This window comes from Stieleria maiorica (genome assembly GCF_008035925.1).
Classification (GTDB): domain Bacteria; phylum Planctomycetota; class Planctomycetia; order Pirellulales; family Pirellulaceae; genus Stieleria; species Stieleria maiorica.
This window is the reverse complement of the sequence record NZ_CP036264.1, coordinates 7,489,424-7,547,094: the sequence shown is the minus strand read 5'-3', so window position 1 is coordinate 7,547,094 and position 57,671 is coordinate 7,489,424. Positions and strand designations below refer to the sequence as shown.

Annotated in this window: 35 protein-coding genes (1 of these 35 cut by a window edge); 12 read left to right on the top strand and 23 right to left on the bottom strand. The window is 59.7% G+C overall.

Annotated features, from left to right (window positions below; all coding sequences use genetic code 11):
* Positions 1-85: 85 nt before the first annotated feature.
* On the top strand, positions 86-1,945 hold the full coding sequence (locus Mal15_RS25605) for a hypothetical protein (RefSeq protein ID WP_147870349.1): 1,860 nt from the start codon (positions 86-88) through the stop codon (positions 1,943-1,945).
* Between the two features lie 141 nt (positions 1,946-2,086).
* Here the strand turns inward: Mal15_RS25605 and Mal15_RS25600 are convergent, their stop codons facing one another.
* Positions 2,087-2,662 carry a hypothetical protein gene (locus Mal15_RS25600; RefSeq protein WP_147870348.1) on the bottom strand — a complete coding sequence of 192 codons (576 nt, stop codon included), beginning with the start codon at positions 2,660-2,662 and terminating at the stop codon, positions 2,087-2,089.
* Between the two features lie 298 nt (positions 2,663-2,960).
* Between Mal15_RS25600 and Mal15_RS25595 the strand changes: the two genes are divergently transcribed.
* Positions 2,961-3,854, top strand: coding sequence for a universal stress protein (locus Mal15_RS25595; protein WP_147870347.1), 894 nt, complete (start codon positions 2,961-2,963; stop codon positions 3,852-3,854).
* Between the two features lie 25 nt (positions 3,855-3,879).
* Positions 3,880-4,833, top strand: coding sequence for a universal stress protein (locus Mal15_RS25590; RefSeq protein WP_147870346.1), 954 nt, complete (start codon positions 3,880-3,882; stop codon positions 4,831-4,833).
* On the opposite strand, the gene Mal15_RS25585 is transcribed toward Mal15_RS25590, so the two are convergent.
* The 10 genes from Mal15_RS25585 to Mal15_RS25540 all read right to left on the bottom strand — a co-directional run bounded on the left by Mal15_RS25585 (position 4,825) and on the right by Mal15_RS25540 (position 16,777).
* Positions 4,825-5,343, bottom strand: a complete 519-nt coding sequence (locus Mal15_RS25585; protein ID WP_147870345.1) for a helix-turn-helix transcriptional regulator — start codon at positions 5,341-5,343, stop codon at positions 4,825-4,827. The two genes, Mal15_RS25590 and Mal15_RS25585, sit on opposite strands and share 9 nt — an antisense overlap.
* Positions 5,344-5,853: 510 nt before the next feature.
* A complete protein-coding gene (locus Mal15_RS25580; protein WP_147870344.1) occupies positions 5,854-6,747 on the bottom strand; it encodes a cell envelope integrity protein TolA in 894 nt (297 codons plus the stop codon).
* Positions 6,744-7,619, bottom strand: coding sequence for a hypothetical protein (locus tag Mal15_RS25575; RefSeq protein ID WP_147870343.1), 876 nt, complete (start codon positions 7,617-7,619; stop codon positions 6,744-6,746). Before Mal15_RS25575 ends, Mal15_RS25580 begins: the two co-directional genes overlap by 4 nt.
* A gap of 6 nt (positions 7,620-7,625) precedes the next feature.
* A complete protein-coding gene (locus tag Mal15_RS25570) occupies positions 7,626-8,621 on the bottom strand; it encodes a MotA/TolQ/ExbB proton channel family protein (RefSeq protein ID WP_233903027.1) in 996 nt (331 codons plus the stop codon).
* Complete coding sequence (locus Mal15_RS25565) at positions 8,614-10,695, bottom strand: hypothetical protein (RefSeq protein WP_147870342.1); 2,082 nt, start codon at positions 10,693-10,695, stop codon at positions 8,614-8,616. Before Mal15_RS25565 ends, Mal15_RS25570 begins: the two co-directional genes overlap by 8 nt.
* 59 nt (positions 10,696-10,754) lie before the next feature.
* The gene (locus Mal15_RS25560; RefSeq protein WP_147870341.1) at positions 10,755-11,312 is read right to left on the bottom strand and encodes a hypothetical protein; all 558 of its coding nucleotides are present in this window, start codon (positions 11,310-11,312) and stop codon (positions 10,755-10,757) included.
* A gap of 9 nt (positions 11,313-11,321) precedes the next feature.
* Positions 11,322-12,497: a redoxin domain-containing protein gene (locus Mal15_RS25555; protein WP_147870340.1), complete on the bottom strand. Its 1,176-nt coding sequence runs from the start codon at positions 12,495-12,497 to the stop codon at positions 11,322-11,324.
* A gap of 253 nt (positions 12,498-12,750) precedes the next feature.
* Positions 12,751-14,100, bottom strand: coding sequence for an N-succinylarginine dihydrolase (gene astB / locus Mal15_RS25550; RefSeq protein ID WP_147870339.1), 1,350 nt, complete (start codon positions 14,098-14,100; stop codon positions 12,751-12,753).
* 176 nt (positions 14,101-14,276) lie between these two features.
* The gene (gene astD / locus Mal15_RS25545; protein ID WP_147870338.1) at positions 14,277-15,731 is read right to left on the bottom strand and encodes a succinylglutamate-semialdehyde dehydrogenase; all 1,455 of its coding nucleotides are present in this window, start codon (positions 15,729-15,731) and stop codon (positions 14,277-14,279) included.
* Entirely contained in the window at positions 15,728-16,777 is a 1,050-nt protein-coding gene (locus Mal15_RS25540; RefSeq protein WP_147870337.1) for an arginine N-succinyltransferase, read from the bottom strand. Before Mal15_RS25540 ends, astD begins: the two co-directional genes overlap by 4 nt.
* Positions 16,778-17,238: 461 nt before the next feature.
* Here Mal15_RS25540 and Mal15_RS25535 point away from each other — a divergent pair, with 461 nt between their 5' ends.
* Positions 17,239-17,925 (top strand): hypothetical protein, encoded by a 687-nt coding sequence (locus Mal15_RS25535; RefSeq protein ID WP_147870336.1) that lies wholly within the window; start codon positions 17,239-17,241, stop codon positions 17,923-17,925.
* A gap of 1 nt (position 17,926) precedes the next feature.
* Here the strand turns inward: Mal15_RS25535 and Mal15_RS25530 are convergent, their stop codons facing one another.
* Positions 17,927-19,387, bottom strand: a complete 1,461-nt coding sequence (locus Mal15_RS25530; protein WP_147870335.1) for a DUF1501 domain-containing protein — start codon at positions 19,385-19,387, stop codon at positions 17,927-17,929.
* A 195-nt stretch (positions 19,388-19,582) separates the two neighbouring features.
* The gene (locus Mal15_RS25525) at positions 19,583-23,020 is read right to left on the bottom strand and encodes a DUF1553 domain-containing protein (RefSeq protein ID WP_147870334.1); all 3,438 of its coding nucleotides are present in this window, start codon (positions 23,018-23,020) and stop codon (positions 19,583-19,585) included.
* Positions 23,021-23,267: 247 nt separating this feature from the next.
* On the opposite strand from Mal15_RS25525, the gene Mal15_RS25520 reads away from it, so the two are divergent.
* On the top strand, positions 23,268-23,645 hold the full coding sequence (locus Mal15_RS25520) for a SpoIIAA family protein (RefSeq protein ID WP_147870333.1): 378 nt from the start codon (positions 23,268-23,270) through the stop codon (positions 23,643-23,645).
* Positions 23,646-23,791: 146 nt separating this feature from the next.
* On the opposite strand, the gene Mal15_RS25515 is transcribed toward Mal15_RS25520, so the two are convergent.
* The 4 genes from Mal15_RS25515 to Mal15_RS25500 all read right to left on the bottom strand — a co-directional run bounded on the left by Mal15_RS25515 (position 23,792) and on the right by Mal15_RS25500 (position 32,154).
* On the bottom strand, positions 23,792-25,822 hold the full coding sequence (locus Mal15_RS25515) for a SulP family inorganic anion transporter (RefSeq protein WP_147870332.1): 2,031 nt from the start codon (positions 25,820-25,822) through the stop codon (positions 23,792-23,794).
* Positions 25,823-26,044: 222 nt separating this feature from the next.
* Positions 26,045-27,511, bottom strand: coding sequence for a proton-conducting transporter transmembrane domain-containing protein (locus Mal15_RS25510; RefSeq protein ID WP_147870331.1), 1,467 nt, complete (start codon positions 27,509-27,511; stop codon positions 26,045-26,047).
* A gap of 144 nt (positions 27,512-27,655) precedes the next feature.
* Positions 27,656-29,050, bottom strand: a complete 1,395-nt coding sequence (locus tag Mal15_RS25505) for a proton-conducting transporter transmembrane domain-containing protein (protein ID WP_147870330.1) — start codon at positions 29,048-29,050, stop codon at positions 27,656-27,658.
* 26 nt (positions 29,051-29,076) lie between these two features.
* Positions 29,077-32,154, bottom strand: a complete 3,078-nt coding sequence (locus Mal15_RS25500) for a DUF2309 domain-containing protein (protein ID WP_233903026.1) — start codon at positions 32,152-32,154, stop codon at positions 29,077-29,079.
* Positions 32,155-32,663: 509 nt separating this feature from the next.
* Here Mal15_RS25500 and Mal15_RS25495 point away from each other — a divergent pair.
* From Mal15_RS25495 to Mal15_RS25480, 4 genes are all read left to right on the top strand, one after another.
* A complete protein-coding gene (locus tag Mal15_RS25495) occupies positions 32,664-33,305 on the top strand; it encodes a carbonic anhydrase (protein WP_147870328.1) in 642 nt (213 codons plus the stop codon).
* A 78-nt stretch (positions 33,306-33,383) separates the two neighbouring features.
* Positions 33,384-34,733, top strand: coding sequence for a two-component system sensor histidine kinase NtrB (locus tag Mal15_RS25490; protein WP_147870327.1), 1,350 nt, complete (start codon positions 33,384-33,386; stop codon positions 34,731-34,733).
* Positions 34,734-35,323: 590 nt separating this feature from the next.
* The gene (locus Mal15_RS25485) at positions 35,324-38,254 is read left to right on the top strand and encodes a PVC-type heme-binding CxxCH protein (protein ID WP_147870326.1); all 2,931 of its coding nucleotides are present in this window, start codon (positions 35,324-35,326) and stop codon (positions 38,252-38,254) included.
* Between the two features lie 71 nt (positions 38,255-38,325).
* Positions 38,326-41,253, top strand: a complete 2,928-nt coding sequence (locus Mal15_RS25480; protein WP_233903025.1) for a PVC-type heme-binding CxxCH protein — start codon at positions 38,326-38,328, stop codon at positions 41,251-41,253.
* A 9-nt stretch (positions 41,254-41,262) separates the two neighbouring features.
* Here the strand turns inward: Mal15_RS25480 and Mal15_RS25475 are convergent, their stop codons facing one another.
* The gene (locus tag Mal15_RS25475; RefSeq protein WP_147870324.1) at positions 41,263-41,901 is read right to left on the bottom strand and encodes a DNA-3-methyladenine glycosylase; all 639 of its coding nucleotides are present in this window, start codon (positions 41,899-41,901) and stop codon (positions 41,263-41,265) included.
* 2 nt (positions 41,902-41,903) lie between these two features.
* Here Mal15_RS25475 and Mal15_RS25470 point away from each other — a divergent pair, with 2 nt between their 5' ends.
* Complete coding sequence (locus Mal15_RS25470; protein ID WP_233903024.1) at positions 41,904-43,166, top strand: amidohydrolase family protein; 1,263 nt, start codon at positions 41,904-41,906, stop codon at positions 43,164-43,166.
* A gap of 45 nt (positions 43,167-43,211) precedes the next feature.
* Entirely contained in the window at positions 43,212-44,492 is a 1,281-nt protein-coding gene (locus Mal15_RS25465) for a radical SAM protein (RefSeq protein WP_199773734.1), read from the top strand.
* Positions 44,493-44,647: 155 nt separating this feature from the next.
* Here Mal15_RS25465 and Mal15_RS25460 read toward each other — a convergent pair whose 3' ends face one another.
* From Mal15_RS25460 to glgA, 3 genes are all read right to left on the bottom strand, one after another.
* On the bottom strand, positions 44,648-46,813 hold the full coding sequence (locus Mal15_RS25460; protein ID WP_147870323.1) for an alpha-amylase/4-alpha-glucanotransferase domain-containing protein: 2,166 nt from the start codon (positions 46,811-46,813) through the stop codon (positions 44,648-44,650).
* A 772-nt stretch (positions 46,814-47,585) separates the two neighbouring features.
* Positions 47,586-48,971 carry a galactose-1-phosphate uridylyltransferase gene (locus Mal15_RS25455; protein WP_147870322.1) on the bottom strand — a complete coding sequence of 462 codons (1,386 nt, stop codon included), beginning with the start codon at positions 48,969-48,971 and terminating at the stop codon, positions 47,586-47,588.
* A gap of 211 nt (positions 48,972-49,182) precedes the next feature.
* Positions 49,183-50,685, bottom strand: a complete 1,503-nt coding sequence (gene glgA / locus Mal15_RS25450) for a glycogen synthase GlgA (RefSeq protein WP_147870321.1) — start codon at positions 50,683-50,685, stop codon at positions 49,183-49,185.
* A gap of 242 nt (positions 50,686-50,927) precedes the next feature.
* On the opposite strand from glgA, the gene Mal15_RS25445 reads away from it, so the two are divergent.
* Complete coding sequence (locus tag Mal15_RS25445) at positions 50,928-54,122, top strand: serine/threonine-protein kinase (protein ID WP_147870320.1); 3,195 nt, start codon at positions 50,928-50,930, stop codon at positions 54,120-54,122.
* 352 nt (positions 54,123-54,474) lie between these two features.
* On the opposite strand, the gene Mal15_RS25440 is transcribed toward Mal15_RS25445, so the two are convergent.
* Together Mal15_RS25440 and Mal15_RS25435 are read right to left on the bottom strand one after the other, a co-directional pair.
* Entirely contained in the window at positions 54,475-56,115 is a 1,641-nt protein-coding gene (locus Mal15_RS25440; RefSeq protein WP_147870319.1) for a hypothetical protein, read from the bottom strand.
* 321 nt (positions 56,116-56,436) lie between these two features.
* Positions 56,437-57,671, bottom strand: partial view of an ABC transporter ATP-binding protein gene (locus Mal15_RS25435; RefSeq protein ID WP_147870318.1) — the 3' portion only. It continues 586 nt past the right edge of the window; only the last 1,235 of its 1,821 coding nucleotides appear in the window; its start codon lies off the right edge, out of view — the gene reads right to left on this strand; the stop codon is at positions 56,437-56,439.

The window sequence follows — 57,671 nt, the reverse complement described above, 5'->3', positions numbered from 1 at the left end:
GCCGCCGCAGGCAGGAATCACATCATCCCTGCCGGTCACCTACTGCACCTGCTCAAGCGTCCAAAAATATCAGTCGAGATTCCCGATGACTTGGCAGACAGGCCTGGTCAGTCTCACACCTTTAGCGTTGATGATCGTCCCGATCATCAGTAATTCGACAGATCTATCCGTCGAGGCCTCCGTTCGGATCAATCAAGGCGATTCCTGTGAAATCTCGCTGGCCAGGGTTAGCGAATCCAAGTTCTCGGGAAGTTTCGTCCCGATCGCAAATTACCGCCCCGCGGACAGGTTAGTCGAAGCAAGGATCATTTATTCCCGAGGTGAGATCAACGCGCCGCTCATCAATCAAGAATTCTCGATCGCCTCTCAACACAAGACACTTGCAGACACTCAACGTCTTGTCGCGCAGGACGACGGTACACATCGGGCGATCTTTGTTGATGGCAGTGAAACAACCGGTCAACTGCAAGGACTTGATCGCGTCAATGTCAACTTCGGGAGTGTCAGATCCGTACTAAACCTGTCACAGGCCGAGAGCGTGTCCCTTCATTTAGTTGACGTTCGTGTCGAGGCGGAGTTCACCGTTGTTGTTCGTCAATCCGAGGAAGTGGTCGATCAAGTTGTGCGTCGGACAAGTTCTATATCGCGTGAGTTAAAACCAAAAGTCAAGCTCTACGACGGAGAAAAAAGGGTGCTGCCAATGCCCGCCGCGATCACCGACATCGTCATAGCCGGTGGAGGACGTCGAATCTTGGTTGTGATGAGACATGTCAAATCGATAGCCGTCCTAGACGCGGTCGAGGGCTCTATCATTAAGCGTTTACCGCTAGCAAGTGACAACATCTTGGTCGCCGGCACATTGAACCACATTATCATTTTCGATCGTGCAAACGATCGAATTGAACGCTGGTCACTAAACACACTGCAAAAGGAAGCTTCTGCCAAGACACCGTTTTCTGGCGTAGTCAAGGCGGTCGCGGCAGGATACGCATCCGACGGTCCCGTGCTTGTCCATGGAGATGATTTGGCGGCTTCCGGAAGTTTCTCGACGCTCGATGTCATTACCTTAAAAGAACAGGCGGTCCGGATACCCGGCGAACGGTTGTTATCGACTAGGGGTGACGTCAACCATCTGCGTGCCTCGGCAAACGGAACCATCTTTGGAATGTGGGCAACAAACCAGTTCCCGCAAGGGCTTAACTGCTTGCGTCTGAATGGTGATCGCCTCGAAGCATACTATGAGCATAAATCGGTCGGGCATGTCTGTCCGGGACCAGGTGGGATGTATTTGTTTACGCGCACAGGCGGGGTGTACTCCAACGCCTTGAAGGCGCTGTCATCTGATGAGAAAGCCGCATCGGTTCCGACGACGCACGAGAAGATGTATGTGGTCGTTCCCGAGAAGAGGGAAGGACAACACCCAGTCGAAGACAACGATATTCCTGTTGTTCGACCATACATCCGCATCATCGGCTCAAACACCCCACTGATCGATTTGCCCGACTTGGAACTGGGGACGGAGTCGCCGGAACAGCGTAACGAAGCGGCTGAGTTCAGTTTAGACAAACGAGTGTTCTACTTGGTCCAAGCCGAATCGTTGATCACCATTCCGTTTTCCAACGACAAGGTTGTCGTTCAACACTACGCGATTGAAAAAGAACTCAAGAGAACGAAAACGAACTATTTTTACGTTGCGTCAACGCCACCGCGAGCGTTTGCTCCAGGTGAAAGCTACCGCTATCAGATAGATGTCGTGTCAAATCACCCGGTGACTACCTATCAGCTCTCGTCCGGGCCAGAAGGCATGGAGGTCTCCAGTTCGGGTGAGTTGACTTGGCCTGTCCCCAGCAATTTTGAGCAGAAGTCAGTGGACGTTATCGTCACCCTCACCAATTCTGCACGGCAGACCAGATACGATGCATTCACCTTGTATCCGGCCCCGTAGCGAGCCTTTGACCGAGTTCGCGCTGCACGCGGGACGAGTGTGTGGCGAAGCAAAGGGGAAGGGAGTAGCTGCCCCCTGGGAATCGGATGCGAGGAGGTGGCAGGATTGGATCGGCCCCAGGCGATTACCCCATCGCCGGACCTACGGTCGTTCGGCTTGCTCGTGCATGATCGTCAACAAGCGGTCGATCATCAGGCTTTCTTTGTGAGACACCTTGCCCAGTTCTGACGCGTCACCGGAGGCTTTGGCCACGGCGATCATTTGTCTTTCGGTCAGGTGGATCAGGCGATTGGCGGCATTGAGTGTCAACTTCTTCATGGTCCCGCGGATGTAGCGTTTCCAGGCGTCCACCCCCAGACCCGGCGGTCGTTTTTGCAACCATGTTTCCAGCACCAGCCAGGCCGTGGAATCTTCGCCGATCCCCAGCTTTTTTGCCTCGGCGTGAATCGCCTCCCGCTCCTCGGCGTCCGCGCTGTTTTCGGCCCAGGCCACCAACACCAACGGAATGAACCGCAAGCAAATCAATTCATCGGCCGTGATTCCCATTTTGCAAAGCTCTTCAATCAGCCGGGGGTCTTCGACGCCGGTGCTGCGGACCAATGCGGCACGTGACTCCTCCGAGCCGGCTTCGGCGTGCAGACGCTGAACGATCCGGGCCTCCAATTCAGCGAAGTAGCGAGCGGTTTCATGCCTCGGCTTGGATGGTTCGTCAGTCATGGTCACTCCGAGATCGATTCGCTGTCAAGAAACGGACACACTGACCGGGTCCCGTCCAAGCCTGCAATTGGAGGGCCAAAGTCGAGCGTGAAATCGGTTTCGCCCCGGTCGCTCCACTTCGCACGTCACTGTGTCACACAGTTGCACACTCAGATTTGAGACAATCAGCACACCGTGGGCGACTACGCACGCTGTCATTCCGTGATACGAAAGAGACGTGCGATCTGGTTTATGCCACGGCATCTGGCACTTGATTTGCTTTATCGGATGACAATCACCACCTCGGAGAAATCTTGCTATGCACAATGTTTTACTTGCCGTCGACGGATCGAATCCCTCCATCGAGGCTGCGAAGTTGCTCGCCCACCTGCCGCATCCGGACAGTTTGGATTTGGCGGTGTTGAGCGTGGTGCAACGGCCTTTCATACATAGCAGCTACGCGACGGGGGAGTTGTTGGAAAAAGCGTTTGAGCGTGACAAGGCGTTTGCCAACGAAACATTTCGGCGTGTGGCGGAAATGTTTGACGGCGCGAACGTGAAGATCAAACACGTGATGCGAGAAGGACCGGTCGGTGAATCGGTCGTCGAAGTCGCTGAGTCGTTGAAGCGGGATTTGGTGGTCGTCGGTGCCAAAGGTCACTCACAGATCACACGTCTGTTATTGGGCAGCGTCAGCGATCATGTTGCCACCCACGCGCCCTGCAGCACGTTGGTGGTCCGCCCCACGGGACTGCATGACACGGTACGTCCCATCCGAGTCTGCTTGGCGTACGAGAGTAGTGATTCTGCGATCGCGGCGTTGGAAGAAATCGCCGAGGTCCCGTGGAAGACGGGAACGGATTTCCACCTGCTGACGGTCGAAACGTACCTGTCGGATTTCATCGGCCAGCGGATTGCCGACGAAGGCATTGAGATTTCGTCGCATTACCAGGAAGGTCTGGCCCAGGCGAAGGCGGCTCTGTCAGACGTGGCCCCGCGTGCGAAAACACATTTGGTCAAGGGGGATCATGTGGGTGAAAGCATCGTCACGTTCGCCGAAGACAACGACATCGATTTGTTGATCGTCGGTGAAACACCGCGTAGCGCGGTGAACCGATTCTTGTTGGGCAGCACGTCCCGGTATGTGTTGCGACATGCCCCTTGCAGCGTTTGGGTCACCCGGAATCGTGCGGTCCGCAACGTGGACTCCTAATCCCCTCTTTCAGGAGCGTGCGACGATGAAAGTTTTACTCGCGACCGATTGTTCCCAGCAGGCCGCGGCCGCGGCGGGGTATCTGCAATCGCTGAAATTCACCGCGCCGATCAGTTTGACGATCATCACCGCGCTCGGTGATCCCTATGGTTCCAGCCCCGAGTCGACGCAGCACTGGTTTCCCGAATTGCTCCGCCAGGAACGTGCCCGTGCCGAAACGCACCAGGCAGAATTGGCCACGCAGTTGCGGGATCGCTGCACCCGAATCGACACGATTTGCCGTCCGGGGCATCCCGTCAAGATCGTCTTGGGCGAAGCCGCCGATCTGGATTGTGATCTGATCGTGATCGGCGCCCGAGGTCACTCCTTCCTGGGACGCTTGTTGATCGGCAGCGTTAGCGACAGCATTGCCACGCATGCCAAGTGCTCTGTGCTGGTGGTTCGCCCGCCCAAGGATGACGAAGACAAACGCGATCGAGATCCGGATCGGGCCAATCACATCCTGGTCGGCTATGACAGTTCGAATGCGTCTCGCGAAGCGGTCGAAGAGATAGCGTCACTCGACTGGGATCCCGAGACAGAGGTCGAATTGCTGAGTGTCGCACCGATCTATGACTACCTGCTCGGCAATGGACTTTCGACAGCCGCGATTGCCAATGAAGAAGAGATCTTTAAGGAGATGAAGCAGGGCGGGGATGAGATGAAGCACCGCATCGAAGCAGTGTTGCCCAAGACCCAATCGGTCATCATGCATGACCAGAGGGTCGGTGATGCGATCGCGGATCTGGCCGAAAAGAGCGGTTCAGACCTGGTCGTCGTCGGTGATTCCGGACACAGTTTGCTGGACGACTTTCTGCTCGGCAGCACGACGAAGTATGTATTGCGTCACGCCCCCTGCAGCGTTTGGATTTCCCGGCATCACCGAACCTCCAGCGATGAGGGAACGGCAGAGACAAACGCCAATGACGCGTCAAAATGAGATGGCCTGGGTCGGGGCGGCACCCGGGTGACAGTATCGGGCGGCGAAACCGGTGAGCGATTCGACACTCGGCAGCGACAGTTTCTGTCGTGCTCTTCGCAAGTGGGTGTGCACCGTGCTCGCGCTGACGTCCAGCTTTTCGGCGATTTCGCGTGTCGGACATCCCAACGCCAACAACCCCATGATCTCGCGTTCCCGGTCGGTCAGCGTTTTCAGTTCTTTGGGGATCATGACCGAGAGCATGCAGACGGCAATCTCCGGCCGCTCCAGTGGCCAGAGCCAGACGCGGGAGTGTTGGCCGCGTTTATTCTCCAGTTCCAGCGTAGCCGCTTCGCCAAGCGCAACGACTCTGGCAAAGGCTTGTTTGGCATGTTGCATCGACTCGCTGACCAAGTGCTTCCAAACCATGTCGCCGGGTTTCCACGACGGTTTGTCATCGCTCCGCCAAATCAGATGGCCGCGCCAGTCGCAGATCGTGACATTTATCCCGTCCAGAATCACATCAGACATTAAGAATCGCCGTCATTTTGCGCGTATTGCGATATTTTATGGCACCCAACTCACGTACGATGTCGCCTTCGTCCGTTGGACCTTGCGGCCATCGGAAATGCGCTCCCAATGCGAGATCGGGGCAGTCTCGCCGGGAGGCACGGTCTTGCCGAAAGCACAGTCTTGCCGAAAGCACAGTCTTGCCGAAAGCACGGTCTTGCCGAAAGCACGGGGCGGTGTCAGATGTAATGGATCTACACCACTGTCGCATTGCGATGCGACGCGTTCTGCTTAGATACCCGCCGTGGTTGAGATTTCCGTGTCGGTCGTCACCGTTGTGTCAGTTGCGCGGCCGATTTTGACGAGGTTGACCGCCAAATGATCGGTTTCCGCTCGACCGACCCTCTGGAGGATGCTTGACCGCCAGAAGGGTGCCGAAGAGGTCTTTGGATGGGGACGACGGCCCGTCCTGGCGCTCGGCCTTCGCTGCGTGGGATGTCGCCTCAACGCGAAACACCCACGTGCGCCGATTCATTGCACGTAGGCCTCGGCGGCGTACTGATTGCTCAGCCGGGTGCTGCTGTCGCAGGGGAGTGTGCGGTAGGTGTACCCGGCTGTCTTGACCGCGTCTTTGACGGGATTGAATTCGGAGAACGAATCGTCCCACACGGCGATCAAAACATGGAAGCGACCGGGTTGGAATTCGGCCTGCAAACGCGTCGCCAATTCCGACAGCGAATCCTCATCGACCGCTGATCCGCGGTGTGGTTTGGGCGTCACACGTGTCAGCGAACGGCTGTGTTGGAGCACAAAAAAATCCTCGCGGTTGACTCCTTCGTCGGGGGCGTTTTGCAGCAGGTACCAGCGTCCATAACGCAGCAGCACCACCGCTTCCTCCGTCATGCTTCGATTCAAGGGACGAAACTCCACCGATCGTTCCGACTGCGATCGAACGGCGCTGACGCTTGCCGCCTGTTCGGCGATCCGTTGCTTCGCCTCGGCGATTTGCCGTTCAAGCTCCGATTGATCGGCCAATTGATCTTCCAGTGCTCTCTGCTGGGCTTGCCGTTGATGATCGGTGCGGCCGGCGTGTCGCCGCGCCAGCGAAAGTGTCTGCCGGAGCGATTCCAGTCGATCAGCCTTGTCCATCACGTCGCCTCGGGGATCCAGCCTGCGCATGATCGTCTTCTGGGCCTGGATCGCCGCGACCGTTTGGCGAACCTTGGCATCGACCAGCACCGTGCTGACCGGTTGAGGCCGCTGATCGGGCTGGTCTTCCGGTTCGGCCGGCGCGGTGCCGCGGGCGATGATCAACAACGCGGCCAACAACGTCAGAAACATCACGCCGCCGAAAACGTTTGACACCGTGTCCAGCAATAACTCCAGCGAATCGTCGTCGTTGCTGTTTGTTCGTCGCCGGCTCACGGTGCATCTCCCTGCGCATCCGCTCGGACCGGCACGCTGCCCTGCGCGGTGATCTGTGAATCCTCGTCCAACAATTCCAGTGCCAAATGGAAACCGGCGTCGCGGAACTCGGACAGAAAAACGGCGCCGGCCCCGGCGACCGAGGGACGCAGGACCAGAATGATCGATTGCGTTTTCGTTTTTTCCGACAACACGTCGCGGATCTGTCGCACCACCATCATCGGCAGCTGGTTACGGTCGTAGGACACCGCCGTCACGTCGCCGGGATCGAGCACGTCAAACAGCTCGGCGTACGTGTCGCGAAGATCGACCACCCACATCGGTCGCGAGGGCGTCGCGGTGGTCTTGAATGCGACCAGTTTTCCGCTGCGATGCAGGACTTGTTCCTGTTTCAATGAATCGAGCTGCTCGCGGAGCCGCTCGCGCAGCTCCAGAATTTGTTTGCGTTCGTCGCTCATCTCTCCCGCGGCGACTTGTTGTTGAAGCTGCTCGGCCTGTGACTTCGTGGCCTCGGCGCGGCGCACGATTTCGGCAAGTTCCGATTGGGCGGCTTGGATTTCGGCATCCAAATCACGTTCGGTGGCATCGAGCAACGCCTGATTGTCGCGCCGCAGGTTTTTCAATTCGTTCTGCAACGCGATTAGATCTTGAGCGGGATCTTCAACCAATTCGGCCGGCGGCGTCGTCGATGCTCGGGCGACGGATGGGTCCACGGTCAGTTCCGCTTGCATCTCGGCCGCCTGCGTCGCCAGCCGCAAACTCAATTGCACAACCAACAACAGCAGGATGAACAACATCACGCCGGCGACACCGGTGATGATGTCTTGAAAGGCGAACAGATTGACGGCTTGCTCGCTGCGGCGACGTCGCATGGTGCGTCACTCCAACACAATCGGGTCATCGATGACGACCGCATCGTCGTCCACTTCGCCTTCCTGGATCACTTCCACCGCCGCAAACTCCGCTTCCGTCTTCTGTTTCGAATCGGTTGCGTCGGTATCCGCACCAGCCGCAACGCGTTTGACGCTCGCATCGGAATCGGAGTGCGCGATCCGGCTGAGCACTTCACGCTGGCAATACTCGGTGCATTCATCGAGAAACTCTTCTTCTTGCTTCTTTTGAAACGTCATGGCCATTTGAACCAGCAATGCGGCCATCAGTGCTAAAAGTGTTGTTTCGAATGCGGTCGCAAGTCCACCGGTCACCCCCTGCAACGCACCGATCAGTTTTGACGGGTCTTCGGTCTGACTGAGCACACGGCCGAATCCGCCGATCGCGGTCGACAGCCCCGAAACGGTTCCGATGAATCCCAGGATCGGGATCGCCCACACCAATCCGCGGATCAGATTGAAGCTGGTTTCCATCACCGATTCGTCGTGTTCGGATTGGGTCCGCAGGATCTCGCCCAAGTCGACCACGCGGCTCAGATTCCTCGCGTTGGACAATCCGACTTCGATGCGATGCAGCAAGACGAATCGCTTGGGATCGTCACAGACCTGGTACAAACGATGCAGCACATCGGTTACCCGGTCGACCGACAACACGAAATCAACTTGGTCGGGCATCACGACCAGCCCGAGTGCCTTGTGTTGCAAACGCAGTTTAGCGCGTTTGAACCACAGAATCAGAAGCGACCAAAAGGTAAAGAAGACGATCACCGGCGGCGTCCAACCGCGACGAATGAACATGTCCACGATCGGGTTGGATCCGATCGCGACCAGGGAGCCGAACAGCGCCACGGTCATCGCCGCCGCGATCATCGCGGGCAGCAGACTTCCCACACGCGTGTAGCGTGCGCCCGAGAACCCGAAGCGACGTTCGATATCGCGACGCATCCAGACGAGTCGATCGTTGCTGACCGGCGATTCATCCACCTTGATCGGCTCCTTGTTGGGGGTCGGGCGAGTCGGAATCTGGGCGGGCGAGGACACAGACCATCGCGCCGCACTGTTGCGCTGCCGGATCAGTTACTCTGCCAGACATCGACGATTGCGGCGGGCCGATGGCGACTTGTTTCGTTCGCCCCGTCTTTGCATCGAACGAGAACACAACCAACGGATCCGCAACAGCCGGTTCGTTCAACACGACTTGGTACTTCGCGCCGTCCATTGAAACCCAGCCGATCCATCGGGGGGCGGGGGGACGCGGGCGGCGAAACGATTTGAATTCACTCAGCATGCGTTCGACCCGTTTGTCCCAGTCGTCCACCGACTCGATCAATCGCTTGGCTTGGGTGCGTTGGACAAGCTGATCCACATCGTCCGGGTCCGTGTCCAGCCAATTGGTGTCCCAATCGAATTGCGCGGCCTGCAACGTTTCAAGCCAGTCGCCGAACGCCAGCTTGATCGGCACGCTTCCCTTGACGGCGATTTCCAACACGCGTCGCATCCAGATCAACCGATAGATCGGATCAAATTCCGGGTCGCTTTGAAAGGTTCGCAATTCGTGGATCAGACGATAGGCGACCGGAGTAAAGTCGACCGCAGTGACGTCCGAAATACTCTGGCTGACCTTGGCGGCGAATTGACTGTGCCCCGACAACGTGACACCGGGCAGCACGTCATCGCGAAAACGCAGCCCAAAGTTCTTTGTCTCTCGCTGAAGCATCGGATTGACCAATACCGGGACCAGATGGGCACGCTGTGACGTCCGATTCGGTGGTTGTTCCGAGTAGAACACCTGCCCGCCCGGATCGGGATAGACGTAGATTCGATTGAGCAGCGGCGATCGAAACGCTTCTCGCAACTCTCCGATCACGTCGTCACAGCCGGCGATCGTTTCATAGGTTGTCCGCCAACGGGTCGCGAGGCCGGACAAGGGATGTTCCGGATCAAGTGTTTCAGCTTGCCGAAGAGTCGCCAGCCAGTCGGCAGCGATCGCGCTGTCGACCAGTTGTGGTCGGCGATAACCGGGATGGTTCAGTACGTCGATCCAAGCCAGCGTCGTGTCGATCGCCTTGGGACTGGGAGCATCTCGCTGTAGTCGCTGCGTCAACGGGTCGCGCGGCCACGAGTCGGCGAAATGTTCGATGGCAAGCGTGTAGCGATGTGAATCTCCGACGGCTTGCGTGATCGCGTCGACCAATTTGTCACGATCCGTCTGCTGTTGATCCCGCTCGGCAGACGCGGCAAGCATTTTGGATGCCTGCTTGGCCGCCTCGCTCAGTTCCGGGTTGCCCAGCTGGTGCGTGGCGGCAAATCTGCCCAATTCCTGTTGCAGCTCAAAACGTCGCGCGGCACGTGCTTCGTCGGTCAGTTCCGCTGACTCCACACGGAGGAACCGGTCGACCTTTCCTTGCAGTGTTTCGAATTCGTGTGTCTGGTCATTCGCCCTGGCGGCTTCACGCTGCAGACGTTGTTCTTCCGCTTTGCCCAGCATCTCACTGGCGAACTCGATTTCTTCCTCGCTGCGAGCCAACGAGTTCAATCGCTTGACGTCTTCCGGATCGATGTCGGCAAGCGGCAGCGAACGCATTTGATCGGCTAACCGTTTGAACTCGGCCTTTCGTTCGGCCTCTCGGGCGATTGCCTGGTCGACCATCTCGCGACCTCGAACGAACGCCGGTTCGGTGCGTGTTGCTTCGTCCAACTGGTCTAAATAGTCGGACGCTTGGTCCCATTGTTCTGCCGTCACCAATTTGTCGAATTCGGCCTGGTGATCGACCAACGCACGCATGCGGTCCAACGTGGCCAATCCGAATCCGCCGACCACGGTGGCGAATAGGCAGACGACACAGGCGACGGCGAACATCAACCGGCGGCGTTCCAGCATCCGTTCGGCTCGGATGTACTCGTCGGCACGATAACGCAACAACGACGACAGCTCGGCTGCCGATTCGGTGGCAGATTCTGCGGCCGCCAAGGCCTGGGTGACCTCTTCGCGCGGTGCCCCCGTTTCCAGCGCTCGCTGCAAGCGGTGAATCACGGGGTCGACGTTTCGCTGAATCAAAGGGACACCGCAAGCATAGAAAACATCAGGACGAATTCCGCAGGTCATGCGGGTTCGGGTCACTGGATCTCGATCAAATCCCGCTCCAAGCTTAATTCGGCGTTGGTCCGACCGGTACTTCCTTCCAGTCGCTCCAGCAGAGCTTCCAGCTCTTTTCGAATCTGACGCACTTCCGCGTTGGTCACGCCACCGCCAGATTCAGTAACGCCCGCTTCAGCGCCCGCCGGATCCGTCGTCCCCCCCGAGGTGCCCGGCTCGTCCGATTCGACCGACGCATCGGTCGACTCTTTTTGAAGCCCGGCCAACTCGGCTTGCAAGTCAAAATCCTTGCCGGGCGGCGGCATCAATCGTGCAGCGTCCAAGGCTTGGTCGAGTGCCGCCTGGGATTGGCCCCAGCGGCGATTGGACTGGGCCTGGTCGAGCAATTTTTTTGCCGCGTCGACGCGTTTTCGCCAGTCCATGTTGCCGGATTCGTCACGAAACTGCAGTTCTTGTTCGCGGTCGGCGATCGCCTGGGCCTGGCGTTTCTGCGCCGATGCGGGCGAGGAAGCCGGCGGCGGAAAACAGCCACCACAAACGAGCAGGCCGGCAAGCACGAGCGTAGGTTTCATCATCATCACCGTCGATCACTCCAAATAGGTCGCTTTCATTTCCGCCAGCAACGCGTCCAGCAACTCCGTCTCCTCGATCATCCCGTTGTGCCGGAAGACAATTTTGCCGCCCGGTGCGACCAACACCGTGTGCGGTTCGGGGCCTTCCCATTGGGGATCCAAGGCGGCGATCAAGGCGTCGACATCCGGGTCGGTGAACAGATAATTGTTCGACGTCCGGCCTTCGGATTCCAGTGACGGTTTCAAGCGTGCCGGCAACACGGCTCGGTTGGCCGACAGAAAAGCCACAACGCGATCACGGTTCTTGGGCAGATCGGTGCTGATCGTGATCAATTCAAATTTCCGCAATCCCATGCGGCGCGAGACTCGCGTCAACCCGGGAAACTCTTCGACGCAAGGTGCGCAGGTGGTCGACCAAACATTGAACAGTCGATACTTGTCGGTCTCGTTGGCGACCAAGTTGGCCAGCCCGGCTGCATCGATTTCGTCCAACGTCACTTCGGCCGATTGCCAATGCTGCTCGTCCTCCTCCACCTTGCTGATCTTCTCGCGCCACTTGGTCGAACACCCAAACGGTTTGGTCACGGGGACGGGAACGGGCTTTCCCTCCAGCAGCGCCAAGACGGCATCCCGCGTCTCACGCGACTTCACCGACGCCGGGTCGGGGTAACGAGAATTGTCCAGCCGGCCTTTGTAACGAAGCTTTCGTTCGGAATCGAAAACGAACACGTGGGGTGTCGCCAAGCAGCCGTATTTCTTGGCCGTCGCCTGTGTCGCTCCGTCGTACAAATACGGGAACGTGAACCCATGATCTTTCGCATACGGTTTCATGTCTTCGAAACTGTCGTCGTACTTTGAATACCCCAATTCGTCCGGCCGCAATCCATCGCCGGAATTCGGATTGATCGCAACGACCGCCACGCCACGGCCGTCGACTTCCCGCACCAGATCCATGAATCGCGGGTCATGGGCATGGCAAACCGGACAGTGGTTGGACGTGAAGTAGACGATCAGAACCTTGCCGTCGTCAAAGTCGTTCAGTGTCCAATCGCGCCCATCGATCCCGGGCAATTTAAAATCGGGCGCGGCATCACCGATTTCCAGTGTTTGCAGACCGGGTGGAAAATCGGCCGCGACCGAAAGGCCGGGGACACCCAACAGAATCAAAACAGCGAGCAAGGTTTTTGTCATCACGATCACTCGGGGAAAAAAGTGAACTCGGTTTGGTTTTGTGGTCGCTCTTGCAATGTACGACTCTCCGCGTACGACTCTCCGCGTACGACTCTCAGTGTACGACGGCCCTTCCGGGCCGTCGCCGGTCAATGTACGACGGCCCTTCCGGGCGGTCGCCCCTCGCTGCGAAGCAGCGAGCGGGAATCGCCTGAAGACTAAACACCAACGATTGCGAATTCCTATTGTAGCGGAACTCGGTCGTTCGGCGGATTCAGCGTTGAAACTCGTAAACGCTGCCCAATCCCAGCAGCGACGCCAATTCGTCCAGGGCGTCGAAGGATTCACGCATCAGCTGCGGGTCGGCCAGATCCGCGGCGGTCAGCGACTCTCGATAATATCGCTCGATCCAGACATCCAGCTGTTTCTCCAACGTGTCGGTCAGAAAGACGCCCGGCGTGACCGACGCGACCTCCTCCGGCGTCAACACGACGCGCAGACGCAAACACGCCGGCCCGCCGCCATTGTTCATACTTTGACGCAGGTCCACGAACTCCACGCGATCGAAGGTTCCATCGTCGACCAGTTCCTGGAGCAACATGGCGACCGAGCGATGGCTGCGACAATCCTCCGGCGCGATCAAGACGGTTTGACCGTCGGCTGCCGTGACGATCTGGCTGTTGAATAAATACGTCGCGACGGCATCGTCCAAACTGACACGCTGTTGGGGAACTTCGACGATTCGGATCTGCTCGCTCGTCGCCCGGCGAAGGGCATCGAACACCTGCATGGGTTGCTCAAACGCCTGCTCGTGACAGAACAGCAATTGGCGATGTCCCACCGCGATGACGTCGTTGTGAAAGACACCCGCATCGATCGCGCGCGGGTCTTGTTTGGCGAAAACGACGCGGTGGGGATCAAGCCGATGCAGGCGGGAAACCGCTTCGCTGGCGGCTCGCGACTGGCGCGCGGCAAACCGTCGGGGACGCGAGTGGTCGTCGTCCCCGTGATCGGTTCCGTAGACGAATAGCTGGACGCCGGGACCGCCAAACGAATCGCAGAACCGGGTGTGGTTGGCCGCGCCTTCGTCTCCCATGTCGGCCGAACAGGGGATCGGGTCGTGATGACAAAAGCATTGCGGATCATCGAAAATGCGTCTCAGAATCGTCGCCGTCACGATCGTTTCGGACGCGCGATGCAGGCTGCTGGCCAAGTTGGCCGCGGTGAAGTGGACGCGGCCGTCATCGGCGTCTGCGGACGGGCATACGGTGGCGGCATTGGCCGTCCACATGCTCGAACCGGACATGGCGATCGCCAGCATTCGGGGCGATTGGTTTTGCGCCGTTGCCAACACGTTTGCATCGTCACCGGAGAACCCGAGTTGTCGCAACAAGCGTAGGTTCGGGCGCGGTTGGGGAGGCAGAATGGCTTGGGGGATGCCCAAGGATCGCAACCGAGACATTTTCGCCAGGCCCTGTCGAGCAGCGGCACGAGGATTGGAGGGTTCGCTGCGGTGCAGCCACGACGCCAAGTTACCCGGCGCGAGCCCGGCGAAGTTGTGCGTCGGTCCGATCAATCCGTCAAAATTGACTTCGACCGCGGTGGCGGAATCGGTGTGGTGCATGGGAATTGATCCTAGTCGTCTACCGCAGTTTCGTTTTCGACTGGCCTGGATAGTCGCCGTCCTCTCCGAGGTCGGCGTGGGGAAAAGCTTTGCTTTTTGTGGCGCCGAGTTCGGAAAACACGGCGACCCTCGGAACACATCGTCAAGGGTTTCGCCGAAAGCCTTGGCGGCTTCCGCTACGGGGTGTTCCCCCCGACCTCGATCCCCGGCAGGGTGGTCGCCGGCAACGATAAAGACCCCGATTCCAGCATGGCGGCAGCATCGCTGCAATAGTCGGCTGCGAAGTAGCCGCTGGGCCGGTGATTCCCCGACGCCCCCAAGCCTCCGAACGGCAAGCGACCGCTGGCGCCTACCGTCGGTTGATTCCAATTGACAACGCCGGCACGGATCAGTGTTCGAAACCGATCGAATAAGGCCGGGTCATCTGACAGCAACGACGCCGACAATCCGTACGCCGTCCGATTGGCCTGGCCGATTGCCGCATCAAAGTCCACCACACGGATGACTTGAAGCAGCGGCCCGAACACTTCCTCGTCGATTCGATCGTTCATCGTCGTCACATCCACCAGTCCCGGACGCAGCAGGGCCGCGTTGCGTGGGTCACGGCACACTGCAACGAGTACCCTCGCGCCGGCATCCAGCCACGACGCCTGGGCATCCAACACGCGGTCCGCCGCTGCCGCAGAAATCAACGGTCCACAAAACGGCACCGGATCGTCGTCGGGCAATCCGACTCGAAGCGTCTCGCAGTGACGGACCAAGCGATCGACAAGCAAATTCGAATCGTCATCGTCAATCAAAATCAAGCGGCGTGCGCACGTGCAACGCTGGCCGGCAGTGGCGTACGCCGAGACGGCACACAGATAGGCAGCCGCGTCGAGATCCTTGGCCCGATGGACCACCAGCGGGTTGTTGCCGCCCATCTCCAACGCCAACAGCACTTCCGGCCGGCCCGCCAACGACCGATGGATCGCACATCCGGCGGCGTAGCTTCCCGTGAACAAGACCCCATCGACTGCTTGCGAGACAAGCGTGGCGCCGACGGCCCCGTCGCCTTGAACCACCTGCAGCACGCCATGCGGCAGACCTGCCTTGTGCCAAAGTTGACACAGCAATTCACCCGTGCCTGGCGTCATCTCACTGGGTTTAAAGACGACCGTGTTGCCTGCGACCAGTGCCGGAACGATGTGTCCATTGGGCAGGTGGGCGGGAAAATTAAACGGACCGAGCACCGCCATCACCCCCACGCCACGGTAAACCACCCGCCCGGTCCCCTGCGGCAGATCGATTTGTTGCGAACCGCTGCGCTCGCAATAGGCTTGGACGGCCAGTTTCACCTTTGCCGGCACCAACTTGGCCTCCGCAGTCGATTCCCACTTCGGTTTGCCGGTTTCCCGGCTGATCTGATTCGCGATGGACTCCTGTTGATCGGTCGCCAAGGCAGCGAATCGTTCCGCCACGGCGATGCGGTCCTCGACCGCAGTGGTTTGCCACCCTGCAAGTGCGGACCGAGCGTTGGCGACAGCGTCCGCCACGTCCGCGGCGGTCGCCGCAGTTCCTTCCCAGACGATTTCATCGGTTCCGGGAAAGCAAGCCGCCATCGACGTAGTTGGCTCGGATGATGAATTCATGAGGACTCCACTTGGTTAGCCGTCTTGTCGTTCCAAAATGCTTTGGCCGTTCCTTTTAGCGGCGAGACGATTACTGAATCGCCCACCGACACGCCCAGGCTTTCGATGTCCGATGGTAGCATTTGGATTCCGTCGGCCGTTCGCCGGGTCGCGCCCCCGATGCAACGAAAGGGGCCATCGGCGGTCGCGACCAGGGTGTCCATCTTGGCGTCCTGGCTGGCTGGAAAAACGCCCGTCAGCTCAACGCGGCTCGATTCCAGGATTGTTCGAATCGCTTTGCGGTCACAGCGAATACAAGGCCCACCGTCGAAGATGTCGACCATTTGGGCTTCGTGAAAGCCCTCGGATTCCAGCAACCGCAGAGCCGGCTCGGTATCGGTGTGCACCTTACCAATCACCTCACGCGCTTGCTCGGGAAGCAACGGAACATAAATCGGATGGCTGGGCATCAGTTCCGCGATAAACCGTTTGTCGCGAAACGACTGGGTGTCGGCGATCGGAAAATCGACTTTAAAAAAGTGTCGACCGACGGCGTCCCAAAACGGCGACCGTCCGTCCTGGTCGATCACGCCTCGCATTTCCGCGATGACTTGCCGATCGTAGTGTTCCGGGTCACGGGCGATCAGCATGAACCGCGACAGCGACAACACACGACCTTTCCCTCCCCCGCGAAATTGCGGATCCAAGAACAACGTCCCCAGCTCCGTCGGGCCGTCAAAGATTTTCGCCAGGTGCAACGTGTCGACCTCGGTGCGAACGTTTAACGCTTCCGATCGATGGATGCTACGCTCCAATCGAAACGCGTAGAACGGTTCCCCTTTGGAGGAATCACCGACGTGGGTGAACAGCCCGGCGGTCCCGATCAGCCGCTGTTCAGCACCTTCGACCCAAACCAATAACGGCGACTCGCCGGTCTCGGATTCTTCGATCCGCATGGCCAGTCGATCGCGATCCGGGGTCAGCGTGGTCAATCCGTACGTCGACTTGCCGGCCAAGTCGAACAGGGCGTCCAGGTCCGCCGGTCGGACGAGCCGGATGTGGTGCATCGATGAAATCCTTAAGAACGAAACGCGATGTTGACCGACAATCAGAGGTCGCTGCTCAATGTACGACGGCCCTAACGGGCAGTCGCTGCTCAGTGTATGACGGCCTTTCCCGACGGTCGCCCCTCAGTGTACGACAGCCCTTCCGGGCGGTCGCTGCTCGCTGCTTCGCAGCGATCGGGAATCGCTACTCGGTGACCGACGGTCCTTCCGGCCGGTCGCCCCTCGCTGTGAAGCAGCGAGGAGAGTCGCCTAAAGGCTAAACACCAACGACCACGAGATCCCCTGCCATTCTATTCGGCTCAACACGTCTGGTCCAAATAGCTCGATCATTCCGCGTGACCTCCATAGACGATTCAACGAGAAAAACATTCCACCATCGCATTGACAGTCGGTGGGACATTTCTGCACAGCGTGAGGCATGGTTAGACGAACCCACCCCCGCCACGCCCGAAAAAAACACGATGCGAACGTTCGCCTTGTTGGCCACCGTCTTTTTGATCCCCTTCGGCGTTCTCAGTTACCTGGGACAGTTCGATGCGAGCCGACAAAGCCGGGTGAGTGAAGCCCTGGTTGAGGATTGGTTGACGGCTGAAAAGGCGGGGCGTGATATTCAACCATTCTGGGAGAACACCAGGGATCCGCTTCATCTCCGATCGCTGACCGAATGGCAGATCCAGGAATCGTCGGCCAGCCATGTCAATCTGTTGATTCATCGGTTGGACCGACTCGGACGTCCAACGGCGCCGGATCACTACCGTGTCACCATCGGGGCCGACTACGATTGGGAATCAAGTCAGCTGGTTCCTAAGATTCGGATGGCAGAGAACTTAAGCGATCCGCTTGGTTACTATGCGAGACTGGCGGTCGATCACGTCGAAGATTGGCTGGATGAACAACGACGTGGTGGCGATGGCACCGACTACTGGGCTCGACACACGCGCCCGTCGCGACTGTACAGCGTCGCCGACTGGTCCGTCGTGAACGAACCCGAAAATCGTTCTGACACTTCAGTCCACATTTTGGTCAACTCGGCGACCAAGGGCGGACATCCGATTCGTAAGACTTGGCGTGTTGAGGTGACGCACGGTGGATTCGGTTACAGCGACTACGAACCCAAGATCACGAAAGTCATCGACTTGAGCGATTGAGTCACGCCAGCAACTCTTTGACCACGTGCCCGTGGACGTCGGTCAAGCGGAAATCGCGTCCTTGGAATCGGTACGTCAACCGCTCGTGATCGAACCCCAACTGATGCAGGATCGTGGCTTGCAGATCATGCACATGGACCGGGTTCTCCGCGACACCGAAACCCAGTTCGTCGCTCTGGCCATATTCGAACCCGCTTTTGATGCCGCCGCCGGCCATCCACATCGTAAACACGTCGGGGTAGTGATCGCGACCGAGGATTTTGCTCTTGGCCGTCCGCCCTTCGCGAAACGGTGTCCTGCCGAATTCACCGCCCCAGACCACCAACGTGTCTTCGAGCAACCCACGCTGTTTCAAATCGCGGATCAGCGCCGCAACGGGTTTGTCCATTGTTGCACACTTGTTGGTCAAGCCGTCGGTCAGCCCGGTCGCCGCCTGGGTGCCGTGAAAGTCCCAGCCCCAATCGAACAGTTGCACAAACCGCACGCCGGATTCGACCAGACGGCGGGCGAGCAAACAATTGTTTGCCAGACTGGAACCACCCGGCGTCGCACCGTATTCGTCCAGCGTCTTCTGGGACTCCGCCGAGATGTCCATCACCTCGGGGACCGAGGTCTGCATGCGATAGGCCAATTCGTACTGCGAGATGCGCGTCAGCGTTTCCGGATGCCCCATCTGTTCTGCTTGCATCTGGTTCAGGTCGGCAAGCGCGTCGAGCGTCGCACGGCGCATCGTGCGGCTCATCCCCGGCGGGTCGGAGGAATACAGCACGGGGTCGCCCTTGGATCGGCACTGCACGCCCTGGTAAACCGACGGCAGAAAGCCGCTGCCGAACGAGTTCTTTCCGCCGTTGGGTTGGACGCCGCTGGAGATCAAGACCACAAAACCGGGCAGATTTTCGTTTTCGCTGCCCAGTCCGTACGTGATCCAAGATCCCATCGACGGGCGACCGCTGCGGGGCGAACCGGTGTAAACCATCAATTCCGCCGGCGCGTGGTTGAATTGGTCGGTGTACATCGAGTGCACGACACACATCTCGTCGGCGATTCCATGGAAGTGTGGAATCGCATCGGACATCCACATTCCCGCTTGGCCGACACGCTGCCACTTGCGTGGCGAACCCATCAGCTTCGGCGTGCCCGAAGTGAACGCGAATTCGCGGCCGGCCAGGAATTGATCGGGGCAATCCTGATCACTGCGTTTGACCAGTTCGTCTTTGTAGTCAAACAGATCCAAATTCGGCGGCGATCCGGTCATGTGCAAATAAATCACCCGCTTCGCCTTCGGGGCAAAGTGGGGCGTTCGACTGGCAAGCGGATCGCTCGCACGCGTTGCCGAGGGATCACCGGCGTATCCGTCCTCGGCCAGCAACGATGCGAAAGCCATCGATCCGATTCCCGCAGCGGACTGCTGCAAGAAATGCCGGCGGGTGCGCGATTGCAAGAGTGAGGCTCGAGGGTCCATGGCGGGCAAAGTGGTGAGGGGGAAAGGAAGCTAGCGGCTGAGTCATTGCCTCGTTCCAAGGCTCCGCCTTGGAACGCACTGCAGGTGTGGCTCCCGCCACACACCGCATCCAACCGGAGGCGGAGCCTCCAGAAGATTCCGTTCCCAGGCGGAGCCTAGGAACGAGCCATACGTTTGAACGGCGATTCACGATGATTAACGTTTCATCAACAATTCATCCAAATTCAAAATCACATTGGCGACCACGGTCCAGGCCGCATACTCGGCCGGGTCGGCGCCCTCGGGCAAATCCCCCAGCGGATCGGTGGCCATCTGCATCGCGTCGTCGATCGACTGGCGATACGTTTCGGTCGCGGCGGACACGAGTTGTTTCAGTCGCTCGGTCTCGGCATTGGTCGGCGGACGGGTCAACGCGGTGCGAAAGGCGTAATCCAGCCGGCCTTCGTGCGAGTCTGCGGCGTGGATCATGTTTCTGGCAAACGACTGAGCCGCTTCGACATAGACGGGATCGTTCAGCGTCACCAACGCTTGAAGCGGGGTGTTGGTGCGAATCCGACGCACCGTGCAAACTTCCCGGTTGGGCGCGTCGAACTGTGCCATCGACGGGTACGGACTGCTGCGTCGCCACGTCGTGTACAGCCCGCGCCGATATCGGTCTTCGCCCTGGCTGGTTTTCCAGTCGGTCGCCGACCCGAAGGCGGCTTTTAATCCCAACTCGGGTTGCGGCGGTTTGACCGGCGGGCCGAAGCGTTTGTCGCTCAACAAGCCACTGACGAACAATGCCTGGTCACGCACCATTTCCGCCGAGACGCGGAATCGGGGGCCGCGTGCGAGCAACCGATTGCTGGGATCGTCCGCAATGGCTCGCGGCGTCGCCACACTGCTTTGACGATAGGTCGATGACATCACGATCGACTTGATCAACCGTTTGACGTCCCATCCGCTTTCACGAAACTCGACCGCCATCCAATCGAGCAACTTGGGGTGAGAGGGCAATTCACCCTGCGACCCGAATTCTTCGCTCGTTTCCACGATCCCGATCCCGAACAATTGTTCCCAGTGTCGATTGACGATCACCCGCGGGGTGAGCGGGTTGGCCGGATCGACCAGCCAACGCGCCAGATCCAGACGGTTGGGGTTGTCGGCGTTGTCGATCCGGTGAAAGGCCTGCGGCGTGCCCTCGCTGACCACATCGCCTGTGCTTTGATAGTTCCCGCGCAACTGCACATTGGTGACGCGACGGTTTTCAGCGGGCAACTGTTTCATCACCGGGACACTGGTCATCGGTTTCATTCTTGCCAGTTCATCGCGTGCCGATTGAAGCTGGTCACGCTGGGGTTTGAGCGCCGGGGCGATCGAGCGAAAGTAGTCCTCGATCCGTTTCGCTTCTTGCTCACTCCAGTCGTCCTTCGTCTTCGCCACGATCTGGCGGATCGCAACCGGCAAGGTCGCCCACCGGGTCAGGTTCGCGTCGAAACTGACGGACAATCGGAAATGATCCAGCAGATGACGTGGATGCACGGATTCTTGGGCGATCGAGACCGTCAGCACACCCTCGGACGCCGGTGTCGGTGAACCGAGCGCGAGCGTCAACTGATGGGGGCGGCCGACCTGTGGCGCAACGGCCCACCCCGTCTTTGGATCCGCTTGCGATTGCAAGACCGCCGTTGCGGGGAAACCGTTTTGTTCATGATCGGCCGACGCATGGCGGAACGTAACCGCACGCACCCCGCTAGGTGAAAGGGCGTGTTTCGTTTGCGCAGGTCCTTCGGGTTGTTGTGTCCAGGCCACGTTGCGTTCTTCGTCCAACAACGACACCTTGAATCCGTTCAGACGTTCGACGATTCCCGTTCCGCCATCGGTCCGATTCCAAACCACAAGATTGTCGATCGGCATCACCGCGCCCAAATCAATTTCAACCCAAGGGTCGCTTTCCCCGCCCGTGTGTTGCACCGAACCCTGGTGGTAATCCCCCGCGGTATTGCCATCGTTGACTCGTGCGGCGACCGCGTCGGCATAAGTCGAACTTTGACGGGCCTTGCCGCGTGTTGCGATGTTCGTCCCGCCGCTGAACACTTCGATTTCGGCTAGGTGCAAGAAGCGTGACTTCCCCGGCAGATCGACACGAACAAATCGGGCTCGGACCGGGGAAGGCTTTTGGGGTGACCAGGTCGCGTGAAAATTGGAGATCACGAAGTTGCGTTCTTGCGACGCGGATGTATCCAATCGGATACCCGTCACCGGTTGATTCGAGGTGGAGATCTCGATTTGGTAAGTGGCATTTTCCAGTTCGTCTTCGTCGGCCTTGATCCACCCGTCTTCAGTCAACTTCAATGAGCGTTGGGATTCGATGGCAGTGACGTCGGCGGGATGCCAATCCGGCGGCGAGGAGAACTCGGCCAGCCATTGGTCGCGTTGTCGGTCGACCAGGTCGGAGGGAGCGGCCAATTCGGCTTGGAGCGTTTCGATCCGTTCGGCCAATTCTGCTTTGCGGCGTTTTTGCTCGTCGCTCCAAACTTCAAACAGCGGGCTTTCGTTTCGCTTGTCGGCGTCCTCGGTGCTGTTGAAGAAGGCGAAGAATTGAAAGTATTCGTCTTGGGTGATCGGGTCATATTTGTGGGTGTGACATTGGGCGCAGGCCATCGTGGTGCCCATCCAAACCGCCATCGTCGTGTTGACCCGATCGACAACCGCGACGTTGCGGAACTCCTCGTCGTTCGTGCCGCCTTCGTTGTTGGTTAGCGTGTTGCGATGAAAGGCCGTGGCGATCAATTGCTGGTCGGTCGGGCTGGGCAGCAAGTCACCGGCGATTTGTTCGATCGTGAATTGATCGAAGGGCATGTTGTCGTTGATCGCGCGAATCACATAGTCGCGATAGGCCCAGATGGTGCGGGGCGGGTCGTCGGCGTAGCCGGCCGAATCGGCATAGCGGGCCAGGTCCAGCCAGACTCGCGCCCAGCGTTCGCCGAAGGCGGGGCTGGCGAGCAACGCATCCACGTAGACCTCGTACGCATCGGCTCGACCGTCCTCGGCAAACGCCTTGGCTTGATCCCAAGTCGGCGGCAAACCGGTCAAGTCGATCGCCGCCCGCCGGGCCAACGTCAAACGGTCGGCTGGCGGTGAAGGGTGCAATCCTTCGGCCTCCATCCGAGCGAGCGTGAAATGGTCGATCGGCCCGGCCGGCCACGACGGATCGGATACAGTCGGCAGCGGTGGCCGAACGGGGGCCTCGTAGGACCAATGTTTCGCATACTGACCGCCCTGATCGATCCACCGACGCAGCAACGCGATTTCAGCGGGCTTGAGCGGATCCCCCTTGCCCGGTGGCGGCATCACCATGTCCGGATCATCACTGGTGACCCGCAAAATCAACTCGCTCGCGTCGGTGTCACCGGGGACGACCGCCGCGTAACCGCCCAGGTCACCGTGAGCCCCTTCGGCGGTATCCAACCGTAGCCCCGCCGCCCTTTCGGCTTCATCGGGGCCATGGCACGTCACACAACGGCTGAACAACAGCGGCCGAATGTCGCGGTTGAAATCGACCGGCGGTTCGTCGGCTGTCACACCGGTTGGTGCGATGAGCGATAAGAGAATGACGACCGAGGCAAGAGAGAGAAAGCTGGTAAATCGCATGGAAGGGGGGAGCAACGATTTGGGGGGCGGAGGGCGTCATCAGTATACCCGAAAACCGGCTTCAATCATCGAAAAGCTCACAGCCTTCTTTCGCTCCCTCCCCGTCACACGGCACCAAGTCCGGCCGATCGAAACGCTTCACCTCGATCAAATCGCGACTCACCGCAGAATTTTGCGTTCCACCGCCGCACCCGCTAGACTTGGGGGCATTCGTTCTTTTTCTTCTCTTCTAAAAAAGGGCCGATAGATGGGTGTTCGATTCAGTGAAGTCGATTTAGCGACTCGAGCCGATAGCAACGTGATTCACCTGCATGTCAGCGGCACCATGAACCACGAGGATTACGAGATCTTCGGGCCCGACATCGAACAGTTGATTCAGAAACACGGAAAGATCCGTGTCCTGCTGGAACTGGATGATTTCCACGGCTGGACCGCCCGGGCGCTGTGGGACGACATCAAGTTTGACATCCAGCACTTCCGCGACATCGAGCGGATCGCCATGGTCGGCGACAAAGCCTGGGAAAAGTGGATGGCGATTTTCTGCTCGCCGTTCACCGCCGCCAAAGTCAAGTACTTCGACGCCAGCGAAATCGACGCGGCCTGGGACTGGGTGGACGAGGATTGACGCGGGATTAGGGTAAGAAGATCGGGGAGGTAAGAAGATTCGACGGACGACTTCATCCGTCCAGCATCCAATTTTCTTACCTCCAAAATTTTCCTACCCACTCATCCAATGCCCGATCCGATGCACTGCATTGGGACGCAACACGCTCAATGGCCGACCGGGTCCAGGTGTTCCTCCTCCTGATCCACCGCAGGCTGATTCGAACCGGGGACGGGCGCGAAGGCATCCAACCGAGCCACCCGGACTTCTTCGACCGTGAACACCAGCGGGTGTTGGGTCTGGGCGTCGCGGCGCAGATAATCGACCACAGAATCGCAAATTCCTTTGGTGCCGATCACTTCGATCCGCACTTGGGCCCGCGGGGTACGAAATTCATTGGTGATCCCACGCCGCCCCAGGCCCCGGCAGGGCGTTGATGTATAGCCGCTGGCCCCCAAAGCGACGATCGCATTTTCCAACTCTTCTTCCAATTCCGGATCGGTCATGATGGTCAACCGTTGGACCGTGCAAAGGCCCTTTCGACGCGCGCTCTGGGCGTGGTCGGCAAACGGTTGATGCGACTCAAGTCCTAGCGCGGTGAATTGAAGTCCCTGTTGCTGGAAATCGTTTTCCATCTCGTGCAGCTTGTCCATCACCGTGTGATCGACCAACTCGACTTCTGCCAGATCCAGTTCGACGTTCTTGTCTTGCAGCAATCCGACGCGCTCGATCTGGCGGCGAATCGGAATCCAGTTGCTGAACACCGCCGACTTGTACGCCGTCAATCGTACCGTCCGCCCGTCGTCGCTGCTGACCTCGATCTCGGGTTTGAACAGTGATCGCAGCGGCACGCCGTTGGACAGGTGGATCACCACTTTGGTGGCAATGCCGATCGCGATCCCGATCAACAGGTCGGTGGCCAACACCGCGATCAACGTGACGACGAAAATCACCAATTGCTCGCGGCCGATTTTCCAAACGTTGAAGAACTCCGTGGGGTGTGCCAAACGAAAACCGGTGTAGATCAGCATCGCCGCCAACGCGGCCATCGGAATGCGGTGCAACACCATCGGGATAAACGCGACACAGACCAACAAAAACATCCCGTGCCACAAGTCGGCAAATCGCGTGCGGGCACCGTTGTCGATGTTCGCCTTGCTCCGCACGATTTCGGATATCATCGGCAATCCGCCGACCAACGCACAACACAAATTCCCGGCGCCGACCGCAACCATGTCGCGGTCCATGTTCGTCTTGCGCCGCCAGGGGTCGATCAGATCCACCGCCTTGGCGCTGAGCAATGATTCCAGGCTGCCGATGATGAAGAACATGAACACCCATTTCCAAGCGACGGGTTGTTGCAGCGCCGAAAAGTCCGGCGTGGTCAGTGAGTCGAACATGCCAAAGACGCGCTCGGGCATCGCGACCAAATAGTTCTCGCCCAACTGGTACTCGTGGTTTTGCAACGTGTAGGAATGTTCGTGCATCAGATCAAACACCATCCCCATCGGGATCGCCGCGACCAGCACGATCAAGGGTGAGGGCAAGACCTTCAGCATCGGCAACTTGTTGCCGACGATCGGCCAAAGGAACATGATCAACACGCTGGTCAGTCCGATCGCCGCGATCGCGGGATTGGCCGCCGCGATGAAGTGGGGAATTTGCTGGATCAGTTCCAGCGGCCCCCCGGATGCACTCACGCCCAGTGCCACCGGAATCTGCTTGGCAATGATGATCACGCCGATCGCCGCCAACATGCCGTGGACGGCGGAAATCGGAAAGAACTCGCCCAAGATGCCGGCGCGAAAGATGCCGAAGAAGACTTGCAGCACCGCCGCGGCGACTCCCACGGCCAATGCCGCCCGATAGGCCGCCTGGTCCGCTTCGCTCCAGCCGCCGACCATTCCGTCGCCGCCGAATGCACCGATGCAACCGATCGCGATCACGATCAATCCGGCTGCGGGACCCTTGATCGTCAGCTCCGAATTGCTCATCAGCGTCGCCACGACCGATCCGATGATGGCGGTGAAAATGCCGGCGATCGGCGGATAGCCGCTGGCGATGGAAATGCCCAAGCACAAGGGCAGTGCGATCAGGAAGACGAGCAGTCCCGAAATGAAGTCGTGCTTGAAGTAACGGGTAAAGCCCTGCAGATTTCCACGTGGGACGTCGCCGGGGTTGATGATGGGGGAACTCATGGGATTACGATGCGTTGGTTTTCAAATTGTCTCGAATGGTTGTCATGCGATGTCAGACTCCGCTTTTCAGTAGCCACGCTCGCCAGAGCGTGGGAGGCGCCGGGCAACCACGTTCCGGCGAAGGCAGCTGACACGAATGGCACGGGCATAAGCCAATACGCTGAGCCGTAGGCGCTAGCCTCGGGCCTTACCGCCGTGTGAAAGGCGGATCAAGGCCCGCGGCTAGCGCCGTCGGCTCACTAAGCCCGTGCCATTCGTACCTGCCCCCTTTTCCGCGGCAACGTTTCCGTCGGCGTTGCCGGGATACGATTGACGTAGCCGCGTCAATTCTTTTGCGGCGTGATAACGTGACGCGACGCCGGGTTGCGGCACCAAACCGCCGCCCAGAATCAACAAGGTCAACATCAGCACGGCGATTCGTTCGGCGGGTCGCGCGTGCATCGGGACCACGGTGCGTGTGGGGTGTCCGGTGAAGATCCGAAAGTAGGCCGACAGCACGGTGATCCCGCACAGCGCCGCAGCGATCACCACCATCGTCCCGACGAAGGGATAAACATCCACGGCCCCTTCGATCAGTAATTCCATGCCGACGAATCCGACCGTCGCGGGGAATCCGATCGCCGCCAGCCCGGTCAGCAAAAAGAATCCGGCCAACATCGGCATCTGGCGGTACAAGCCGTGATAGTCGGCCAGTGCGACGCGCGAGATCCGCGCTTCGATACAGCGAAGCGTGATCCCGAAACCGGTCAGCGAGAGCCCGACGGATAACCACAGGCACAGCGCGCCGGTCAGCCCGATCGGTGTGACCAGCTCCAGCCCGGCCAGCACGAGGGCGGACTGGCTGAGAAACAAGAAACAGAACATTCGCCGCGCTTCGCGTTGGATCAGCGCCATCGATCCGGCATAGACGGCCGTCACCAATGAAAGCACCGCAATACTCTGAAGCGCCCAGGACGGAGCGATCGGCAACACCAACCGCATCACGGCATACGCCCCCACCAGCGGCGTGGAAAACAGAATCGCGGTCCCGAAGGTCGCTTTTTCGAACAGATCGGTCATCCACAGATGAAAGGGAAAAATCCCGCTGCGAATCAACGCCGCCACCGTTAACAGCGCGCCGGGAATCAAGATCGCCGAACTAGTCTGGTCGACCGCACTCAACCATCCGTAACCGACCGGCAGCAGTGCAGCGGAGATGGCCATGTGCAGCACATAGATTCGTGTGCACCGCTTGCGTTTCCGCAGTTCCAGGTAAGGAGGGACTGTCGATGCGATCAGCAATGCGATCAACATCCACGAACTGCGACAGCTGAACGTCGCCAGCATCAGGCATTCGGAGATCAGTGTCAGTTTCAACGAAAAACGTGGCGCCTTGGTGCGAAGCGTCGACATCACAGTGACCAGAAAGATCAACGCGACCAGCGGCAATTGGAATGCGCTCAGTTCGTCCACGACAAAAACGTCTCGATGGAACAGCCAGTCCAGCAACAGCCAGTGGTCGTGGGCTTCGAAGGAGCCGATCGAAACAAAGTCGATCAGTTCGCCGATCGTCAACACCAGCGTCAACGAACAAATCGCGATCGCGTGCCGCAAAATGTTCTCTCGGTCGCCGAGCAACTGGATCCAAACGGTACCCAATAAGGGAACCAGGATGGAGATCTCGATCCAGGGGAAATGAAGTTCAGACATGGTTGTGAAAACGTTTGTGTATGGTCGAATTCTGTATTGAGGTAGCGGAACTCGCCAAGAGTTTCGGCCCGCTGCACGAACCGCCGAAAGTCTTGGCGATTTCCGTTACGGCTAGGACCACGATTCTTAATCTGGACAAAGCATTTAGGCTGCGGATTTAAAATCTTCGGGATGCAATTCGGCTTGGTCCGATTCACGCGACGCCTCGTTGGACAGCGCATCGGTGGCCCGTCGCTCGACCGCATCGCACCAGCGGAAAAAACGCACAAAGGGTTGCACGACCCATTTGTCCAACGCGATGTCCATGAAGCCTCGTTCGAATCCGAACCGATAGCACCATCGCTGGGCTCGCGGCGGCAAGAAGCTTGCGCCGACCCACGAATCACGCGGCAAACGCGTGCCGATTTTGTTTTCCAAGTCGCTGTAGTCCCTCAGCAGCGTCGGGGCGCGAAGCAACTGCATCGTTCGCAGACTGGCATGCCCCATGATGTGAATCAGGGCCAGATACTTCATCCCCAAGCCGATCTCCACGACGATGATTCCGACCTGGGTCAGCGAGGCATAGGCGAGCGAGACTTTCACATCGTTCTGGACCCGCGACATGATGCCGCCGCAAACCGCCGAGACGATCCCCAACGTTATGACCATCAATCGCAGGGTCAGCGAGGCCTCGATGATCGGACTCAGCCGCAACAACAGGAAGGCGCCCAGGTGGACCGACAGCGCGCCGTAAAAAATGGCACTCGACGGCGTGGGGCCTTCCATCGCCCGCGGCAGCCAACCGCTAAAGGGAAACAACGCCGATTTGCCGGCGGCGGCAACCAGCAACAACGAACCGACCATCAACGCCTGGCTGGACGTTATCGCGGCGGTCCCCTCGGGCCAGATCCCGCTGCTCATCAACCCGCCAAAGTCGCCTCGTCCGGTCAAGTGGTGCATCGTGATCGCGGCGATCAAAAACGCCGCGTCGCTAAGCCGATAAATGGACCAAACACGTTGCCCGTTGCGAACCGGATTGGTCCGGTCGTGGAAATAGGCCACCAGCAATGCCGACGAGAGACCGACCATTTCCCAGCCGACGAACAACGCTTCGATCGTGCTGGCAAGTGATGACAAAACCATGCCACAAAAGAACATGGCGTAGTACAGAAAGAATCTTCCATAGCCTTCTTCGCGGTGCAAGTAACGCCGCGTGAACGCCCCCACCACCCCGCACAACACACAGGACAACATCAAGAACGGGATGCTCAGCCTGTCAAAAACGAATTTCAAATGAAAATGAAACTGCTCCTCCGGCAGCATCACCCAGTTCCCAAGTTCAATCGGAACATGACGAATTCCGGTGCCCAGCATGATCGCCAGAATCACGATCGCCGGCAGCAAGGAACACAACACGGCCCCTTGCGTCAATCGAGCGATCGTCGATTCGCTGAGCGGACGATTGATCAACGAAGACAAACCGAGGACCGCCAGCAACACAGCCGGGCTGGCCAACACGGTCGTGCCGAGGAATTGGAAAAGGACTTCGAGAGGGTTCATGGCAGGCAAGTCGGCGTGATGAGGCATTAGGATCCGGTTTCAATCGATGCGTATCCCAAGTGGTCACGTCGGCCGCGGTACCAATCGATCGACGACGCCACCACGGGCAACTCCGTCGATTCCGGGACGTGACGTTGATAGCGGCCGTCGACATAACGCAGGATCGTCGACGTTGCCGGGTCGATCAGGGCGACCTGCACCCAGTTGCCGCGGACCAATCGCCGGATCCCCGGGTTTTCGTCGATGATCTTGTCCATCTTTTCCGGAGTGGTTTCGATCACGAACAGAATCCGCATCGGCTCGTGGATTTCGACCATCTGTTGCGACAACCCCGGACGGAGGTCGCTGGCGGCGCCGGTCATCACCCCGATCATCGATGCGACGTTGTGTGGCAGCTTGGATCCGCAGCCATAGCCTTCGACATCGACGGTGGAAAAGTAGTATTCCAAACTGATGCCGGCACAAACCGGGATGGCGGCGCGAAGGATCCGCGACAACACCGTGACGTCGTCGTCATCGACCGCCGGATCGTATTCCGTCAAGAACACGCGCCGGTCCATGAACAAACCGCGGGTCCAGTCGCGGCGTCCGACGGTCACGACCGCGTTGGTCGCATGGTTGTATTCCGGACGCGCCTGCGAGAGGTCCTCGGCGCGCTCTTCGACATGCTCCAACGCCTCCTGGGGTGTCAGATCCAGCGGGGCCGATTCGAACCGTCGGGCGCGTTCGTGGGCGTTGCGGGCCCGCGTTTGGTTGACACAATTCTCGATCCGTCGGAACAGCGGGCGGTGAGTCCGCGGCAACAGATCCAGGTCGTAGTATTCGACGTCGTCGTTGCAGGTGTTGTGATACGCCCCGATAAAACGGACGTCTTCGGGCAGTTCCACCCCGTGCTTCGCGACCAACCGACGGACGCGGGAATCGTTGGCCATCATCGCGAACGCACGCGCGTTCGGACCGCCACGCCCTCCGCTGCATGCACCGCAGTTGTACGCCGATTCATGGGGATTATTCAGACTGCCGCTGCCGTGACCAAAGAACACGATGATCGACGGAAAGTGGTCGACCATCCCGATGTCCTGCAGGATCTGCAAGACGATCCCGGCCATTTCCTCCAAGCTGTATCCCAGCGCGTCCGGATCCGGCCCTGGTGAGGCCGCGATCCGTTCCAAATGCAATTCGGTCGCGGGCGGTTTGACGAACGAGCCCATCGTTTGACGAATCTTTGACGTCAGCCGCGGCGCCAGGATGCGTGCGACCATCGGGAACGTCGCCAGCGCCCCGAAGATGCCCGTGACCCAGCCACCGATCATCGTTCGCGAATGCGTGTGGATCTGATGGGTGAACCAGCCGATCCGTCGACGTCGCTGGGCCCGTTTCTGGCCGACCTGGATGGCAGAAAAAAGCGGCTCTTCGCGGACGTAATGTTGGGGCGTCACGATCCCCGGACACAGGGCGCGAAAGTGGGCGTGGTCGGCACCTTGATAGTACATCGCGACGGCAAAAAAACCGGCTGCCGAAGCGGTCCGGCACTGTGGGGCGACCTCTTCGAGATGCCGCCGGAACGATTCTTCGCGATCATCAATACAGAAGATCGCCGCAAAGGCCGGTGGGGCGTCGCTCGCATCCTGGCGTTGCTCTCGCCGACGCGCCGAGTGGGCGGCGATGGCATCGAGCGTCGCGATCCGATAGTGCCGTTCATAGGCAGCATGCAGAACACGGCGCCGATGGATCGAATCGAACGATTCGATTTCGCGAATCAGGCAGGCCCATTGCTCGGGCGTCATCGCGACCAATTGTTCGGGTGTCCATCCTCCGGCCTGGGCGAGTTGAAAGATCGTGTAGGTCCGCTCGTCGGTCGATGGCCCTTGTTCGATTTCGCGACGGTGTTCGGCGGCCCGACGTATTTGTCGGTAGTCACGTGTCCCGTAATGCCGCTGGCCGAATTCGGCGATCGCGTGACGTTCCAACAACAACCGAATCGCCAGATACTCGTGGAGCGTCCCGGGAGGAATCGGCTGTTGCAGGAAAGGCGTGTTGGTTTCCATTTGCCAGATCATTCCGGCCCAGCCGCGAAGCGCCAGCAGCGTCGAAGTCAGTTTCTCCTCGACTTCATCGCCGCTGATCCCCAAGACATCAAGCGACTGGCGAATCGATTGGAGGGCATCAAACGGTCCGACCCGAATCGCGTTGATTTCTTCGCCAAGCCCCTTCATCCAATGCGGGATCACCGCGGCGGTCCCTTGAAACAACGTCGCGAACGATCGGGCGAATCCCAACTCACGGGCGGGCAGTGCCCAATCGGAAAATCCTTGGTCGAGAAAGGCACCGCAAAACCGGATCAACACCTCATTGACGGTCACGTCGATGTCTTCGCCGGTCACCTTCAACAACAAGTCTCGCAACCGAATCGGGTCGCGTCGTTCGCTCTTGGGCAGCCGCGCCGATTCGACGCCCCGTCGTGAGACTTTCCAAAGTAGTTTCAGCGTGAACGCTTCCCACCTGGTATCTGACCAGGAGTGAATCGATTTGCCACTCGAAGCGTCGATCGCCGACAGCACGAGCTCGGGCAGGGGCGTTTGAGTGTCGCGGGTGGGATTGTCAGACCGCCGCGCCGCAACGGGGCCGGAAAGGTCGCGATGCCGCATCACCCAGCTGCGGGTCTTTCCCACCATTTGTTCGGCCCGCACCGATGAGACCTCCGTGCGAAACCGTGACAGCAGATCCGACTCGGCCAACAGCCATTTCAGCTCCGCATCGGGGGCCGAATGCAGGGTCATTTGAAGCATCGCCAGCCGCAGGGTGTAGCGAGTGCCAAAGCTGGCGATCAACTCATCGGCTTCCTCTCCCAGATCGTCCATCAAAACCTGACGCAGATCATCGACCGTAATCCGTCCACGGGCCAGTTCGCTGCGGTATCGCTGTTCGGACCAATACGGCTGGCAACCATAGCGCCGTCCCCCTTCGATCACGGCTTGCTCAAACGGCAGGTCCTCAAACGAGTGCAGCGTGTTGTGGTGAACGAAAATGGAAATCGGTCCTTGGGACGGCAAGAAATGCGTCGCGCGTTCGATCGCCGCTTGCAAGTCGGATTGATCGGACACGCCAACATGAACCAACCCTCGAGTCGGGGATGTCGATGTGGAGGAGGGCGCGTCTTGCATGAGTCGAGGGCGGATGCGGGCGAAAACAATCGCGACTGGTTCACTGGGTCCTCCGCCCAGCACAGGCCGTACCAATTCGCCCCTGACTGCCGCGACACGCACACCGCTTCACCCGAGAATCCCACGAATTGCCGGCAAATGGAACGTCATCGCGCGCGAAAAGAAATTGTATTCTGGGGCAATCCGCGGCGAAAACCGCGGCTCCCACCGCATCAAAGTCGGGCAGGTGCAACCCATTGCATCGAAGTGCAACGTATTGCACGGGGTGCACGACCGGCACCAGCGAAACCTCTCGGTCTGCAACGTTTTGCAGCAGGTGCATCAAATTGCATCACGCTCGGCCGCCCTGGGACGGGACACTCGTCGATTGCCCCTTGTGAACGCTTTGGCATGTCGTATGCGACACTCGATCTTGCGGACCATGACAGACCGATATCCCGAGACGGACCATGCATCGTCGCATCCAGTTGAAGAAACATCTCCACCGATTCGCGTCCGATGAATTTGGTACTTTGGCAGATTTACGTGAGTCGGCACGAACGTCACCAGCGGGAATTCTGATCGTCGGGTGCGCCGACCACGGCCTTGCTCCCGACATGCTGTCGTTCGCCGAACCCGGCCAGTGTGCCGTCGTGCAGAATCTGGCGGCCTCCATCCCGCGCCCGGACCAGCCCTATGATTCGACCGTGGCTGGCATCGAGTATGCGATTGTTCGACAGCAGGTACGCGAAGTGATCGTCTGTAGCCACCTCTGCTGTCGGGTGGTGAGATACTGGATGAAAAACCCGATTCTTCATGGCGACTGTGATCCGGGGTGCCGATTCACGGCCAACGCACGTCGGGTGGTGGATCACTTCTATCACTACACGACCGAAAGTGAGCGGCAAACGTTGATGATTTGTGAGCACACGCTTTTCCAAATCGAAAACTTGAGATCGCATCCGTTTGTCCGCAATCGACTGGCTGCCGGGCAACTCCGCTTGCACGGCTGGGTCGTGGACGATCGATCGGCGCGGGTGTTGGCCTATGCCCCGCTGGCACACCAATTCGTGACGATCGAAAAAATCGCCCCGAAGAAACGGATCCCATGATCGCTGCGTGTCACAGCGGCTACACTCGCACTTTCGAAAGGTTCTTTCCGATCGCCGTTTTTTCTGACGCAGCCCACGATGTTTGATTCCCATGACGGACGAGGGGTTCGTCGCTTCGCATTCGGTCTGGCGCTGCTCAGCCTGGTCGCCGTCTCCGTCACCGCCTGGATCCTGTCCAACGTTCGCCGCGAACAGGAGATCGTGGCGCGGCTGATTCAGCATTTGCCCGAGAGCGACTTGCAAGTGGCCAAGGAACTCTCCGGTGATTTAAGTCTGCAGAGCGGGCTGTCGATTCTGTTGGTCCTGAACATCATTGCCACCGCCATCGCGTTCGCCTTGGTCGTACGTGGTTACCTGAGCAGCGAACGGACACTCAAAGACGTGCGCGTTCTCTCGGCGGACATCTTGGCCAGCATGGACGTCGGCGTGATCACCACCGACAAGAACGCCGTCATCACCAGCACCAATCCCAGCGGCCGAGAGCTGATCGGGTTGGACGGCGACGGCGTCGGCACCCGGCTGTCCGAAATCGGCCCCCAACACGCCCTCTTGGATGCGATTTGCACGGAGATCACGACCTATCATCATCCGATCCGAGACCGTGATTATTGCGTCACCCGAAACGGTCATCAGGCCACGCTGCGCGCCGGGGGCACCATGCTGCACAACCGACACAATGACCAAATCGGCATGGTCATCCACCTCCGCGACGTCACCGAAAAAACGCTGATGGAGGAACGCCTGCGACGGATGGAACGCTACATGGGGCTCGGGTCACTTGCGGCCGGATTGCAACACGAGATCAAAAATCCGCTCAGCGCCCTATCGCTGCACATCCAACTGTTGTGCGAACGACTGGACCATGAAAGCGACGATCAAGAGGTTGCCGAACTGCTGGATATCTTGAACACCGAAGTCCGACGCATCAACGACGTCTTGGACGGCTTTCGCAGCTACGCCTCCGTCGCCGAACTCGGACGCGCCCCGGTGGATGTGGTGTTCTTGATTGAAAAGCTGGCGCGATTGCTACGTCCCCAAGCCGAACATCAAAACGTCAAATTGGTCGTCGATCCGCCCGCGGAAATGATCAGCATGATCCAAGCCGATTCGAGCCGCCTGGAACAGGTTTTTTTGAACCTTGCGATCAATGCCCTGGCAGCGATGCCCGACGGTGGAACGCTGCGATTTGACGTCCGCGGAGGCGACGGCAGCGTGACGATCGCGGTCAGCGACACGGGAGCGGGGATTCCCGCCGAGATTCAATCCCAGGTCTACGACCCCTACTTCACCACCCGCAGCGAAGGCACCGGAATGGGGCTGGCCCTGTGCGACAAAATCATTCGCCAACACGACGGTAGCATCGATTTCCAGACCGGTGACCAAGGCACGGTGTTTACGGTAGCGCTGCCGATCGGCGCGCCAGGGTAGTAGCAACCGCTGGTGTCTTGCCTTTAGGCGATTCCCGGTCGCTGCTTTTCTCGCGGTACGATGGCCCTTCCGGGCCGTCGCCCGTGGGGCTCTGCGCGACGACCTAGAAAGGACGTCGTACACCCATTCAACGACCACCTCTTACCGAACCGGCCAGATCATTTGGAATTGTTGCGTTTCGCCTCAGTCCCAAGCTGGACGGTCCATTGAGGTGATGGATGGTCAACTCACCGCAGCCATCGGGCGACGAAACTCGAGTGACATCAGCCGATTCGCGCAAGCGTTCGAGCCCCAGCGTCTATTGGGGCCCCAGCGTCTATTGGGGCCCCAGCGTCTATTGGGACCCGTAGGCTGGCGCCAACCGGCTGATCCCAAGAGGGTTTCGCGGACTCGAAAACGCCAAAATCCTACGAACGATAACGCGAACGAATCGAACGATTTTGCGTCGCGAGGTAGAGCTGCACAACGAGGCACCTGCAGTCCATTCAAGCCGGCTGGTCGGTTTTCGACGCGTCGGGCTGCTATAGTGTTCGGCTGCCCCTGCCGCGTTTGCCTGCTCCCTCCCCATTGATCCACGCGAGTTCTCGGACGTGAACCACCGCCGCAATTCGATCGCTCACTCTTTTTCCATCTTCGTCGCGGCGACTGTTCTCGTCGCTCGGCTCGCCTGCCATTGCACCGCCGATGATTTCCCGCCGGTGTTCAACAACGAAGCGGATTCGCAGGCCAGCCCGATGCCGGCTGACCAGGCGGCCGCGACGATGAAGTTGCCCGAGGGCTTTCGGGCGACCGTTTACGCCAGTGAGCCTGACGTCCGCAATCCGATCGCGATGGCTTGGGACGACCGCGGACGGATGTGGGTTGCGGAGAATTACACGTATTCCGATCGCACGCAACACTTCGATCTGTCGCTGCGAGACCGCGTGATCATTTTGAATGACCGCGACGGTGATGGACACGCCGAATCACGCAAGGTGTTCACCGACAAGGTGCAGATGTTGACCAGCGTCGAAGTCGGCCGCGGCGGTGTTTGGTTGATGTGCCCGCCACAGTTGCTGTTTATCCCCGATGCCGACGGCGACGACGTTCCCGATGGTCCGCCCGAAGTGGTGTTGGACGGATTCACAGTTTCGCAAAGCAATTACCACAACTTCGCCAACGGACTTCGTTGGGGACCCGACGGCTGGTTGTATGGACGATGCGGCCATTCCTGTCCCGGAAACCTGGGTGTGCCCGGGACGCCCGACGATCGCAGGGTTCCGATCGACGGCGGCATGTGGCGGTTTCATCCCCAGCGAAAGACCGTCGAAGTCCTGAACCACGGCACGGTCAACCCCTGGGGATCCGACTGGGATGCTGACGGCGAGTTGTTTTTCATCAACACCGTGATCGGCCACCTCTGGCACAGCATCCCCGGCGCCCATTTCATCGAGTCATTCGGCGAAAGCCCGAATCCGTTGGTCTATGAGCGGATGGATATGATCGCCGATCACTACCATTACGATCGTTCGGGTTCCTGGACCAAAAGCCGTGACGGAGCCGCCAATGATCTTGGCGGCGGCCACGCGCACATCGGCATGATGATCTATCAATCGGACCGTTGGCCGAAACAGTACCACGACAAACTGTTCACGCTGAACATGCATGGATTGCGGGCCAACGTCGAATCGCTCCATCGCCGCGGCGCGGGATACTCGGCCCGCCACCAGCCGGATTTCTTCATTTCCCAAGACCCGTTCTTTCGCGGTATCGAAATCAGCGTCGGTCCCGACGGCGATGTCTATGTGTTGGACTGGAGCGACACCGGTGAGTGCCACGATCACACCGGTGTCCATCGAACCAGCGGACGTGTTTACAAGATCAGCTACACCGCGGGCAACGAACCCAGCGTCGCGTTCGCCAAGCCCGCGTGTTTGGCCGGCGAAGGAACACTGCCACAGCTTTGGCGTGACTACCAGGCCGGAAAAACCACGCCCCAGCAACTGCGTGGACTGCTGGCCGATCCCGACGAACACGTCCGCGTCTGGGCGATCCGGCTGTTGACCGACCACTGGCCGCTGGACACCTTCATGGGCCCACAGCGTGGTGTGACCTATCCCGATGATCCCGAAACCTTGACGGCACTGAAGCAAGCCGCAACGGATGATCCATCCGGTCTGGTTCAGTTAACCCTGGCGTCCACCTTGCAGCGGTTACCGATTGAACATCGTGCGGCAATCGCAGCCGAAATTGTCGCCCACGGACAATACGCCGACGATCGCGATCTGCCGATGATGGTTTGGTTCGGATTGATGCCCTTGGTTGAAAGCGATCCCGAGCGGCTGGTCGATGTGGCATCGCGCTGCCGTTGGCCCGACACCTTGCGTTGGATCACGCGGGGGCTGGCGACCAAAGTTGAAACATCGCCGCAGCCCCTGGACGATCTCTTGTCCGCTTCGCTCAAGCTGCCGGTAACGCTGCAAACGAGTGTTCTCCGCGGCCTGTCCGAAGCCTATCGTGGCTGGTTGAAAGTCCCGATGCCCGACGACTGGTCGGCGCTCTCCAAAAGCCAGGCTGCAACCGACAATCCCGACTTGTTGCGCGAATTGAACTTGTTGTTCGGTGATGGCCGAGCGATCGACGAACTGCGCAGCATCGTCAAATCATCGAAGGTTCCACTGAAGACGCGTCAATCGGCGTTACGGAGCTTGATCAGCGCCCGGCCGGATGATTTGCGTGAGATTTGCGAGTCGCTGCTCGACCAACGCGAATTAAATGCGACGGCGGCCCAGGGGCTGTCGCTGTACAACGACCCGGCCGTGGGCGAAAAACTGGCCAAAATGTATCGGCGGTTCCACATCAGCGACCGCCCTCAAGTGATCGAAATCCTGGTGTCTCGGCCCAGTTTCGCGGCGGCACTGTTGGATCGCATCGACGCCGACAAAGATCCGATTCCACGCGAAGACGTGTCGGCCTTCCACGCCCGACAGATCCTCGGCTTGGGTGACGATGCCCTGCGAGCGAAATTGACCGAGTCCTGGGGGGCACTGCGAGACTCTCCCGCTGATCGTCGCGAGAAGATCAACGCGATGAAGCAAGAACTATCCGGCGATGTCCTGGCAGGCGCTGATTTGTCCGCCGGCCGCGCCCTGTTCAAGAAAACCTGTTCGCAGTGCCACAGGTTGTTCGGCGACGGAGAAAAGATCGGCCCCGACCTGACCGGCGCCCAGCGATCCAGTCTGGAGTACCTGCTGGAAAACATCCTCGACCCCAGCGCGGTCGTCGGAAAGGATCACCGCATGACCATCGTCTTGATGGATGACGGCCGCGTCTTGAACGGATTGGTCGTCTCCAAGAACGATAAGACCATGGTCATCCAAACCCAGTCCCGTCAAGAAACTCTTCCCATCGATTCGATCGAAAACGTCAAAGAAACGACGCTCTCGCCGATGCCCGATGGATTGCTGACGACACTGACCGAAACACACATCCGCGATCTGATCGGTTACCTGATGTCGCCGACGCAGGTGGAATTGGAGTGAGAACGATCCAACGACAGCCTAGAATTCATTGGTGGAACATGCGTTTTATCCCCTTTCTTCTTATTGCTTTGTTGACTGCTTCGTCGGCGGACTCAGCCGAGCAGGGCGAGGCGAAATCGGCGCTTGAGGCGATTGAGAGTAATCGCGGTGGTCGACATTGGGTCGAGCAGGAAACGGCACCGCCGAAGTCTCCGACCGAGTCACTCGAAACGATCGAAATCGAACCGGGGTATGAGATCGCTTTGTTTGCGGCCGAACCACTGATTCACGATCCCGTCGCGATCTGCTTTGATCGCCATGGTGACATGTATGTCGTTGAATACAGCGACTATCCGATCGGCCCCGAAGAGGGCGGCGATCCGCTGTCGAAAATCGTTATGCTCGAAGATAGCGATGGAGACGGTGTTGCCGACCGCAGACACGTGTTCGCCGACAAGCTGGACTTTGCCCACAGCATGATGGCCTACCGTGGCGGCTTGCTGGTCGGTGCGAAAACCAAAGTGTTGTTCTTGGAGGATACCGACGGCGATCACGTCGCCGATGTCAACGAAACCGTGTTCGACGGATTCACGCCCGCCCACCCGCAGATGCAAATCGGGAACCCGCGATGGGGAATCGACAACTGGGTGTACCTGAATTACGGCCCCGGCGAAGTGGCTTCGAAGCGTGATCCGGATTCGACGGTCACCTTGCCGCGGAAGGACTTTCGGTTCAATCCCCAAACGCTGGAATTCGAATCGGACAGCGGGATGGGACAGTTCGGCAACACGGTCGATCGCTGGGGGCACCGGTTTTATTGCACCAACCGGAACCCGATCATCACGACCTTTCTGCCGCCGAACGTTTTAGCGCGAAACCCATTTCACATCGTCAGCGCGCCGTACTACGACGTCGCCCCCTCGGGTGGACAGTCTGAAGTCTTCCCGCTCGTTGAAATGAAGAGCAACTATCTGTCACACGCGGGAACGCACACCTCGGCGTGTGGCACGACGGCGTACACGGGCGATCTGGGCGATGAATCGTTTCGCAATAGCGTGTTTGTCTGCGAACCGATCGGGCACTTGGTGACACGTTCGATCGTGGACTCCGCACCGCTGAAATTCATCGCGAAACGAGCCCAGGAGAAACGTGACTTCATCGCATCGACCGACACTTGGTTCCGGCCGTCCAGCTTGGCCACCGGTCCCGACGGTGCGTTGTACTTGGCGGACATGTATCGGTTGTGGGTGGAGCATCCCAAGTTCTTGCCCCCGGAAATCGCCGCCAAGTTGGATTGGCGGGCCGGAGACGACCGCGGGCGAATCTATCGCATTGTCCCCACCGGTTCGGTCACGCGAACGTTCACGCCGCCGGAATCGGAGTCCGAGTCTGTTGACTTGTTGAAGGATGATAACGGATGGCGACAATTTCTTGGCCAACGTTTGTTGGTCGAGCAGCAGGCGACAGGACAGGTTGCCGAATTGCGAAAACTGCTCGCGTCACCATCGTCGACGACACGGCTGCATGCCCTCTGGACCTTGCACGGCTTGTCGGCTTTGAAACCCGCCGACGTCCGACAAATGTGTGGTGACGCGAACCTCCATTGTCGCGTCGCAGCGGCAAAGCTGGCGGGCAGCATGAGTGAAGACGATGCCGCTGAAAACGCTTTGATCGCGCTGGCCGATGATTCCAATATTCAAGTCCGATTCCAAGTCGCGTTGTCGCTCTCGGCCAACGATTCTCAGCGAGCCACCGCGACATTGATTCAGCTGGCGCGACGCGATGGACACGACAGCGCCTTTGCCGACGGATTACTGACGTCGACCAAGCAGCGTAGCGGTGCGGTGTTGACCGGATTGATCGACGATGACGCGTTTCGCGATTCCGGTACGGACGGCAAAATGGACTTGGTCCGACGGCTTGCCGCGGTCGTCGGTGCCCGTGGCGATTTGGACGAACTTGAAAGCGTCTTTCAGTTGATCGGCCGCGACGGTGACCAGAACTGGTGGCGTGCCGCGGCGATCGCCGGGATCGGTGATGGACTGCCACGGTATCGCGGCGAGCGGGGACGGATGTCGCTGGCAGGTCTGATCGCCAAACCACCGGCGCAGCTGGTCGATTCGATGGACGGACTGAAAGCGGTTTTTGATCAAAGCGGAGTGATCGCAACCGATACCGAGCGATCCGTCGCGGACCGTGTCGCGGGGATCGAATTGATGGCCTACCAGCCCTTCGACGCCGCCGTGGACACCTTTCATGCGTTGCTGTCGAGCGATCAAGCGGTGCAAATCCAATCGGCCTGTATCGAGGCGTTGCAACGGAACGGCTCGCCCGCGGCCGCGGAGATCATTTTGGATCGCTGGTCGCAACTCGGCCCGTCGGTCCGTGGGACCGCCATCGCGCTGCTGTTGCGTCGGACCGAATCCACTCGTTTGACCCTGGCGGCGATGTCACAGGGCAAGATGAACCCTTCGGCGTTAAGCATCGATCAACGCGTGCGACTGCTCAAGCACGCCGATGAAGCGTTGCGAGAGGAAGCCACAAAGTTGTTCGGCGGTGTCGTCTCGCCGAACCGCCAGAAAGTGGCCAAGGATTACGAGGGCGCATTGGCGATGAAGCCCGATGCGGCACACGGGCAAGAAGTCTTCAAACGAGTCTGTGCAAGCTGTCACCGAATCAGCGGCGAAGGACACGAAACGGGCCCCGATTTGACGGACGTACGCAATCGTTCCAAACCGGCATTGTTGTACGACATCCTGGACCCCAACTCCAAAGTCGAGCCTCGGTTCACCGCGTACTCCATCTTGACCGTTGACGGTTCGGTGCTGACGGGACTGATCGAATCAGAAACCAGCGAAGCGGTGATTTTGAAGATGGCCGAAGGAAAAACGAAAGCGATCGGACGGGCGGAAATCGAACAGATGAAAGCCAGCGACGTGTCGTTGATGCCCGAAGGCATCGAAAAAGACATCACGCTCCAACAGATGGCCGACTTGCTGGCCTATCTGAAAGATCGCTAGGCTTTGTCCCTATACTCGTAGCGGAAGCCGCCAAGGCTTTCGACTCAGGTACTCGGATCTCGGATCGATGAACCGGAGGTTTCGGTGCTGTGCTTTGCTGATACCGATGCGTTTGGTCACACGGACGCGGCGTGGCGGTTGCGACGGGGCGTCGAACACTCCCAGAGCTCCGTCGCTGACCAGGCATCGGCCGTCATCGTTGCGATCGATTCGCAGTGCCTGGCATAACATCGCGGGGCCTCGCGTCAAACGTTTCGGATCGTCATGACCGCGGCTTTCACGCATCCGATCCAGTCCCCAAATCGGCTCGATCGCTCGAATCAGAACCGCGGCGCCTTGCCCTTCGGCCTGGGTGACGGCGTTCAAACAATACTTTGCGTGAATCGGATAAACGTACAGCGTCCCCGGACCAGCGAACATGGATGCATTGCTGGGGGTCTTGCCGCGTGCCGCATGGCTAGCCGGATCGCCGCGGTCGAGATAGGCTTCTGTCTCGACGATCCACCCGCCCAACCACTGGCCATCGACGCGATGAAGCAACGCCTTGCCGATCAACTGTTTCGCCACCACCGCCGTCGCACGGTGGTAGAAATCGGCATCCAGCCGATGGGCGATCAATCGATCGGGAAGCAGATGCGGGCGGACCATGAATGACCAACGATGATGGCGATGTTGTGAAACGACTCGGCCCCGAGACCATCTATGTCGCTGCCTGGATTTTCCCCATCAGCCGACCGCCGATCAATGGCGGGTACCTGCGTGTCATCGGAGATCAGATCGTCGAAATCGGCTCGGTCCGAGACCCTGGCTTCCGCCGCCAAGACGTGATCGACTTGGGAGAGGTGGCCGTGCTGCCGCGGATGGTCAATGCCCACACCCACCTGGAATTCTCCGATTGCCAATCTCCGATCGGACAGCCGGGAATTGCGCTTGCCGAGTGGATCGGAAAAGTCATTGCGGCGCGAGGTGTGGCGACCGAAGACCAGCGGAACGCCCGAATCCGTGACGGGATCGCCGAATCGGCCGGCAGCGGCGTCGGGCTGATCGGCGACATTGCCACGACGCCCTCGCAATATCCGTCCGACACCGACACCACGATCGTTTCATTCGCCGAAGTCCTCGGTTTGAGCGACATCCGGGCCGCCGAACGACTCGAATCGGCGGAAAAACATGCGGCGAGCCTGCCGCTGAATCCGTCCGTCAAGTTTGCAGTCAGCCCCCACGCGGCTTATTCGACACCTCCGGAATTGGTGCGCCGCTGCGTCGAATTGGCCGTGCAAACGGGAGCCACCTTGGCGATGCACGTTGCCGAGTCACCCGATGAACGGGAATTGCTGCGTTTCGGGAGCGGCCGCTTTGCCGACGCCCTGCGCGGGGCGGGGTTGTGGCCCGAGGGCGTGTTTCCGTGGAAAGGCCACCAACCCGTGTGGGACTTGATTGACGCGATCGCTCGGGCACCCCGCGCCCTGCTGATCCACGGCAACGACCTGCAGGACGACGAGATCGAGCGGATCGCGTGTCACCCACAGCTGAGTGTCGTCTACTGCCCGCGGACACACGATTTTTTCGGCTACGACGCCCATCCCGTGCAAACCCTGCTCGGTGCGGGGGTGCGGGTCGCCCTCGGCACCGACTCGCGGGCAAGCAACCCCGATTTGAGCGTCTGGAAAGAGGTACAATTCCTGCTCAATCAGCGGCCGGACCTTGATCCGCACGCGGTGCTGGAGATGGCGACGCTTGCCGGAGCGGATGCCTTGCTAGGCGCCGGATCGCGATCTGGGAGAATTGAGGCCGGAAAGACGCGCATCCCATCGTTGGTTTCGATTCCCACGACCGCGAAACGTCTCGATCAGGTGTGGCGGGACGTCGTCGCGGCGGATTTGTCGTGCATCGCGGTACAACGGCGGGCATAATGGTTGCAAGTTCTAAATTCCACGTTCCAAGTTCGGTTGGTATTGATGTATTTTCGTTTGGCTTCGCGATTTCTTTTTGAGACGGACAAACGCTTGCTTGCCAAGGCGGCTTGGACGCTCGGGGTGAAGGGATTGTGGAGTGTGCACAAGCACAAGCGTCGATTGAAACGCGGTGAGTTCTTTCCTCCGTTTCTGTATCTGTCGGTGATCAACAGTTGCAACCTGCGCTGCCAAGGCTGCTGGGTCGACGTCGCGGCCAAACAACATCGCATCGAGCTGGACGCGGCCAACGAGACGATCCGTCAGGCCAAAGCGATGGGCAACAGTTTCTTTGGCATCCTGGGCGGCGAGCCGTTCATGCACAAGGATCTGTTGAAGATCTTTGAGCAAAACCGCGACGTCTATTTTCAGGTGTTCACCAACGGTCACTTCATCACCGACGAGGTGGCCGCCGAGCTGAAACGGTTCGGGAACGTCACGCCCCTGATCAGCGTCGAGGGGTCGGAGATCATCAGTGATGAGCGACGTGGTCGGGCCGGCGTTTTGAACCAGACCATGGAGGGGCTGAAGACCGCGCTTAAGCACAACCTGTTGGTTGGCGTTTGCACCAGCGTGTGCAAGTCCAACATCGATGATCTGGTCAACGACGCCTGGGTCAATCGACTGATTGAGATGGGCGTGATGTATTGTTGGTATCACATCTATCGTCCGGTCGGCCCGGAATCGAATGCCCAATTGGCGCTGACCAGTGACCAACAGCGGCGTGTCCGCCAGTTTGTTGTCGACACGCGGGCGACCAAACCGATCATCGTCATCGACGCCTATCACGACGATGCCGGAAACGCACTTTGCCCGGCGGCGACCGGATTCACCCATCACGTCGGACCCTGGGGCGACATCGAACCCTGTCCCGTGATTCAGCTGGCGACCGAATCGATTCACGACGACCGACCGCTGGCGGAAACCTTCAACGAGTCCGCGTTCTTGAAAGACTTCCGATCGTTGACGGCCGAGCACACCCGCGGCTGTGTGATCATGGAACGGCCGGACTTGCTGGTGGAGCTCGCGGAAAAGCATGGCGCCCGCGACACGACCGCCCGCGGCGCGGTGATCGAGGAACTGAAAAACGTCACGCCGCGACGAAGTCAGTTTCAGCCCGGCGACGAAATCCCCGAACGCAGCTTCGTCTATCGTTGGGCCAAGAAGTACGCGTTCAACGATTTCGGGACCTACGCCCGCCACTTCGACGCGACAAAGTATCGCGACCCGGACAAAGACGCCCCGGATAGCGAACGATCCAAGAGCGAGTTGCCGGTGCTGCAGTGAGATGAACTTGTGCCCGTACGTCGAGTAATCCGCCTCGCCTTTCTCTCGGGCAAATGGTAGTGGACGACGCGAGGAGTCCTCACAGTTCGCAATCCGAATGGACTCGTCGCCTCGTCCACTACCCCAAACCAAGCTGCCTATCTCTTACCCGATCCCTACAGCTGGATGACCTGTTCTTCGTCGACGGTCTCGGCGTGTGATTCGCAGCTTGCGGCCAATTCGATTTTCACACACCAGCGGCCTTCGGCGTCGCCGCGGACCAACCAGTGCGGTTGAACGCAGACGCTTTGGTGCACCAATTCGAATCCGGCTTCACTCTGGCTGACCGTTTCGACGGGGAACGCCCAGATGCCGCTGGGGCGATCCAGATTCATCGACACATCGATGCCCAACCAGCGATCCGACAACGACAGTTGTGAAGTGTGTTGCAAATCCAACTGCTCGCCCAGTTGGCCGAGATGTTGGCCGTCTTCGCCGCTGAAGTAGCGGTCATCGGCACCGGCGGGAAGTCCTGCAAAGTTCATCTCGATCGCGAAATGCAGCTCGCGGTCTTGGGGCAGGTTCTCCAGCAAATAGGTGATCTCCAACGAATCGCTGCCGCTGACCATCGTGACCGCCTTGGTCAGGACGATCGGAATGCCCCAGGCGTTTCCTTCGCGCCGCATCTGCACTTGGACCCGGTCGCTTCCGCGACGCAATTTCGCTTCGAAGGGAAGCTCGACAAAATCGCCGCGTTCCATCGCCTCGCCGCGGGAGACCGCGCTGAGGTCCGTGTCCACGTCATAGAAGTGGTCCATCAGACTCTTGCGGGGATAGCGGTCGTATTGCAAGCGCTGGTCCAGGTCGGCCTGCTTGAACACGACCCGATCGTGAATGCTGGCGACGTCGTCGCCGCCGGCATTCGGCCCGGCCAACACCTTTTGGTGGTAGCTTTCCGGGCGGCGTTGCAAGGTCGCCAGCAGGTTGTGGCTGATCTCACGCACGTCCAACTCGTAAAGCCGACCGCCGCGTCCGGGGGCCACCCAGGCACAGAGTTTATCGTTGCTTAAACGAACTTCCTGCAGCCCGTCGAAATCGTAATCGTCGGCCGTCGCTTGAACCGCACCGGACAACTCCCCGGTCAGGTTGCTGAGCAGATTGTCGGCGGTGATCAGATGTTGGTAGACGGCGTTGCGGAGGTGCGGCAGATAGATTCCGCCAAAGGCTCCGTGCCAGTAGGGGCAATTGCACTGGCCGCGATACAGGTGGTCGCGAATCACGGCCAACTGGCCTGCATCGATGCCGGCCGATTCGGCGTCGGCCAGACGGCGGCTGACGTGCATCATCCGCGCGTACATCTCGTTGGTTTCTTCGTACTTCGATTTGAAGTTTCGCCAATAACCGCCGCGGACGAATGTCTTCAAGTCCTTCCAGCGTTCATGCGAATCCAGCTCGTGGCTCACGTCATCCAGCATGATCTGAGACGGCGTGGGCAACGACCACTCGGTCATTTCACGATAGCTGCAATCGGGAAGATAGATCTTTCCCACCGGCGCGGTGCGATTGATCGCTTCGCCCAGCGAGACGGTGTGCAGCCAGGATGCATTTTCGGTCAGTGCATTGAACAGTGATTTCAACCAGCCTTTGTCGTACACGTGCACCTTGGTGTCCGGCCAGGTGCCAAACTTTTCGCCGTCGTCGCCGAAAGTCAGCACGGCGCCGGGCGACCGCTGGGCGACACTGCGACAATAATCGATCGTCGCATCGACCGGTTGGAACGGAATCGTGTAACGCAGGTGTTCCGATCCGGGGAAAATCCGCAGCAATCGGCCATCGTCTTCGGTGATGAAGTAGCCCGTCAAACGTTCTTCATCCACGCCGGCGGCACGGAAGTGATAATCGTCCAGCACGGTGTAGCGGATGCCAGCGTCGGCGACGTCACGCGTCAGCGTCGACTCCCAAACTCGCTCCGGCGTCCACATCCCGGCCGGAGTGCTGCCCAAATGACGCTCCAACCAACGACCATAAGCTTCGATCTGGCCGATCCGGTCGCGCGAGGGCAACATCGTCAGAATCGGTTCGTATTGCGGCCCGCCGACGATCTCGATCCGGCCCGCTTCGACCAGTAACCTCAGCCGATCCAGGTATTCCGGATGACGTTCGGCCAACCAGATCATCAACGGTCCCGACGTGTGCAACGAAATCTGCAACTGGTCGTAGGGCTCGAAGACGTCCAAAAACGGTCGATAACTATCTTGGTACGCCTGCTCGAAAACGCCGTCGAAGTTGCCGATCGGCTGGTGATTGTGCAGTACCAAGCAAAGATGAACGTGGTTAGACATGTTCGAAGAAGTTAACGTGGATAGAGAGCAGCGGATGACACGCGGCGGCGTCGTAACGTCTTAGGTCAAACCGATGGCCGGTCGTGACGGGTGGTCGAATTGTATGGAACGAGTTGACATTTCCGAATGGCCACTCCGAACACATCGACCCAGTTCGCTCGAAATCGATCAGGCGTGGAAGCAAAATGTCTTCCGGTTTGGACTTCTTCCCCTAATCGTTAACGGCGCCCCACGCAGTGTATCGGCACGATGGTAGGGGCTAACAACAGTCAGAATCGGCAGATTTTCACAGCCGACGACGAATGAGGTTGCCAGCGGCGACCTCCATCGGGCGGTGGTGCGTTCGGGAGGGGGGGTCAGGGGGAATCGTAAAAGCCCACCGGTGGCAGCGCGAACCCACAGGCAGCACGTGAAGGCGTAGAACTTTCGAACACGCGAAGTCACCCTCCCATCCAGTGCATTGGTGTTTATTCAAATCGGTCCGCAATTTAGGACATGGCTCCCCTCTCCCTAAAACAGATCGCGTAAACAGAATTTGATCGCGGAAGGATGATGACCGCGATCTGTTTTTGGGGAGAGGCGTTGTGGGTGAGGGGCGTACACCCGACCATTTTTCGTGGCGCTGGCCCCCTCATCCCCAGCCCTGCTCCCCGACAAAGCCGGGGGAGAAACGAGCCATTGTAAGTTGTGCAGACATCGATGCTTCCAAGGAGGGTGTCGCCTTTTCTTGGTGCATCTGCCGCTCGTTGCGGGTGCGGGTTTGATCCGGGACTTACCGCGTCAGCAAAACGTTGCGCGGGTCGTGTTTGCGGGCGATTTCGCGGTACCGCAACGCGGCGGATTCGGGCAACAGGGAGTTGATCATGCAGTCGCAACTCCACTCAAATCCCGCGGTCTTGCTCAATCGGGGAAAGACATCGAGCGACCATTGGAACGCGTCCGGCTGCTGGCAGCCGGGCGGGCAGGTGTGCAGCAGATAGTTGAAGGCTTTTCCGGGGAACGCTTCTTTGACCCAGGAAAGGACTCTCCAGAGGAAACTGGCCAGTTGGTCCAGGGAGGTATCGGTCATCAGGTCAAAGTGCGGTTGATGCTCCACCGACGTCATTCGGATCAGCCCGCCGAACCGGCTGGCGAAGGGGCAGAAGGCGACAAACGAGTCGGTTCGATCGATCAACCGGCTTCGCTCGGCAAGTTCTGCACGCAACAAATCACACGCCAGCGAGCACCCGGTCCTGGCCCGATGGTGTTCACAGCGAAGCATCGTGGTGCGGACATGGTGTGGCATCAGGCTGGTCGCGATCAGTTGGCTGTGACTGTGTCGCAGCGACGCGCCGGCTTCGGGACCGCAATTCTTGAAAACGCTGATGTAGTTGATTCCGGGCACCTGCCGCCAGTGGCGGATTCGGTCGCGAAATGCCAGCAAGGTCATGTAGACCATTGCCGGGTCATATTCGGTGATCGACTCGGCATGCAGCGCCGATTCGATGATGACTTCGTGTCCTCCGACCACATCGGTGATGGGAAACAATTCGTGGCGATCAACGTGAGCGCCCGTCGCGGCCTCGCTGGGGCTGACCGCTGGGAATTTGTTGGGCACCACACGCACATCCCATCCATCCTGTTCCCCCGCAACGACTTCGACGTGCGGTCCGGCGAAACGGGTTGCCCCGTTTTCGATCGGGGGCGCTCCCTGGTCACCCAGCTTGGCCGACCAAACGGCTTCGGGGGTGCGGCTTTCGGCGCCGGAGCAGAACGGGCAATCGGCGTCGACGGCCGGTTGCGTGGTAACGGCAACCGACGCGGGTGCGTTTTTTGATTCGTAGTCGTTGGGGCGCTCGTTGCGTTTGGGCGCAAAGATCGTCCAGTCCCCGGTCAACAGGTCTCGACGCGTATGCGACGTCGAGTGGTCGCCACGATAGGCCGCAGCTTCCTTTCGGCTTTTGCTATCGGTTGCCGAACGTGCCAACGATCGCATCACCGATCGCCGTGCCGGACGGCCCGGCCACATGGCCTCGGTTTCGCCGGCCGAAGCAAGACGCGTGTCGGTGTCGATGACACCCGGTTTCTCGCGATATTCTGAGACGCTTTCACCGACCCGGCTGGAAGAATCTGCCTCTGCCGAAAAAGTGGGCGGTCGTTGCTCAGAATCAGAAGACATAGCTTCTCAGCAGTGGTTAATTGGGATAGGGGAGGACGCCTGCACCTTGGAGCCACCGCCCGATCTCGTACATCATCCTCTCGTCCACGTGAGCCATCCCAGATTATCCATTCTGGGAATGTTTTTGGCGGACCCGATTAACCTCACTCTACCAATTTCTGAGCAATTACCAGCCTTTCGAATTCAAAAAAACGAAAACGTTTGCTTGCACCTACTTTGGCGTTTTTGCCATGCCCCTCTTAAGGGAAACTGCGTGGTCGTAAAGCTCTACATACTGGGATGCACTTTTCCTCCAGGACCAATCCGCCGACATCGCACGCTCGACCAAATTATTCCAATTTTTTTGGTCGTGATAACGCAATTGCAGGGCTCGGCCGACGGCTTCGTCCAGTCCGCGCGGAGAAACCTCGTGCAAATGAAATCCGGTTGCGGTTTCGTTGGCCAAATTTTCGGCCGTCGTGTCGACCACCGTGTCGGCCAATCCGCCGGTGGCTGTGACGATCGGAATCGTGCCGTACCGCAAACTGTACAACTGATTCAGCCCACAGGGCTCGTAGTGGCTGGGCATGACGAACAGGTCCGCTCCGGCTTCGATCCGGTGCGCCAGTGCATCGTTGAAGCCGATGTGGGCGGCGACCTGCTGTGGGGCTTCGGCGGCCAGGGCGGCCAGCTCGGTCTCGATCTGTTTGTCGCCGCTGCCGAGAATCATCCACTGCGTCGGTCGTCCCTCGCGGACGTGTTGGCGAATCACGGGCAGAATCAAATCCCATCCTTTCTGTTCGGCCAGCCGTCCGACCAGGCCGATCATCGGCACGTCATCCGACTCTTCGAGTCCGAATTCGCTCTGCAACGAACGTTTGTTTGCCACCTTGCCGGTCTGCCAATCGTCGACGTCGAATCGCACGGGCAACGTGCTGTCGGTCGCCGGATTCCAAACCGTCTCATCGATCCCGTTGGTGATCCCGGTCACCCGTCCGCCCTTTGACGCAAGCACGCCATCGAGGCCGCAACCGTGCTGCGGCGTGCAGATTTCCATGGCATACCGCGGACTGACCGTCGTGACATGGTCGGCGCACACGATCCCCGTTTTCAGGAAGTTCAGCTGTCCGTAGTACTCAAACGACTCATGCGTGAAGTGCTTCCAATCCAGTCCCGTCCAAGCGAACGCGTCGCGATGGAAATTGCCCTGATAGGCCATGTTGTGAATGGTCATCAACGTCGCCGCACGTGACAGCGATCGGTAGGCCGTCGGTGATGCCTGGACCAGCGCGGGGATCAACCCGGATTGCCAGTCGTTGCAATGCAGCACGTCGACGTCCATCTCGATCCGCATCAACGCGGCCAGGGCGGCGCGACAAAAAAACGTGAACCGTTCGGCATTGTCGCGGTAGTCCCCGAGCGAGTCTCCGTAAAGTGATTCGCGATCGAAGTATTGGGGTTGGTCGATCAGCCACGCGACCACGTTGCTCTCGGGAAGCAAGCACCTGAGCAGCCGGCCGCCGACCAGTTTTCCAGGCGACATCGGGATCGCGAAACTGATGTCGGTGGTGTCGATTTTCAGCCCGGAGCGATGGACGCTTCGAAACGCCGGCAAGATCACCGCACAGCGGTGCCCGAGCGCGGCGACTTCCCGCGGCAGCGTTCCACAGACGTCAGCCAACCCCCCCGTTTTTGCCAGCGGAACTGCTTCGGAAGTTACGTAGACAATATTCAAAACTTCATACCTTAATCGTAGCCGGGCGCCCCTGTGGCAACAGGAAACGGCCGAAGTTAATGCAGTGAGCCGGGGATTCACAGCGTTCCCACCCACCCGTATGGAAATATTGGTCGCAATTAGCGCTCGCGCGGGAAAGCTCGGGGGGCGACGACGTCGAAATCGCCCCGTATCAGCTAAACTTAGTCGTCAATCGTCGTAATCTGCTCATCATTGCCCGAATCCCTAGTTGTGTTGCCTGCATGTCGATCGCACAGAGCGAATTCTGGTCTCGTTTGGTCCGATCCGGGATCGCCGACCCGGGCAGTTGCCAACGCTACGGTGCCGCGTTCGCACAGTCGCCGGAAAAATCGACGGGCGACGACGGGGCCGCCGTCGCCGCCTTTTTGGTCCGAACGGAGGTTCTGACGAACTTCCAGGCCGCGCAGCTGCTTGCCGCGGACGATTCGGACCGACAAATCGGTCTCGCACTGCGGGTCGGTTCCTATGTGATGACCAGCGATCAACCGGTCCAGCCGTTTTCCCATTGGATCCCCGTCCAGACGCCGGTGACCGAAGACGCTCCGGTTCCCCGCTACGGTTTCCTGCTGCGTGTCCCGCTGGGGAGTCTGGATGAAACCCGTCGCAGCTGGATTGCGGTGCACAGTGAAATTCGCGCCGAATCGCTGCAGGCGATCGAACTGTCCGGTGGTGCCCAAGCGGGGACGACCGATCAGACCGTCGAAATCTTTTCCCCGCTTCCCACCGGGGCGTCGCTCTTCCAGGTGCTGCAGACCAAGTCGTCGCTCAGTCCGCGAAAGACGGTTCGGATCGGCGTCGACCTGGCCAACGCGTTACATGCGCTGCATCAGCCGCTCGATTCCGGATCGGTCCTGGCCCATGGGGCGGTGGGATCGGATCACGTCTGGGTCACCCCCAAAGGCCACGCGATCCTGCTCCGCGACCCGTCCTCCCCGGCGCGGTCACCGCTGGCGGACCTTTCCACCAGTTGGATCGAATACCTGGAATCGCCCGCGCTGCATGCCGCCCCCGAGCTGGCCGACTCGGCGGTGATGCCGACGCCGGCCTCGGATCTGTATTCGCTGGGATCACTGTTGTTCCGGCTGCTGCTCGGACGTCCCGCCTTCTCCGCCGCGATCGCCTCCTCCGGCGAACACGGGCGCGCGTTGCCGGCCGCACACAACCAACCACAACCACCCGAGTTGATCGAAGCGGTCCAGCAAGGGGCTGCGGGAAACCCGCTGCTTCGTGTCTTGGCCTATGCGATGGCACAGGACCCCGCGGCGCGATTTGATTCCGCCGCCGCGATGGCTGAAGCGCTCCGCCGCGCCGGTGAATTGGTCGACGCAAAACCGAAGCCATCCAGCCCGAAATCGAAAACGAAGAAAACGCCGCCGGACACTCCACCGGCCGCTCGGCCTCCAGCCCCTCCGGCCGATCCGCCCCCAGCCCCGCCCGCCACCGCTCCGCCGATCGAAACACCAATGGCGGCCTTGCCCCGCGCGGCGAAACGCGCCCCTTCGCCACCCGCCCCACCGACGGTCCAGACCAGCCCGCCGCCGCAGCAACCCGCCGGGCAAGAGACGCCCGCCGCCGGCAACGCCACAACAACATCGGAAACCGCAGCTCCGGAAATTGCCCCCCCGGACACGGCGGCGGCAGCGCCGGACGCTGTGCCCTCGGCCCCCCCATCAACCGCCGACGCGGACGATCCCGAGGGCCGGCCCACACGGCGGAAGCGTCGCACGCGACGCAAGAATCGGATCCCGATCCTGGCCGGCATGATGGTGTTGCCGCTGATGATGCTGGCCCTGGCCATCGCACTGCGCGGTCGCGGACCGGTAGAGCCCCCGCCGCCGCGGCGGCCGAGTCCGGGAATCATCAATCGGGTTCCAGAGGTCCGCGAGTCGCGGCGTGAGGTGGCCGACAACCAACCGACGCTCGTCAATGGTTACGAAATCGTCGACAGTGACCGGTTGCTTTGGGTGCCACCGTACTCGGCCGATTCCCCGCCGCCGTCCCTGGAGCTCCTGCCGCCCGGTCCGGCGATGATCCTTTCAATTCCGCTGGCGCAGGTCAGCCAGAATGCCGACGCCCGATCGTTAACGTCGACCTTTGACGCGGAGCTGTCGCCTTGGATCGAGCTGGCCCAGCAGCGGGCCGGGGTGCCGAAGGACCAGATCGCACGCTGTACCGCGGCATTTTTTCCCGGCAAGGATGGATGGCCCGAAGTCGCCTTGGTGGTCGATCTGGTCACACCGGTCGCGTTGGACACGCTGACGGAAAAGTGGCAGGCGTTCGAATCCCGCACTCCCGACGGAGTGATCATCTACGCCGGGGAAGACCTGGACGGCGATGCGTACTACGTCGGCGGCGGTGAAAAAGGAAAGCCGCCCGAAGGTGGCAACGTCGGGCGGTTCGCCATCGCCTCGCTGGATCGAATTCGCGAGGTGGCCGAAACCGAAGGCGCGTCGATACCGCTGGTTCGCAGCATGCAAACTCTGTGGAACCAAACCAGTGCGGAAAGTGACCTGGTCGCCTTGGTCACGCCCAACTTCTTGTTCGCCGATGGCCGCCAAATGCTGGACGCCTCGCTGCCCGAATTCACTCGACCGCTGAAACGCTGGTTGATTCCCGATGTCGCCGCCTTCTCGTTGTCCGCTTCGGCGGGCGATGGGGCGCTGTACTTGGAACTGCGCGAATTGCCCAGCGGCGGAGCGACCGCAGCGACGTTGTTGAAAGCGTTCCGCGATACCACTCAAACGTGGCCCGATTGGGCGGACCAATTCATTTTGACTTCGGTTCCCGATCCGTCGTGGCGACTGTTGGCCACCCGTTTGCCGCTGATGCTGCGGTTCGTCAACGAACAAACGCGTAGCTCGATCCTGGGTGAAACCGTCGTCGCGTCGACGTATCTCCCCGTCGATGCCGGATCGCAAATCGCACTGGGAACGTTCTTGGCGATGAACACACCGGCCGGCGCTGACACGGTGGCCGGGACTACCAAAGCCGAATCGCTGTCACTTGATCAGATCCTCGATCGGCCGATGTCGATCTCGTTTTTGCAACTCTCCTTGCAGTTCGCCGTCGATGCCGTCGTCGATGAGTTCAAGCAAACCCTGCCCGAAGGATCGACGATGCCGGGGGTGCGGATCATCGGTGCCGATCTGGAGAAAAACGGGATCACTCAAAACCAACAGATCCGTAATTTCGAGCATGAAGACCAGCCGCTGCGAAAGGTGCTGACCGAGTTGGTGCTGGGCGCCAATCCGGACAAGACCGCGACTGGACCGACCGATCCCAAACAGTCGCTGATTTGGGTCGTGCACCCGACGGGCAAACCGCCCGAAGAAACCGAGATTCTGATCACAACCCGCGACGCGGCCGCCGGCAAGTACGAATTGCCCGAAGAGTTTCGAATCCCCGAGGGCAATTAAAACGACGCCTTTCGTCAGTACGACGGTCCCTTCCGGGCCGTCGCAGAGTGAGTTGTACGACGGTCCCTTCCGGGCCGTCACAGAGTGAGTTGTACGACGGTCCCTTCCGGGCCGTCGCCCCTCGCTGTAAAGCAGCGAAGGGAATCGCCTAAAGGCTAAACACCAACAACGCCTCTGTGCAGCGCCCGATGTCAATCATCGACGGACCGCTCGCTGACCGGCCTGTCGATTTATCCTGATGCTCGGTGCCTATGCTAGGCGCGACGCGTGAGCGAGGGGCCCGCGTTGCCCCTCGCTCACGCGTCGGGCTGGCATGATTGCGCTAGGTACGGCTTGTCGCTGGCAGCTTCTGTCATTCGATCAAATCCAACAGCGCGTCGACCTTCGCCTCGGCCGGATCGATCGAAAGCCTCCGTTGGGCTTGAGCAACACTCTCTCGCCAATGCTGCTTTGCGATCGATGTGGTTGATTCCTCGACCGACTGCGGTTGCCGCTGGATATGCAAGTCCCAGCCTCCCGTTTCCGCATTGACGCCGACGACGTAATTGCCAGGCGTGACCAGCGTGGAATTGCTGCTGCCATCGCCGAGTCCGGTGTCGAAATCGATTCGGACCGGTCCGTCCAGACGGTGCTCGATCACCGATCCGGCTGGGGCACTCTGCGGCTGGCCGTTGATCAGATAATGGAATTCGGCGGGAGAGCCGCTGGCATCGATGGAGACCTCGACGGCGGTCTTTTGACGGACATCCCAACCGTTTTGACCGACCACCCAGCGATACATGCCGTCGTTGATCGTGTAGCGTTTGACGGCGCCCTTTCCGTTTTGAAACGCGACGACGAAGGCTTGATCCAGCGGCACCATTTCACCGGGTGCGAGTGTGATCTCGAGCGCATCGTCACACACAAAACTGATCGGTGACGTGTTGATCGACGGGCTGTAGAGCACGACCGCCGGGATGCCCTCGGGCAATTGCATGTCCGTGACCGCGTTGCCGGCCAGCCCCAGGCCGACACCCAACAAGCCCGCGATCGCCTCTTCGGGTGCATCGCTTTTGACAGCCGCCTCGGCGATCCGCACAAACAAGTCGTCGCGACGCTGGGCCCCCAGCACCCGCGCGATCTCACTCATCACGCTCATGTTGCGGATGTTCTTGGCGCGTTGGGCGATGATCGCCAGCTCATTCCCTGTTAACACCGGTCCGGTCACACCGGTCAGTTCACTCCGCAGTTCATCGATGGCTTGCGTCAGGGTTTCCGAGTCGGACTCCGGTGCCAGCGCCGCAATTCGATCGGCAGCATCGGCAGCGCCGATCAGTGACGTCCACGATTGGCGATTGCCCAACTGGGCCAAGGCGTCGTCATGGCCTGCCAACAATGCCGACCGGGCACCTTCATCACGCGATTGATTCGACAAGCGCCCGTAATCACGGCGCAGCGAGTCCACGGCCGGATCTGAACTCGATTGATCCAGGAATCGCGCAACGGCCTGGTCGATCTGGCTGGCGATCTCGGCCGCTTCGACACGGATGACTTGAGCGGTCAATTGCGGGCCGGCCGACACGACGTGGGTCAATGCGATTTCCGTCGGCGAAGGGTTCGGCGAAACCGCGGGCCGCGCGACGATCGTGTTTGCCGGGGGACGGACCGCGGGCGGAGTGGGCGCGGGCGATGGGCTGGGCTGTGGACTGCTTTGGGGTTGGGGCTGGACTTGGTACGTCTGGGATGGAATCGTTTGTGACCCGGAAGATCCCTGGCGTCTGGACGGACGAGACGAACCGCGCCCTGGAAGGCCTCCTCCGCGTCGGAAGCCTCCGTTCAAGCCCTTCTCCAAGATCTGGCCGCCGGCACGATCCAGGATGACCGGTCCGACTGCCGGCAAGATGACTTTCCCCAACGCTTCGCCGATGATGTCTTGCCCCGAGGATTCGGACGGGACCGTCGCGAGCATCCCGCCGACGATTGCTACGCAAAGGCTCTTTCTCAGTCGGTTCATTGGATCGGCCGTCGTCGTTTGAGGATTCGGTTTGAGCGGATCGGGACGCGTGAACCGCCCGACGTGCCCGCCGTCGCGGCGGCTGAGCAAGCGTAGCTCAGAAACCGTGCGAACGAGGGTACCTGCGTCAACGCACTCATTGTGCCTGAAATGAATCCGGCAATGGGGAAAGAATCGTCGCCCGCGACCGATGGACGACCGGAATACCGCACGACTGGGATAATCGTTGCAGTCGCGTGGTGAAACGATGCGTGCTGCACTCCGTCCGCACCACCTTCTGGCGAAGGTAGCTACGTTTGGAAACGTCGCGACACCGGGCGATTACCGTCCCGGGCGATAGGGATTGAACAGCAGGTAGTTCAAGTGGCGATACAGATCGCTGTCGGCCAGCAGGTCGCTGTGTTTGCCTTCGCCGGCCAGGTTGGGACCGTTCAGCAGGATCACGCGATCAGCCGTCCGCAACGTTTGCAGCCGGCGCGGCAGCATCACGACCAACGAACCTTGGTCGACCAGCTTCTTGATCGCCTTTAAACACGGATCGTCGGCGAGCTGTGCATTGGGGGCCGGCGGTTCACCGACCAACAGGATCGGTGGGCGATGCAACAGCGCGCGGGCCAATCCGATCCCATAGGTCGCTTCGGTCGAAAGCGAAACGCCTTCGACCGTCGCGTAGGTCGACAAGCCTTCCGGCAGACGTTGGATCTGGTCATAGACATCGACCTCGCGGAGCGCATCGACGATGTCCGCGTTGCTGATCGTGCCACCGCTTCCGGCCGCCAGGTTCTCTTCGATCGTCCCGTCCCACAGCGGGCCGGATGGTTCGATCCACATCACATTCTTGGCCAATGAAGCCGGGTGTACTTCCAACAGCCTTAGCCCGTCGATCCGCACCTCTCCCGATCCCGGGCGTCCAAACCCCATCAACAATTCGACCATCGCTTGCGGCGACACCGAATCCGTTCCGAGCAACGTGACCAGAGACTGGGGCGTGAACTCGGTCGTGATATGATTCAGGATCGGCTGGCCATGGGAATCGACCAAGGTCACGTCGCGAAACTCCACGCCGTCTCTCAACCCGGCCAATCCGACGCGTTGCTCCGACGGGGTCGCTTCGTCACTTCGTCGCAAGTAGGAATAAACGGCATCGCAGGCGGTCCCGCTGTCACGCAATTTTTTCCCCAGCGACTGCAACCGCCAGACGCCCGTCACCGCGCCGGCGAGCGAGAGGCCGAGCACGACGGCCGACGAAAGACTTAGCCCCGCTTCGGTCTCCAGCAAATTCAATCCCAAGCCGATGACCATGATGGCGATCGCCGCCGACGCGGCCAAGAACATCAGCGGCCAGACGCGGGCACGTTCGGCGTCCTTCTCCCGTAGCTTCTGGTACAACTGGTCCAGTTCATGCTGAAACGATGCTTCGGCAATCCCCTGGGCTCTTAAACGAGCCATCTTAGGGGCGCGGCCGACCAAGGCCGCCATTTGGGCACGCAACTGGGGAAGCTCCCACCGACCGACTTCGTCCAAGTCGCTGCCACGCACAAAACGGTACATCCGCC

Excerpts from the sequence above, each read along its gene's own strand:
- Mal15_RS25585 (WP_147870345.1), bottom strand. The coding sequence starts at position 5,343 with ATGTCTGATGTGATTCTGGACGGGATAAATGTCACGATCTGCGACTGG.
- Mal15_RS25575 (WP_147870343.1), bottom strand. The coding sequence starts at position 7,619 with ATGCGACGTCGCCGCAGCGAGCAAGCCGTCAATCTGTTCGCCTTTCAA.
- Mal15_RS25465 (WP_199773734.1), top strand. The coding sequence starts at position 43,212 with ATGTATTTTCGTTTGGCTTCGCGATTTCTTTTTGAGACGGACAAACGC.
- Mal15_RS25590 (WP_147870346.1), top strand. The coding sequence starts at position 3,880 with ATGAAAGTTTTACTCGCGACCGATTGTTCCCAGCAGGCCGCGGCCGCG.
- Mal15_RS25455 (WP_147870322.1), bottom strand. The coding sequence starts at position 48,971 with ATGTCTTCTGATTCTGAGCAACGACCGCCCACTTTTTCGGCAGAGGCA.
- Mal15_RS25440 (WP_147870319.1), bottom strand. The coding sequence starts at position 56,115 with ATGAACCGACTGAGAAAGAGCCTTTGCGTAGCAATCGTCGGCGGGATG.
- Mal15_RS25605 (WP_147870349.1), top strand. The coding sequence starts at position 86 with ATGACTTGGCAGACAGGCCTGGTCAGTCTCACACCTTTAGCGTTGATG.
- Mal15_RS25460 (WP_147870323.1), bottom strand. The coding sequence starts at position 46,813 with ATGTCTAACCACGTTCATCTTTGCTTGGTACTGCACAATCACCAGCCG.
- Mal15_RS25475 (WP_147870324.1), bottom strand. The coding sequence starts at position 41,901 with ATGGTCCGCCCGCATCTGCTTCCCGATCGATTGATCGCCCATCGGCTG.
- Mal15_RS25600 (WP_147870348.1), bottom strand. The coding sequence starts at position 2,662 with ATGACTGACGAACCATCCAAGCCGAGGCATGAAACCGCTCGCTACTTC.
- Mal15_RS25530 (WP_147870335.1), bottom strand. The coding sequence starts at position 19,387 with ATGGACCCTCGAGCCTCACTCTTGCAATCGCGCACCCGCCGGCATTTC.
- Mal15_RS25595 (WP_147870347.1), top strand. The coding sequence starts at position 2,961 with ATGCACAATGTTTTACTTGCCGTCGACGGATCGAATCCCTCCATCGAG.
- Mal15_RS25510 (WP_147870331.1), bottom strand. The coding sequence starts at position 27,511 with ATGTCTGAACTTCATTTCCCCTGGATCGAGATCTCCATCCTGGTTCCC.
- Mal15_RS25560 (WP_147870341.1), bottom strand. The coding sequence starts at position 11,312 with ATGATGATGAAACCTACGCTCGTGCTTGCCGGCCTGCTCGTTTGTGGT.
- astB (WP_147870339.1), bottom strand. The coding sequence starts at position 14,100 with ATGCACCACACCGATTCCGCCACCGCGGTCGAAGTCAATTTTGACGGA.
- Mal15_RS25445 (WP_147870320.1), top strand. The coding sequence starts at position 50,928 with ATGTCGATCGCACAGAGCGAATTCTGGTCTCGTTTGGTCCGATCCGGG.
- Mal15_RS25540 (WP_147870337.1), bottom strand. The coding sequence starts at position 16,777 with ATGCACCACATCCGGCTCGTCCGACCGGCGGACCTGGACGCCCTGTTC.
- Mal15_RS25470 (WP_233903024.1), top strand. The coding sequence starts at position 41,904 with ATGACCAACGATGATGGCGATGTTGTGAAACGACTCGGCCCCGAGACC.
- Mal15_RS25490 (WP_147870327.1), top strand. The coding sequence starts at position 33,384 with ATGTTTGATTCCCATGACGGACGAGGGGTTCGTCGCTTCGCATTCGGT.
- Mal15_RS25535 (WP_147870336.1), top strand. The coding sequence starts at position 17,239 with ATGCGAACGTTCGCCTTGTTGGCCACCGTCTTTTTGATCCCCTTCGGC.
- Mal15_RS25555 (WP_147870340.1), bottom strand. The coding sequence starts at position 12,497 with ATGACAAAAACCTTGCTCGCTGTTTTGATTCTGTTGGGTGTCCCCGGC.
- Mal15_RS25505 (WP_147870330.1), bottom strand. The coding sequence starts at position 29,050 with ATGAACCCTCTCGAAGTCCTTTTCCAATTCCTCGGCACGACCGTGTTG.
- Mal15_RS25520 (WP_147870333.1), top strand. The coding sequence starts at position 23,268 with ATGGGTGTTCGATTCAGTGAAGTCGATTTAGCGACTCGAGCCGATAGC.
- Mal15_RS25525 (WP_147870334.1), bottom strand. The coding sequence starts at position 23,020 with ATGCGATTTACCAGCTTTCTCTCTCTTGCCTCGGTCGTCATTCTCTTA.
- Mal15_RS25495 (WP_147870328.1), top strand. The coding sequence starts at position 32,664 with ATGCATCGTCGCATCCAGTTGAAGAAACATCTCCACCGATTCGCGTCC.
- astD (WP_147870338.1), bottom strand. The coding sequence starts at position 15,731 with ATGAATTCATCATCCGAGCCAACTACGTCGATGGCGGCTTGCTTTCCC.
- Mal15_RS25515 (WP_147870332.1), bottom strand. The coding sequence starts at position 25,822 with ATGAGTTCCCCCATCATCAACCCCGGCGACGTCCCACGTGGAAATCTG.